Below are 46,731 nucleotides of genomic sequence, written 5' to 3' on the forward strand. Positions count from 1 at the left end.
TACGCGGCGGGCGTTTCGATCGGCTGCCGCCGACCGAGTCACTTTTCTTTTGCTGGCCCAAAAGATCCCACGGGACTAGCTTCGCGTCGAAAGTAACCCAAAGAAAATGGCCTGATAACGCCCGCAGCATCGTGTTGGGATAAGCCCGAGCGCTCGAGGCGCGTCTTGTGGGACAACCTCCGAGGGTACACAGCGGGTACTGCCAAGCGCTGCGCAACGCGCCCGAATCGGTGAGGACTTAAAGCCGGGCCTCGCTGCGCATTGGCTTTGGCCGCGCATCGTGCACTCGTGTCGCGCCGCGCGCTTGGCTTGTCTGTGGGAGCGCACCCTGTGCGCGACAGGCACGCTGGGGTGTACCGCTCCGTAGGTTTGTCGCGCACAGGGTGCGCTCCCACAGAGAGCCGATCGGCAACGTGCGCCTGCGTCACACCTTGTAGGAGCGCACTTGTGCGCGACCGCAGCGCCGGGGTGTACCGCTCCGTAGGCTTGTCGCGCACAGCGTGCGCTCCCACACGGTCTGCCCGCTTAGAGCAAGCTCTTCACGATATGAATGCCGGCGGTGTATTCGCCGATGATCGTGCCCAGGCACACCAGGAAGAAGTTGAGCAGGGTGCGGGCGACGCGGTTGCTCCACCAGCCGCGCCAGTGGCCGATGTCGTCGCGTAGTGTTTCGAAATCGGCCACGCGCGGGCGGCGCACCCAGGCTTCCACCATCGCGCTGATGCCGCCGGAGGGAATGCCGGGGCGGAAGGGTTTGATCGGGCCGGCAATGAATGCGGCGAGCACGCTCAGGGGATGGGCACCAGCAATGATGGCGCCGATGGCGGAGAAGCCACCGGTGTAGAGCACCCAGTCGCGCAAGGCGGCTGCACCCAGTGATGGGCTGCGGTAGAAGGCGAATCCAATGGCAATGAACACCGCCAACACCAGGCCAAGGGCCACCCACTTCGGCCACACCGACTTGGGCGGTGCTGCGGAGAGCGCGGCGGCTTCCGTCGCGGGATCGCTTTGCTGGGTGCGCAACTGTTCGCACAAACCCTTGAGGTGTCCGGCACCGATCACCACCAGCACACGACGGCCTTCGCCGTAACCCGACTGGGCGGCTTGTTCGCGCAAGCGCGCTGCCATGTACGCGTCGCGTTCGGCGATCAAGGCGCGATAGAGCGGCGCGGAGTTGGTGGCGAACTCACTGAAGGCGCTTTCCAGCATGTCGCCTTGCTTGAGTTTTTCGATTTCGGCTTCCTGGATATTCTCGCGTTCGAACACGCTGGCAATCAGGCCGCCCATCAGGCCGAAGCGCTGCCAGAAACCGACGCTATGCCAGGCACGACGCAGCGTGGTGCCGACTTCGCGATCCACCAGCCACACGGGCACGCCGCGTTGATCGGCGCCGTCCATGCCTGCTTTCATTTCTGCGCCGGGCTGGATGCCGTACTGCTCGGCAAGGCGCTTCTGGAACGAGGACAGCACCAGGCTGGCGGCGACCATGCCGGCCTTGCCCTGGCGGATCACCTGGAACAGATCCATCTGCTTGAACGCTTCGGGATCGCGCATGCCTTGCGCACGGCTCTCGCAAAGCTCAACGGCGACGGCGTCGAAGGTTTCATGCGCGAGCAGCGCTTCCACTGCATCGACGCTGGTGCGCGATACGTGAGCCGTGCCTAGCACCACGTATTCCACGCCGTCGCGCGTGACGCGCTCGATCGGTTGGTCGCGCAGCACGGGCGGCAGTGAATCGGTGATGTCGGTCTGGCTCATGCGTGGTGTCGGTAGGGCTCAGGCAAAGACTGCATGGAATGGGAGCGCGAGGCTGGTTGCGCCACCGTGGGTATTAGTCGCGAAAACGCTTGAGCAGATCGCCGTACGCATCGATGCGACGATCGCGCAGGAACGGCCAGATGCGGCGGACGTGTTCGCTGCGCGCCATATCGACGTCGGCGATCAACAGCTCGCGGCCATCCGTACCTGCCTGCGCCAGGAATTCACCCTGGGGACCGGCGACGAAACTGGTGCCCCAGAACTGGATGCCGTTGCCCACGCCCGCCTTGTCGGCTTCGAAGCCGGTGCGGTTGCACGACAACAGCGGCAGGCCGTTGGCAACAGCATGTCCTCGTTGCACGGTGACCCAGGCTTCGCGCTGGCGATCCTTCTCGGCCTGGTCGTCCTGCGGGTCCCAGCCGATGGCGGTGGGATAGAGCAGCAGGTCGGCGCCGGCCAGCGCCATCAGGCGGGCGGCTTCCGGATACCACTGGTCCCAGCACACCAGCACGCCCAGGCGGCCGACCGAGGTGTCGATCGGCTCGAAGCCGATGTCGCCTGGCGTGAAGTAGAACTTCTCGTAGAACGCCGGGTCGTCGGGGATATGCATCTTGCGGTATTTGCCCGCGATGGCTGCGGAGCGGTCAAACACCACGGCGGTGTTGTGGTACAGACCGGTGGCGCGCTTTTCGAACAGCGAGGCGACCACCACCAGTTTCAGCTCTTCGGCCAGTTTGCCGATGCGAGCGGTACTGGGACCCGGAATGGTCTCGGCCAGGTCGAATTCGTCCACCGACTCGCGCTGGCAGAAATACGGGCCGTTGTGCAGTTCCTGCAGCAGCACCAGTTCCACGCCCCTGGCCGCGGCATCGCGCAGGCCTGCCTCAATGGCGTCGAGATTGGCATCGCGGCTGCCGCGGTCGGTTTCCTGCAGCAGGGCGACTTTGAGGGTCTTGCGGGTCATCGGTGGGCTTCCAGAAAAGGCTGCTGGGGAGCAGATCGCAGAGTCTAGCGGATACAGCCGCCCGGCCCCGTTTCGAAGCGGACGTCAATTCATCTATATGGTGTGCTTCGAGCCGGTTTCCAGCAGCTCTCAGACGATGCCGGCCGGCAGCTGCATGGTGATGCAGTGCAGGCTGCCGTTCTGCCAGATCAGCGGGCGGCAAGGCACCTGCACGATCTCGCGGCCCGGATGGGCTTCACCGATGATGCGCGCGGCCCCGTCGTCGGCGGCGTCGCCATAGGCGGGCACCAGCACGGCATCGTTGACGATCAGGTAGTTCGCATAAGAGGCGGCCAGGCGACGGCCATCATCCACGATCGGCTTGGCCCAGGGCAGGGGATAGAGCGTGTACGGCTTGCCTGCGGGTGTGCGCAGCGCGGCGAGTTCTTCGCCCATGCGCTTGAGCTCGTCATAGTGCGGATCGCCGCTGTCGTCGCAGGCCTGGTACACGATGCGTTCGCCCGGCGCGAAGCGCGCCAGCGTATCGATATGCGCGTCGGTGTCGTCGCCTTCGAGGTAGCCGTAGTCCAGCCACAGGACGCGCCTGGCGTGCAGGCTGTCGCTGAGGATCTCGGTCATCTGCTCGCGCGACTGTTCCGGGTGGCGCTGGGTCAGGCAGCGCCAGGTGGTGAGCACGGTGCCTTCGCCATCGCTTTCGATGCCGCCGCCTTCCAGCGCCCAGTCGATGCGTTTGTGCATGGCCTTGCCAAACACGCCTTCCTGCACGAGGCCGGCAATCAGCGCGTCGTCCTGCTCGGCGCCGAACTTGCCGCCCCAGCCGGTGAAGCGGAAATCGGTGAGCTGGTATTGACCGCCGTCGGCCTTCAGGGTGATCGGGCCGGAGTCGCGCAACCAGGTGTCGTCGTAGGGCAGCTCGACGAAACGGATCTTGGAAAGATCGACGCCTTCACCGGTCAGCAAGGCCTGCACGCGCAGGCGCAGCGGGTTGTCGCCCACCACGATGATCAACGGCTGGAAACGCGTGACCGCAGCGGCCAGCGCGACATAGGTGGTTTCCACATCCGCGAGGCGGTCGGCCCAGTCGGTGCCGGCGTGCGGCCACGCGATCAACACGGCCGATTGCGGCTCCCATTCCGCCGGAAGGCGAAGGCTTTGGTCGGTCATCGTCAACAGTTCTCTTGCAGCGGGGACGGCAGCAGCTGCCCGGGGCAGACTACGAGGGCCGCAGAGTGTAAACGATGAGGTGTGACAGGGCAGAAAAGAGAACGCGGCCCGTGTTGCCACGGCCCGCGTCTAGCCCATGCCGGCGTCGATCAGTTGACCGAGGCAGGATTGGTGTTGTTGCCCGCCGGTGTGTTGAGCACGGCGTGGATCACGTGACTCTTCTCGAAATACACGATGAAATTCGCGTAATCCCAGCGGTTGATCACCGGATGCTTGTCGCTGTCGCCGCCACGGGGCGAGAGCTTGCGCTGCGGAGCACCGTACTTCTTCTCCACCTCGGCCATGCTCATGCCGCGGCCGGGCAAGTCCATGCCCTTTTCCTGCTGCACGCGGTTGACGAGCAGGCTGTCCGCTTTGGCGGCAACCGGGGCACTCATGCCGGCGGTGGCCAGCAGGGCGATGGACAGGCTGATGCTGAACTTGCTGATTCCGTACTTGTTCACGGTTCCCCTCTCCGCACAAGGCGTTGCCGCGTCGTTGTAGCAGAAGTATCGGGCCTTAGCCATGCGAATCTGCGGCGATTGCGACGGCGTGGGCATTCGTTGTGAGGAACCGGGCGCAGGGCCCGCTATCATGGGTGGCTACGGCCGGCACCCGGCCGGCTCCGGGGGGCCGCCTGTGCGGCCTCTACCACGGCATTGAACAGGCTCTAAGCTCTCCTCATGATTTCGTTCCGTCACTTCGCCCTCCGCCGTGGCAGCCGACTGCTGCTTTCCGATATCGACCTGGTCATCCAGACTGGCTGGCGGCTGGGCGTGGTCGGGCGCAACGGCTGCGGAAAATCCAGCCTGTTTGCCGCCTTGCAGGGCCAGATAGAAGCCGATGCCGGCGACCTGGACCTGCCTGCGAAGATCCGCATGGCCTCGGTGGCCCAGGAAACCCCGTCGCTGCCAGACCCCGCCATCGAGTACGTGATGGGCGGCGACGTGGAGCTGGCCAAGGCCTTGCGCGACGAGATCGACGCCGAAGCGCGCGGCGACACCGAAGCGATGGCGCTCGCTCATCACCGCATCGAAGAACTGAACGGCTACGACGCCCGGGCGCGTGCTGGCCGCCTGCTGCATGGCCTGGGCTTTGCCGCTGAAACCCACGAGACGCCGGTGAAGGAATTCTCCGGCGGTTGGCGCGTGCGCCTTAACCTTGCGCGTGCGCTGATGGCGCCGTCGGACCTGCTGCTGCTCGATGAGCCCACCAACCATCTCGATCTCGACGCGGTACTGTGGCTGGAAGAATGGCTGCGCCGCTACCAGGGCACCTTGCTGATCATTTCGCACGACCGCGAATTCCTCGACGGCGTGATCACCCACACGCTGCACCTCAACGATGGCAGCGGCAAGCTCTATACCGGCAACTACAGCGCGTTCGAACGCCTGCGTGCCGAGCAGCTGCGCCAGCAACAGATCGCACATGAGCGCGAGCAGGCCGAGCGTGCTCACCTGCAGTCGTTCGTGGATCGCTTCAAGGCCAAGGCGAGCAAGGCCAAGCAGGCGCAGTCGCGCGTGAAGCGACTGGAGAAACTGGCCGGCACCGAGGCCGTGCGCGCCGAGCGTCCGTTCCATTTCCAGTTTGCCGTGCCTGCGCGTCTGCCTGATTCGATGGTGCAGATCGAGGACGTCGATGCCGGCTATCCGGGTGAGAACGGCGCAGCCACCACCACGATTTTGCGCAACGTGCGTTTCCGCCTGGAAGCGGGCGAGCGCATCGGCCTGCTCGGCCCCAACGGCGCCGGCAAATCCACCCTGGTCAAGACCCTGGTCGGCGAACTCACGCCGCTAGCCGGCGAGCGCAAGGGGCACAAGGATCTGAAGATCGGCTACTTCGCCCAGCACACGGTGGAAAGCCTGCACGAGGGTTCTTCGCCGTTCGATCATCTGCAGGAGAAGGCGCCTGGCGTCGCCGCGCAGGTCTTGCGTGACTTCCTTGGCTCGTGGAATTTTGCCGGCGATCGTGCGTTTGAATCGGTCGACGGATTCTCCGGCGGCGAGCGCGCGCGTCTCGCGCTGGCCCTGATCGCCTGGGACAAGCCGAACCTGCTGCTGCTCGACGAACCGACCAACCATCTTGATCTGGACATGCGCGAAGCACTGGCCGACGCGCTGGCGGAATTCGACGGTGCGCTGGTGCTGGTCTCGCATGATCGCCATCTGCTTGGCATGGTCAGTGACAGTTTCTGGCGCGTGGCCGATGGCACGGTGGAACCGTTCGACGGCGACCTCGACGATTATGCGAAGTGGCTGCGCAGCCGTGGTTCGGCCGCCAAGAAGGCCAAGAACAAGGAAAACGCCAAGCCCGTCGAACGCGTGGAAACGCCGGACGAGCGCCGCGCCCGCACCGCCGCCGAGCGCGACAGCGACAAGGCCACGCGCCAGCGCGTGAAAAAGATCGAGACGCGCATCGCCACGCTGGAAGGCGAGCTGACGGCACTCGAAGCGAAGTTGGCCGATCCGCAAACCTATAACGGCCCCACCACCGAGATGATGCGGCTGGGGCAGCGACAGAGTGAACTTCGCAGCGAGAAGGAAACGCTCGAAGTCGAGTGGCTGGCACTCTACGAACAGTTGGAGGCATGAGCCTGGCCATGCGCGATTCGGCCCATCACGCGATCGATGTCTGGCTGCCGAATCTCGCGCGATTGGCGCCCGATCATCCGTTGCGCGGTCTCGTGCGCAAGGCCGATCGTCTGGCTGACGGCGCGCGCGGCTACATGGCTGGATTGAACGCGCGCTTCGAGCTGCCCGACCCGCTGCCGGCCGCGGCGCTCACGCGCCAGCTGATTGCCGGTGACGCCGGCAGCGATCGCTGGCTGTGTGCCGATCCTGCCTGGGTGCAACCTGATCTCAATGGTGCGCGACTGCTGGCCTGCGGGCAGATGCAGTTGTCGATGGACGAAGCGCTTGCTCTCGCCGAGCCGCTGATGCCCTTGTTCGACGAAGCCGACATGGCGCTCATTGTCTCGTCGCCCGATCGCTGGCATGTGCGCTTGTCCGCCGATACTGCGCTGCCGGACTTTGCAGCTCCCGAGCAGGCGTTGGGCGAGGACCTCTACTACCACCTGCCGCAAGGCGTGGAAGGGCGTCGCTGGCGCATCCTGCTCACCGAGGTGCAGGTGATCCTGCATCAGCATCCGCTCAACGCCGAGCGACGCCAGCGCGGCATGCCGCCGATCAATCATGTATGGCTATGGGGCGGCGGCGCGCTGCCGCAAGCCGTGCATACCTCGCTTGGCAACGTGATTGGCGATGATCTGCTGTTGCGCTCGCTGGCGACGCAAGCAGGCATTGCCGTGGCGGCACGCACGGAGGCATCGATAGCCGCGGCGTTGCCGGGCACCTTGATGGATCTGCAGGACCTGCCGGAAGACGAACTGGCTGCGCGTTGGACACCGGGACTGCTCGCCCTGGCCAAGCGCCAACCCCTGCAACTGAGTTTTGCCAGCGGCGAGTGCTGGCTGCATCGGCCCTGGCATCGTCTGCGCGTCTGGCGAAGGAGCAGCCGGTGAAGCGCAACAGCCTTCGTCGACGCGAGCCTCAAGGCAGCCCGGCGGGTTGGGGCGTGGGTGTCCATCCGGTCTTGCAGCAGGTGTTCGCCGCACGCGGCGTGCTCTCGCCGCTGGATGCCGAATATCGTCTTGCGCGTCTGCTTTCGCCACAGCAGCTCGGTGGCCTGGATCAGGCGGTGGCCTTGCTGTCGGAGGCGATACGCGACGATTGGACGATTCTGATCGCTGGCGACTATGACTGCGATGGCGCGACCGGCACGGCCGTCGCTGTGCGAGGCCTGCGCATGTTGGGGGCGCGCCGCGTGGACTATGCGGTGCCCAATCGCTTCGTGCATGGCTACGGCCTGAGTCCGGCGCTGGTCGAATCGCTTCAGCCCACGCCGCAACTCATCGTCACCGTCGACAACGGCGTGGCCAGCGTGGCGGGTGTAGCCGAGGCGCAGGCGCGCGGGATCCGCGTGATCGTCACCGATCATCACTTGCCGGGTGAACAGCTGCCCAGCGCCGATGCGATGGTCAATCCCAACCTCAATGGCGATGCGTTCCCGAGCAAGGCGCTGGCGGGCGTGGGCGTGATGTTCTATCTGCTGCTCGCGCTGCGCGCATCGCTGCGAGAGCACGGCGTGTTTCCTGCGGGCAGCGAGCCGGATCTGTCCGTGCTGCTCGATCTGGTGGCGGTGGGAACCGTGGCCGATCTGGTGCCATTGGATTTCAACAACCGCGTGCTGGTGGAGGCGGGTATGCGGCGTGTGCGCAGCGGCCGTGCCCATGCGGGCGTGGCGGCGCTGGTGGAGGCGAGCCAGCGCAGCGCGGCGACGCTTTGTGCCAGCGATCTGGGCTATGCGATCGGCCCGCGGCTCAACGCGGCGGGCCGGCTCGAGGATATGCGCATCGGCGTGGAGTGCCTGCTCACCGATGATCCGGTGCAGGCGCGCCGTTACGCCGAGCTGCTGAGTTCCATCAATCAGGAACGCCGCGAGTTGCAGGCCACCATGGTGGCCGAGGCCGAAGTGATGGTGTCGCGCACGGCAGACATCGACGCCGTAGGTGTGGCTTTGTTCGAACCGAGCTGGCACGCCGGGGTGGTAGGACTAGTGGCGTCCAAACTCAAGGAGCGGCTGCATCGTCCGGTGATTGCGTTTGCACCGGCCAGCGAAGAGATGCAGGACGAGTTGCGCGGTTCGGCGCGTTCCATCGCCGGTTTCCATATTCGCGATGCGCTGGCGATGATCGATGCGCGCCACCCAGGTCTCATCGCGCGCTTCGGCGGTCATGCGATGGCCGCCGGACTGAGCCTGCGCACCGAGGACTATCCACGCTTCGCCGAGGCTTTCGACACGATTGCACGTGAGTGGCTGGACGACGATCAGCTGCAGGCCGTGCAGCACACCGACGGCGAATTGCCCGTTGGCGCGGCGACCCTGGAACTGGCGCGTCAGCTGCGCGCTGCGGGCCCCTGGGGCCAGGCATTTCCCGAGCCGGTATTCGACAACGTATTCGAATGCGCGAGCTGGCGCGTGATGGGCGAGCGGCATTTGCGGCTGAGCCTGCGCGATCCACGCGATGGCTCGGTGCACGATGCGGTGATGTTCAATGCCTACGAGGGCACGCCACCGCCGGCGGTGTTGCGAGCTGCCTACGAGTTGGTCATCAATGACTGGCAGGGTCGCGAAAGCGCACGCTTGCTGTTGCGCTACCTCGAGCCCGTCTGAGCAAGCGTGCGATGCCTCAACGCGGATCGAGGTAACGCAAGAGTGCGTGGTTCGGCCTGGACGAAAGTGCATGGACCGGCGAGCTCGGTGCTGCCTTCCATGCATAGCGTATGCGTATCGCCAGCACGGCGGTGCGCATGGCCTTGATATTGCGGCCCAGAAACCGGCACCACGGGTGCTCGAGCGCGGCCAGGTTATCTGCGGTGGGGACGGCCGATACGTGCATGGTAGGCACGCAGGCCCGGCGGGCTTTTCGGCTGGGGCGCTGCTTTTTCCGATTCGCATGACCGTGGACGTCTATACGTGCTGTGCCCGCAGGGCGTCACCGCGCCACTGGCTGGGCGTCTTGCCGGTGAGGCGCTTGAACACGGTGGTGAAGTGCGCCTGCGTGTGGAAGCCCACCTCCAGCGCCACATCCAGCATCGAGCGCGGCATCTCGGCGATCAGCTGCTTGGCGTGCTCCATGCGGCACAACAACAGGTAGTGATGCGGACGGAAACCGGTGGCTGCGCGGAACTGAGCGGCGAAGTGCATCGGTGACAAGCCCGCCGCAGCGGCCATGTCGTTGAGCGTGATGGATTCGGACAGATGCGCCTTCACATAGTCGTCGACGCGCTGCAGGCGCCATTGCGGCAATACGGTTTTCTTCACGGCGCAGGCCAGCGGTGCAGCGGCCGCACGCAGATGGCACAGGCGATCGACGATGAGCTCCAGCACCTGCGTGGCCAGCGCGTGCTCGCGGCTTTCGCCGTGCATTTCCAGCAGGGTGCGGGCCAGCTGCAGTAGCAAGGCATCTTGCGCCGGCCCCATCGAAAAACAGGCGCGGCTGGCTTCATCGGCGGACCAGAACAGCTGCACGGGCAGTTCCACATACAGCGCACGGCAGTTGCCCGGGCATTGCATGCTGACCGATTCGCCGGGGCGGCTCACGTAGTAGGAGCCCGCATCGCAGGCGCGCTCCTGCAGGTCGTGGGCGTCGCTATGCAGTGACAGGTGGGCGTCGTCGAGTAACAGCAGCACCGCATAGGCGTCCTGTGGCGTCCTGGCCTCCCAATGGGTGGCGCCCGAACCCTGGTGGCTCCAGATGGAGGCCTTTGCCTGCGTCATGCGCGGGTCGGCCTGCAGGGACAGCTGCTGCCAATGGGTGTTCGCAGCGGCACAGCGATCGAGCAGGGCGCGGGTGGCAGAGTGCGCCTTGGCGGCGAATGCTTTATTCAAAGTGCGGGATTTGGCGACGGTAGACATGACTTCTCCGTTCCGGCGAATGACATGCCGGTTCGAATGAGGGGATCGAGGATGGGAAGGCGCCGGTGCGGCGGGTTCCGATAGAAGGGTGCGGGAGCGGTGCGGCGGAAAGCCTTGCTTGTGCGTTGCAGCAGAGTCTGTGCTTGTGCCGCCTCGAAAGAAAATACTGTTTCGCTATGCGGGCATAACGGCCGGTTATGGCTCGGCGTCCACCCATTGCGCGCCCTTGAAGGCGGACGCGCCGACCTGGCTGCGAATGAAGCCCAGCAGCTGCGCCTCGATCGCCGAGGCCGCGCGCGTCAGCGGCTTGTCCCGCGAGGTGATCAGGCAGGCCGTGAGATAGATCGGCGGCTCGATCGGCGTGGTGGCGATGTCCGGGTGCCCGGGCATATCGGTGAAGTCGCCCTTGGGCAGGATGGCGTGCCCCAGTCCCGTCTCCACGGCGGACAACACCACCTCGAACAGATCCGACTCGGCCACCGGTTCGGCGTGCAGCCCGGCGGCGGCCAGTTCGCGGTCGAGCGCCTTGCGCAGCACATTGGTCGGTGTGGGCAGCATCAGCGGCAGCTGCGCGATCTTCGCCAGCGTGGTGGACTTCTCAGCCTTGCCCTGCTGTTTTCGGCTGGCAAGGTAAAGCCGCTGGCGGAACAGCACCTCGCGCGTGAAGCCGGTCTCCGGCCCGTTCTCGAACACGATGGCCAGGTCGATGGTCTTGGCGGCTACTTTGTCGCGCAGCGTTTCGCTGTCGCCGGTGATGAAGCGCAGGGTGATCTTGGGCAAGGTGGCGCGGCAGATCTCCATCATCTTGCCGGTCAGCGCCGGCGCCATGGTCGAGGCCATGCCGAAACACACCACGCCCTGGATTTCGCCTTGCGCGGAGCGCACCACGGCGGGCAGGTCGTCCACCTGCCGGATCAGTTTCAGCGCTTCCTGGTAAAGCACTTCGCCGGCAGCCGTGGGCGTGACGCCGCGTGCGCTGCGGTGGAGCAGGGTGACGCCGAACTCGTCTTCCAGCTCGGCAATCTGTTTGCTCAGGGCCGGCTGGGCAATATGGATGAGCGCCGCCGCGCGGGAAAAACTGCCCGCTTCCACGATCTTGGCGAAATAGCGCAAATGGCGAAACTGCACGAGGGCGCTCCTGGGGACGGCCGCAATGGCTCTTGCTCAGAGGTCGGCGCAAACGCAAGAAGTATCGGGGCATGCGCGCATGCGCGCCACCATATGGACGCCCGCCATCGTGCTTTTGCGAAATGGGGCGCTTCAGCTGCAGGGAAACAGCTCGTCGAACGGCGGCTCCGAAATGCCGTAGACGGCTATCTCGATACCCTCGCCATAGTCGCTGCAATCGGCAATATGGACCGAAACGGCCTGCAGCACGCCGTCGCCGCCGACCACATACAGCCCCATCGGCACCTGATCGTCTTCGCGGCATCCATATCTTCACGTCGTCGCGCGGCCAGCGCCACCAGCGGGGTCGAGCCGACGGCGACATCGATCACCCGATCGAGCGCAAGCTGCGATAACGAAGAAACCTGGTCGGCTGCACTGAGCACCATCAACGCCGTCACCGTACCGAGGATCCAGCTATAGGCCCGTGGCGATCCGATCATGTTGTAGATGCCCACGCCTGCCACGATGGCCAGGGCAAGCACGGTCAGCGTTGCATGACCGGACAGCGGCGGTGCCAGTACAAAGGCAAGCCCTGCGTGCACGTTCCTTTTCAGAAGGCACGGCGGTCGCCGCGTGGGCGCTGCGGCGCGGCTCAGACGACGAGTTTCAACAACTGCGTGAGAATGACCTTGGCGGGAATCACCGTCAGAAAGATGGGAGCGAACGGGATGAGCGTGGCGAGGGCGAGCGCCAACGCCGCGCGCGCATCAAACAGCACGGGACGCATGGCGTAGACGTTGGCCGTCACGCTGTAGAGATCGGTGGCGGCGGAAAAATCCGGTTTCTCCAGCGATTCCGTATCGACCACGTTGCCCGACCTCAGCCATTTGTCTTCAAATTGCGTACCCAGGCGGCTGGCCAGTGCGCCGTACTCGAAGATGCCGCGTCGCCATGCCATCAGCAGCATGCGTCCGAAAACCAGCGGCGGCGTGAGAAAGATGACCACGACCACCGCCGCCGAGGCGAGCGGCGTTGCCGGGTGGTCCAGTGGATTGAGCCCCAGATGAAACACCTCATTGGCAAAGGTGCCCGCGATGATGATGCCGATGGCCAGCGCAAGCGGAGCGAACATGCGCGGCGAGAAGGCGACAAACAGCAGTCCGCCCGCCTTGTCGGGGTGGGAGGCCACCAGGTGCAGCCCCATGTGGGACACCTGACGAAGAAAGCGCATCCATACGAACACGCGCCATATCCAGCTCAGCAGCAAACCCAGCAGCAGCGGCAGGCTGATCAACATATGCCACCAGCCGGCGGGCGACAGATGCGGCGAATCGGGTGCGTAATGCCAGATCGGCAGCACGTTCTGGCGTACGGTGATCGCAATGGTGATGACAAACGTATAGACGATGATCGTCATGGCTGCCGAGGGCCACACGCCCAGACTCAGGCGCCGGGTCGAAGCAACGGCTTCATCGAAGCGCGTCTGATCGGAGGCGTCGATGATATGGGAGGTGACGAAGTGCTGTGCCGTCAGGTCCAGTCGCGGCAGGATGATGTATTCGCAAAGGATCAGGATCGGAACGGCCAAAACAAAGCGCGCATGCACGGCGATATCGGTAAAAAAGGCGTGCAGCAACTCGTCGTGACCCGTCACCAAGGCCTGTCCAGTGCAGAGCAGGGCCAGCGGAATCCATGCCAACCCCACCGCGATAAGCACGCGACGCAATGCCTGGGTGCGATGCGCCGGCTTGATCAGCCGCAGTCGCCGCAAGACGGCGACATGTTTGGGTTCTTCGAAAATGCTCGAACGGGGATCGCTCACGCCGGCAGCTCCCGCAACACGCTGATGCTAGAAGTGCCAGGCCACGCTTAGCGCAGGGCCGCTCAATTCCACTTGCTTGAGGAATTTGTCGCTGCTGCCTTGCTTGTATTCGACGTCGCGGTAATTGAGCGCGATATCGCCCCAGTGAAAAGCGTAGGCCACGCCGATCATCGCCTGATAGGTGTTGTCCGAACTGCCCGCGCCAACATCGACGTAATAGGGGAAGAACCAGTTGCTGCCGGCGAACGGCGACCAGAGGCCGCGAATGCCGATGATGCCGTCGGTGACGTGCGTCTGGTTGTTGAGATGACCGCTGTTCTGGATATCCGGCCGGCCACCGTTGCCGGTCAGGTTGAAGTTCCAGTCCAGATTGCCCTTGATCCACAAGTAGCGCATGCCGAACACCAGATCGATGTAGCCCTGCTGTCCATGGGCCATCGTATACAGGCCGGCCAGGGTCACCATGCCGCCCTTGATGCCCCAACGCGTATCGAGATTCGCGTCGGCGCCTATGCGATCGCCGCCGATGCGGGTGAAGCGTCCCTTTTCGTCGCTGAATTTCACCCAGTCGAAGTCGCCATAGAAGCCCCAATCCCCCTTGCGTACCGTGCCATCGACCATGAAGGCGCCGCTGAGGTAATCGAAGATGTTGTTGTTGGTTTTCTGCTCGACCGTGCCGCCATTGTTGGGCAACTGATAGCGCGTTTTGGCACTGATGCCGGGCAACCAGCCATAGGGCTGGATGCTGCCATGCCAGTCGCCATCCCAGTAATCGGGGGTGTCCGCCTTTGCCGATGTCACCGCAAAGCCCATGATGCAAGCCGACGCCAGCAGGGCGCGGGAACAGGTGAGGCGCGAATTGCGGGGGCGGCGCATGGTGGTCATCCTTAAGGTCGGCGATCGACGCTATGGTCGTGCTCTGTTTGGCAGACTCCCAGCGAACTACTACTTACCCGCAGGCGGTAAATCTACGGATACCGCGCCCCTTGAGCAGGGCCGGTGGTCCTTTTAAGTAGTTTTACTGGAGACGTTTGCGCATAAATGCAGTGGTCAATGCGTCGTGCGACGTATCAAGCTGGTGCAAGCGCGTGAGCGGCACCGGAGCGGCACCATGAACACGACTGGGAAGCACGGATTCTGGCGGATCTACTTGCTATGTCTCGTATGCCTGCCGCTGATGATTGCGGGTCCCGTGGCCGCACAAAGTACGCAAGGCGCGACTAGCGCCCAGGGCAGTACGCAGAAGAGTTTCTCCACTCAGCAACTCGATCAGATGCTCGCTCCGGTGGCCTTGTATCCGGATGCGTTGCTCTCGCAGATACTGATGGCCTGTACCTATCCCAGCAATGTGGCCGATGCCGCGGCATGGTCGGCGGCACATCCCAAGATCCAGGGCGACGACGCGGTGAAACAGGTAGCCAACACGCCCTGGGATCCCAGCGTGCAATCGTTGGTGGCATTCCCCCAGGTGCTGGCGCAAATGAAGCAGCAACCCGAATGGGTGCAGAACATGGGCGACGCCTTTCTTGCCCAGCCCGATGATGTCATGGCCTCCGTGCAGCGCCTGCGCGCGCAGGCGCAGAAGGCCGGCAATCTGAAGACGACCGAGCAGCAGAAGGTGGTGGTGCAGCAGGCGCCACCCACGGCCGCGGCGCCGAGCACCACGGTGATCCAGATCGAGCCGGCCAATCCGGAAGTGGTGTACGTACCGTCGTATAACCCGACCGTGGTCTACGGTACCTGGGCCTATCCCAGCTACCCGCCGCCGTATTGGCCGCCACCGCCGGGTTATTACTATCCGGTGGCCACCGGACTGGCGGCGGGCATTGCCTTTGGCGTGGGCGTTGCCGCCGTGAACTCGCTGTGGGGCGGTTTCAACTGGGGGCATGGCGACGTCGACATCAACGTCAACCGCTACAACAACGTCAATAACGTCAACAACCGCATCAGCGGCAACGGCAACAACAGGCAGACGTGGAACCACAACCCGTCCAATCGGCGCGGTACGCCTTATCGCGATCAGGGCAGCCGTGAGCGCTATGGGCAGGGCGTGGGTGGCGCCAATCAGCGCGAGGCTTTCCGCGGCAACGACGCGAATCGCCAGCGCGCACTGCAGAGCTTTGACCGCTCCACCGGCAACGGCTCTTCGATGGCCGCGCGGCGTGGTGCAGGTGAAACCGGCGCGGCACTCAATCGGCCGTCCACCGGCAACCGGCCTGGTGGTGGCCAGGGCGCAGCCGGCGGCGCGGATCGAGGCAACCTCGGCGGCGCGGATCGAGGCAACCCCGGCGGTCAGGGGCGCGGCGATCTGGGCGGACAGACGCGCGAGCGCGGCAATGCCGCTGGGCAGCAGGGCAACTCCGGTGGCGATCGTGCATCGCAGGGACCGCGCAACAACGCGTTCAGCGGCGGGCAATCGCCGGGTTCGGCGCATACGCAAATGAATCGCGGGCAATCCAGTCAGCGCTCGATGTCGCAGTCCCGTGGTGCCGGCGCTGGTGCTGGCAGGCAGATGTCCCGACCTGCGCCGGCCCGGGCGGGTGGCGGTGGCCGTCGTCGTTGAGGAGCATGACCATGAATCGCACTCCCATGATCCGTCGCCTGGCCTTGAGCACCATGTTCTGGGCTGGCTGTGTCCTTTGCGGCGCCGCGCTGGCACAACAGGCGAGTTACCCAACGGCGGATGACGCCGCCGGAGCCTTCGTGCTGGCCGTGCGCAATCACGACCAGGCGGCACTCGCCAAGGTGCTGGGCAATAACTGGAAGGATTACATCCCGACCGAAGGCATCGATCAGGATGATGTGGACCTGTTCCTCAAACGCTACGACGAAAGCCATCGCATCGAAACGGCCGACGGCAAGAGTCATCTGGACGTGGGCGCGGAGAAGTGGGTGCTGCCCATGCCGTTGGTCAAAGGGAAGGACGGTTGGCATTTTGACCTGGCCGCTGCGCAGCAAGAGATACGCACGCGCCACATCGGGCAGAACGAACTCGCCGTCGAGCAAGCCATGCTTGCCTACTACGACGCGCAGCGCGATTACGCGACCCAGGACAGGGACGGGGACAAAGTGCTGCAGTACGCGCAGCACCTGCTCAGCTCGCCGGGCAAGCACGACGGACTGTACTGGCCCGTCAACGACAACGAGCCGCCGAGTCCGTTGGGTCCGAAATTCGCCAACGTGGTGCCAGGGCAGGGCTATTACGGCTACCACTACCGGATACTGACGGCGCAGGGCGGTTCTGCCCCCGGAGGCGCCTATAACTATTTGGTCGGCGGTCGCATGACCAACGGTTTCGCGCTGGTTGCCTGGCCCGCGCAGTACGGCGAGACCGGCGTGATGAGTTTCATGGTGAGCCACGACGGCCAGGTATTCGAAAAGGATCTGGGCAAGAACGGCGGCACCATCGCGCAGTCCATGAAGAGTTTCGACCCTGACAGCAGCTGGAAGGAAGTCGACGTTCCCACTGCCAATTGACGCCGCCCGCACGGTGAGTGCTCGTCGGCGTGGATGGCCGGCGAGCTCATTACGTGCTTTTACCGGGCGCAATGCCGAGTATTTTCGCTGTCCGCAAAACGCCGGCTCCGGCAGAGTCCTTCCATCGCCCATGGCGGATGATGCACCGATGGAGAAGTCATGAGGCCGCGCCCTGCGCCAGTAGCTTGCCTGCTCGGCGCGTGCCTGCTGCTGGGCGCCGCGCTCCATGCGCAGGACGCACCCGCAGTTGCAGGGGCTGCCGATAAGAACCAACCGCTGTCGCCGACGGCTCCCGTGGCGCAGGCCAAGGACACCCAGGGTTCATGGTGGAGCCGTTTCCGCGACCCGCAGGACAGCTCCGTCGACATGTCGCGCTGGCTGTTGCAACACAAGGGCGCGCTGCTGGTTCCCATCATCATCACCGAGCCTGCGGTGGGTAACGGTGGCGGACTGGCCGCGGTGTTTTTCCACACGCCCAAACAATCGGAGGCGTCCAGGGAAAGCGGCTTGCGCATTCCGCCCGACATCTACGGTGCGGCCGCCTTCAAAACCGAAAACGGCACCTGGGGTTACGGCCTGGGCGGCACCTTTCATTTCAAAGACGACACCTGGCGTTACGCCGGCCTGGTGGCCAAGATCAATGTCAACCTGGACTACTACACGCAGGGCTTGCTGCTGGGTCCGCATAAGATCGGCTACAACCTCGACGGCATCTTTTCCTACCAGCAGGTCTCGCGCCGGCTCGGCACGAGCGATCTGTTTCTCTCGGCGCGCTGGCTCTACATCGACCTGGATAATCGGCTCAATATTCCCAGCGACGATCAGTACTTCAAGCCCAAAGAATTCGCCAGCAAGTCGTCGGGACTCGGGTTGGGCCTGGGTTACGACTCACGCGACAACACGCTGACACCCTCAAGCGGATGGTTCGCGCGACTGGAGGCCACCCAATACGCGCCCGCTTTTGGTAGCGACACCACCTTCCAAAGCTATCGCGGCCGCGCCTATGGGTATTTCAAACTGGGCGAGGATTGGGTGCTGGGCACGCGCGCGGACTTCCGCTCCGTGCGTGGCGATGTGCCGTTCTATCAACAGCCGTCGATCGATCTGCGCGGCATTGCCTATGGCCGCTATCAGGATCAGAACGTTGGCATGCTCGAGGCGGAGCTGCGCTGGAACCTCACGCCTCGATGGGCGTTGCTTGGGTTTGGCGGAGCGGGCAAGGCGTGGGGACGCACGCTGGACTTCGGTGATGCAAGCACGCACACCGCAGAAGGCGTTGGCTTGCGCTATCTGATCGCACGTGCCTTGGGGCTCTACGTCGGCCTGGACTGGGCGTGGAGCGAAGGCGACCACGCGTATTACATCCAGGTGGGAAGCGCCTGGCGATAACGTCGTCCGCCTGTGGCGAGCGGACGACGCGATGGTGCGAGCCCGTTCAACCGGTGGTGTAACCCTTGCCTTTCATGCATGCGCTGTACGCCTGGCCAAGGTTGGCGGAGTTCTGGTTCTGCGTGGCCGCCGAGGCTGCGTTTTGATCACGCCTCTGCTGGCGTGCGCGTACGCCGCCGGCCACGACACCGGCGGTGGCACCCACGCCGGCACCATGTCCGGCGTCGCCGTTGGCAACACCGCCAATCACTGCGCCGGCAGCGGCGCCACGCGCCGCGCCTTGAACACGCTGGCCACCGCCGACGGCCGGCCCGGTCTGCGGCGGGGGAACCGCCTGCTGGGGTGCGTTGGTCTGGGCCCAGGACATGCAGGCGCTCTTGTCCGCCTCCTGCTGGTTGGCGTTCTGTCCGTTGGCCGGGTAAGTCGGCGGCAGCTGCTGAGCGGATGCGACGCCGGCGACGAAGGTGAGCGAGAGGCCGATGATTCGAAGGCTGTGGTTTGTCATGGTCCTACTCCTTGCAGCGTCTTGAAGGGGCTGAGCGCCATCGGCTCGGCCTGAGCGTGGGAATGAAGGGTGTGCGCTAAAAAAAGGATTGGCCCGCGGCCATGTCCATATCCCCTGGCGCCACCGGAATGAGCCCGAGACGCTCCGCCTCACGGATGAGCGCCACGCCGCTGTGTACGCCCAGCAGATCGAGCAGCGACTGGCGGTGGCTCTCCACCGTGCGCACCGAAATGCCCAGGTCGGCGGCGATCTCGCTGGTTCGCTTGCCCTTGGCCATCGACTCGATGACTTCGCGCTGCCGACGGGTCAGCCGTCGCAGCGATTCGGGTGCTTCGAGCAGTGTTGCCATCAACTGCGGGCTGACGAACTGGTTGCCTGCGCAGACTTCGGCCATCGCATTGAACAGCTCGCTGCTTGGTGACTGCTTCAGCACATAGCCGTTCGCACCCGCCTGCATGGCTTCGCGCACGATCAGAGGCTCACTGTGCGTGGACAAAACCACCACCGGTATATCGCTGCCCATGCGCCGCAAGCGCTGCAATGCCTGCAGGGCGCTGAAGGGTGGCATGGCGATATCCGTGATGACCAGGTCGATCTGTCCGGTCAGTACCGCTTCCATCAGGGCTTCGCCGTCATGCACCAGCAGGACCGAACTGGTGCGCTTGGCGAGCAGGCCGGCCAGGCCCTCGGCGACGCAGCGATGTTCGTCGGCAAGCAGTACCCGCAGCTTGCGCGTGCTCCTGGCGGCGATTCGCACGGTCGCCTTCATGGCGTCGCCGGCCAGACGTCGCCAACCCGCCATGCGGGCGTCACGACGAGCCTGGCGACGCCCCAGGGCGCGGCAAGGGTGCCCGAACAAGGAGGAGGGCACGCTGATTTCATGATCGATCGGATCCCCGTTGGGCCTCAGCTCGCTCCAGCTCAGCTTGGCCCGTCGATGCCCGCTTGGTAAGCGAACTTTCACTCAAAGGGGGTCGGTAAATTTACTGAAAATCGCGTGAAATCGCCGATTTCTTGCGACGGGACGGACACGGGACACGCACATGGGTCCGTTGCGAGTTCGCTGATTTTATGGACCTAAGGCTATGCCCTGGAGGGATTTCACGGGAGAACATTCGTAGAACTACGCAAATCATCACGGGGCGACGACGGGCGTCGTGGGGAAATGCGGGAGGGATTTCGGTGGACCGGCGCTCAATACTCGCAGGGGCGAAAGCTGCCGCTGGCAGCAGGACGAAGGGATGCACGGGGCAGAGGGGATCATGACCGGGAAAGCACCGATCGGTGCATTGTCCCAGCAACTGCTACGTGGTCTGGGCGCAGGCCTGGCCGCGGTGCTGGCGCAATGGATGTCGCTGGTGCTGTGGGATCACACGCGCGATTTCCAGATCATCTGGCTGCCAGGGCCGTTGTTGCTTGCGCTGTTGCTGTGCGCGCCCTATCGCTACTGGCTCGCCAACAACGCAGGCTGGTTCGTCGGCATGACCTTGATGTCGTTGACGGCGAACCTGCCGCTGCAGGGCCTCGCGGTCGCCAACACGGGCGTGATCTTGCTGGTCACCATCGCCGCCTGGGGTCTTGGGCAACTGCGTGAAGAGCAACCCATCGGCAATTTCCAGCAGCTGCTGGTGTTTGTTCTGGTGGCCGTCATGGTGCTGCCCGCTGCCACCGGTGCGGCAGTGTCGTGGTTATCCACGCAGGTGGACTTGCCGTTCTGGCTGTCTAGGCAGTGGTGGCATGTGGCGCTGGCCAATGCGCTGGGCTATGTGTTGCTGACGCCGGCCATCCTCAGCCTGGTCAACCCGGGCTCGTCGTTGCGACGCGACAGGCTGCCGGGATGGAATATGCCGCTGATCACCGCCGCAGCGCTGGTCGTGCTCTGGCTGGCCTGGCGCGAACTTGGCGATTACCCCACAACGAGACCGCTGCTGCTGCTCGCGCCCGTGCCGTTGGCCATTTTCGTGGCCTTGCGGGCGCAGGTGGTGGGCACCTGCGTGGTCAATCTCCTGGTGGGACTGCTCGCCATCCAGTTGAGTCTGGAACATGAAGGGCCGTTCGTGCAGCCGCAAGCGGAGCTCACCACCATCAGCGTGCAGTTGTGGATGCTTGGCGTATCGGTGGCATCGCTCTATCTCGCGGCCCTGGTCGAGCAGCGACGGGCGACCCAGCGCGACCTGAGCGTCACCAACACCGAAGTGCGCGAACTGGCAGGTCGCTTGATCGTTGCGCAGGAGCAGGAACGTGCGCGCATTGCGCGCGATCTGCATGACGACATCAACCAGCGTCTGGCGGTGGCATCGATCCGGCTGAGCGCGCTGCGCCGCAAGGTGGACGAGAGCAACAAGCAGGACGTGAGCCGACTGCAGAGCGACCTTATTGCACTATCCGAGGACGTGCGCCATCTGTCCCACGACCTGCATCCAAGCATGCTCTCGCAGACCGGGCTCACTGCCGCGCTGGCGGGCTTATGCCAGAACGTGCGTCACCGCAACGGGCCGGCGATCGAGTTGCGGGTATCGCCGTATGCAAAAGATCTTCCTGAAGATGTCGCGCTCTGTCTTTATCGCGTCACCCAGGAAGGACTCGGCAACGCATTGCGATACGCAGACGCGCAGCGAGTTGAAGTGGCGCTGCAGATCGAGCATGACCAGGTAGATCTCACCATCATCGACAACGGCAAGGGATTTGTCACCGAAGGGGAGGGGCGTCGAGGGCTTGGACTGCTGAGCATCGACGAACGCACGAAGCTGCTGGGCGGCAGCTGCCGACTGCAATCAACTCTGGGCAAAGGGACTGAGTTATGCATACGAATTCCGCTAGGAACCCAAGGGCCGGCGTGAGGCCAACCCTGATCATTGCCGACGACCACCGCATGGTGGCCGAGGGCGTGCAGCACATCCTCGACGAGGATTTCGATCTGCAGGACATCGTGGCTGATGGCGAGGCACTGATCGACGCCGTGCAGCGCATAAAGCCGGATCTGGTGGTGGCCGATATCAACATGCCTCGCTGCAACGGCATGGACGCGCTGAAGCGTCTCCGGCAGGCCGGCTTCGACACGCGCTTCGTCTTCCTCACCATGCACATGGAGCCGGCGCTGGCGGTCGCCGCGTTGCGCGCAGGTGCGCGGGGCTACATCCTGAAGAACTCGGCGGGCGAAGATCTGCGCAATGCGGCCCAGCAGGTGATGGCCGGAGGCACCTATGTGACCCCGGCGTTGGGCGCGCGCTACATCAGCGGCCAGATGACCGATATGCGCAATCTCACCTCCAAGCAGTTGCAGGTGCTTCGACTGGTTGGCGAAGGCTTGCGTTCCAAGCAGATCGCGCTGCAGCTGGGACTGTCGGTGCGCACCGTGGAAGCGCATAAATACACCATGATGCAGGTGCTCGGCGTGCATTCCACGCTGGAGCTGGTACGTCGCGCACAGGATCTGGGGCTGTTGTTCTGAGCGGGCCGTACGTTACGGCGTTTGCTTCGGTAGATTTACTTAGCATTGCTTCGGTTCGATTTCGGTGGCGCAGGGTGGTGCATTGGAAGATGCTCACGACGAGATGCGCGCCTCGACTGAAAGCAGCGACAAAAGGCGATCCAGCCTGGTGCTGGCCGAGGACCACTTGCCCATCGCCGAGCAGCTGCGCGAACTGTTGAGCGAGGAGTTCGACGTGCTTGCCGTGGTTGCGCATGGCGAGGCGCTGGTGAAAGCCGTGAGGCGCCTGCAGCCCGACGTCGTGGTGACCGACATCAGCATGCCTGGCATGGACGGCATGCAGGCGGCCCGCCAATTGCTCGTCGATCGCCCCGACCTGCCGATCATTTTCATCACCGTGCACGACGACGCCACGCTGGCGCGCGCCGCATTGTCACTGGGCAAGGGCTATGTGCTGAAGGCTTCGGCGGGAGAGGAGCTGATCGAGGCGCTCAATCAAGTGCTCAAGGGTGGCCATTTCCTGTCACCGGCATTGGGTCGCTTTGAGGCGTTGATGGAGCTGCCCGCGACGTTTGGAAAAAACCACTAGCTTTCCGCGCCGGCATAGACGCGCATCGCCTCGCCCAGATCCTGCCGCAGCGTGGAAACCCCCTCCCAGGGATCGCCGCGCAAGCGCACCAGTCGCTGCCTGGCGGAGCGGATGTCGAACGCGCTGCCGCTGCTGCAGCGACCAAGGTCTTGCCAGCGTAACGGCATGGCAACCGGCGCACCGGGACGCGCACGCAACGACAACGATGCCACGCTGGTGGCGCCGCGCGTATTGCGCAGATAGTCGATGAAGATGCGCCCCTTGCGTTCGCTCTTGGCGGATGTCGCCGTGAACGCGTCAGGGCGCTCGTCGGCAAGTTGACGGGCAAAGGCACTGCTGAACCGGCTGGCGTCTTCCCAGCGACACGATGCGTGCAATGGCACGAGCACGTGCAAGCCTTTGCCTCCGGTGGTTCGTACGAAGCTCTTCAGCGACACTTTGGCCAGTCGATCCCTGAGCCATCGCGCGGCTTCGATCACATCACGCCAGCTCACGCCGCTCCCGGGATCGAGGTCAAACACAAGATAATCGGGTTCTTCCAGCGCATCGGCCCGTGCCGCCCAAGGATGGAATTCGATGGCGCCGTATTGCACCAATTCGATCACGGAGCTGGCGTCGCTGGGGCAGAGATAGTCATCAAGCGCGCCGCTTTCCTCACGCAGCCGCACGCTTTCGACCCGACGAAGTCCCCGCATCGGGTGTTTCTGGAAAAAGCCCGGCTCGGCAAGGCCTTCGGGAAAGCGGAACACCGAAGTCGGTCGACCGGTCACGCCCGGTAGAAACCAGGGCATGATCGCGTCGTAATAATCGGCGATGTCCTGCTTGGTGATGCCGTCGTCGGGAAACACCACGCGCTTGGGATGGGTGACTACCACACCATTCAATTCGTTCGTCGTCATGGGCGACCTTCGCGCGCCGCGCTTCATTCCGGCCGAACGGCCATCATGGCCGTCAGCTGGTCGGGAGTGACAGGCGGCACACCGCCGCGCAATTCCATCATCTTGCGTTCGGTCTCGCGGATCTGCAGCTCGCCCACCGGATGTCTCCGCAGCTGCCCGCGCAAAAGTTCGTTTTCCAGCTCGAGCATGCGGTAGAGCTGCAGCAGTTCGTTAAAAGCCTGATGCAGGGGCAGTTGGATCATGGGTGTGCCATCCGTCATCAGCAAGACTCCGTGATCGGGGCTTTAGAAACTGACGATCAGGCAGTTAACGATGGGTGATAGATCGATGTGATTTCCGCCATCGGCAGCGTTGTGCAGGGCGTGGCGTTCACAGATGGCAAGCGCATGTGTATCCGTGGTGAAACAGTCCATGCCTGTGTCCCTATCCCAATCGTCGTAGTCGCATTCCTACGAAACATCAGGTGTCGTGCTGATAGGACGACCGGTGTAACAAAGGCATGCTCTTTTAGTCCGGAACGGACAAATCGTCGCGCCTAATGCGTACACGATTAGTTGTGGCAGGCATCTCCTTTCCCCCACAGGGTTGCATCATGGTCACCTATTCGCTCAAGCAGTCCCCGGACGGTATGTGGTGTGTGTGCCGTCTTGGTTTTTCGCTGTTCAGTGATCTGCGGCTTGGCAGTGCCATCAAACTCGCCCGGGAAGTCGCCCGCGATGAACATCTGCGTTCGGGTCGTTCGGTCTGCGTGGAAATGCCAGGCACCGAAGCCTCGATCCGCCTGGCGCAGTACGCCAGCGTGGCGGCGGTGCTGGAACAGGCCGCGTAAGTCCTTCGTATCCGGGGCGTAGGGGGCGCCCTGGGTGCACACATGTTGCATGGCCGCTTGTGTGTCGGGGCCGGGCTGGGCAAAGTCTCGGCATTCTTCCACCCGGGACGACTCCATGTGCTTGTCGCTTCGTTATGGCTCGATCGCTGTTCTGGCGCTCGCCGCGCTGCCGCTGCAGGCGACCACCTTGCTGGTCAATGCCCACATCCATACGATGGATCCCTCACGTCCGGAGGCTACGGCGCTGGCCTGGAGCGACGATGGCCGCCTACTTGCGGTGGGTGATACAGCTGACCTCAAGAAGCAGTACCCCGACGGCAAGATCGAGGACGCCAAAGGCGCCACCGTCATTCCCGGTTTGATCGACGCTCATGGCCACATGCTGGGCCTGGGCATGACCCATATCGAAGTGGACCTTGTCGGCAGCACCTCGCGCGCGGAGGTGGTGTCGCGGCTCAAGGCGGCCGCCGCCAAATTGCCGCCGGGCACATGGCTGATCGGCCGCGGCTGGGATCAGAACCGCTGGGCCGACAAACATTTCCCCAACGCCGCTGATCTCGATGCAGCGTTTCCCGATCGCCCCGTGTACCTCGAGCGCGTGGATGGTCATGCGTCGTGGGCAAACACGGCGGCGATGAAGCACGCGACCAAGTCGCTGGATGGCGACTGGCAACCCGACGGCGGACGCATCGAACGCGTCGGCAAGAAGGCGACGGGCGTGCTGGTGGACGGCGCCCAGGCCTTGGTCGGCCAGGCCGTCCCGCCGCTGACGCACGAGCAGACGCGCGATGCCTATAAGGCCGCTTTCGCCGATGCAGTCGCGGCCGGCTTGACCGGCGTACACGATCCGGGCGTGAGCCTGGAGGATTTCAAAGTCCTGCAGGAAATGGCGGCAGCCGGTGAGATACCGCTGCGTCTCTATGAGATGGCCGACGGCAACCACCAGGCGCTCGACTGGCTGTGCAGCCAGGGCGGGCGTTGGGCGGATGCCAACGGTCGCCTGCAGATGCGTACCGTCAAGCTCTACATGGATGGCGCGCTGGGCAGTCGCGGCGCGGCATTGCTGGCCGACTACAACGACGACCATGGCAACAAGGGCATCTTCGTCACCTCGCCCGAGGCCTATCGCACTGCGGTGGAAAAGGCGTATCGCTGCCATGTACAGGTCGCCACACATGCCATCGGCGATCGCGGCAACCGCAACGTGCTCGATACCTATCAGGCCGTGCTGGGCGAGCACGCCGACAGCGATCATCGCTGGCGCGTGGAGCATGCGCAGATCGTCGCGCTCGACGACATTCCGCGCTTCGCCACCTTGCATCTGATCGCTTCGATGCAGCCCACCCACGCCACCTCCGACATGCCATGGGCCGAACAGCGTCTCGGTGCGGAGCGACTGAAGGGCGCCTATGCCTGGCAGCGTTTCATCCAGGAAAAAGTGCCGCTGGCGTTCGGTTCGGATTTCCCGGTGGAGCAGGTCAATCCGATGCTTGGCCTGTATGCCGCCGTGACGCGGCAGGATCTCAATGGACAGCCGCCGGGTGGCTGGTTGCCGGATCAGCGGGTGAGCCGCATCCAGGCGCTGGCGGGTTTCACGCGCGGCGCGGCCTATGCGTCCTTCATGGAGGATCAGGTCGGCGCCTTGAAGCCGGGCATGCGTGCCGACTTCGTCGTGCTCAGCGGCGACCTGCTCACCGTGTCGCCGCGTCAGATCGCCGACTTGAAGCCCCTCAGCACGTGGGTGGACGGCAAGGCGGTTTACCGCGCTGAAAAGACAAACGCCGCACCCTGAGGGCGCGGCGTCTGCTGGGGACGGTGGTGCCGGTGAAGCTTTAAGCGGCCTTGCGGGTCGCCACGCTGATCGAAGCGTGCGCGGTCTTCAGGGCCTCGACCTTGTGGTCTTCGCTGAAGTTGACGCCTTCAGCGCGGACAAACTCCAGGTCAGTGACGCCGAGGAAGCCGAAGAGGGCGCGCAGGTAGGTTTCCTGGAAGTCCATCGGCTGGGCGGCGCTGCCTTCGCTGTAGATGCCGCCACGCGAGGAGGCGATGATCACGCGCTTGCCGCCAGCCAGGCCTTCCGGACCATTGGCGGTGTAGCGGAACGACTTGCCGGCCACCGCGATGCGGTCAATCCAGGCCTTGAGCTGGCTGGGGATCGAGAAGTTGTACATCGGGGCACCGATGACCACCACGTCGGCCGCCAGAAACTCTTCGATCATCTGGCTGCCCTGGACCGCCACCGAATCGCTGGCGTCGGCCACGGCAGTCCAGTGGGCGAGCGGGTTGGCGACCAGATCGTGGTAGATAACTTCGGTTTGGGGGTTGTTAGCGGTCAGTTCGGCCACGATGGCGGCGGTCAGACCGCGCGAAACGGAGTGGCTACCCAGGGCACTTGCGTCGAGATGCAGCAGTTTCATGGTATTTCCTCAGTTGACGGGCCGGGTCCGCCGGCGACAGAACTAAGGTAGTCTTCGGACAATCAAGTGATAAGCCGGCTAAACTCGAACGTATTGTTCTAATAAGGAAACAGCGATGACGGTCCTGGATGGCGCCCTTCAAGATCTCAACGATCTGTATTTCTTCGCTGCCGTGGTTGAACACGGCGGCTTTTCCTCGGCCGGACGCGCCCTGGGCATCCCCAAGTCCCGCCTGAGCAAACGCATCGCGCAGCTGGAAGAGCGCCTGGGCGTGCGCCTGCTGCAGCGAACCACCCGTCGCTTCGTGGTGACGGAAGTCGGCGAGCGCTTCTACGGCCACTGTCGTGCCGTCCTGGAAGAGGCAAGGGCGGCGCAGGAGGCCGTGGAAGAAGTGCGCTCCGAGCCGCGTGGCGTGGTGCGCGTCAGTTGCCCGGTCTCGCTGGTGCAGACCGTGGTGGGCCATATGCTGCCGGAGTTCCTCGCCCAGCACCCCAAGATGCAGGTGCGCCTGCACGCCACCGACCGGCGCGTCGACGTGATCGGCGAGGGCTTTGATATCGCCATACGTGTGCGCAGCAAGCTCGATACCGACGCGACCCTGGTGGTGCGCACGTTTGGCCAGTCCAAGGTCTTGCTGGTAGCCAGTCCGGACCTGCTCAACCGTTACGGCCGTCCCAAGGAACCCACCGATATTTCGCAGCTGCCGGCGCTCAGCAACCAGGAGCACGAGGGAGCGCAGGGCTGGGAGCTGCTCGATGCACAAGGCGAGAAGATCGTGGTCGACATCCAGCCCCGCCTGATCTGCGGCGACTTCAACGCCCTGCTGCAAAGCTGCAAGACCGGCGTCGGCGTGACGCTGCTGCCCGAGTTCGTGTGCGGTCCGGCCATCGAGCGCGGCGAGCTGGAAGTGGTGCTGCCCGAATGGAGCGTGCCACAAGGCACCATGCACTTCGTCTACCCGAGCCGGCGCGGCCTGTTGCCCGGCGTACGCGCGTTCGTGGATTTTCTTGCGGAACGGCTGCCCGATTCGGTGCGCGAAAATCACGCGAAGTGCCACAAATACCTGTGACGCAGGTGCGCAACGACACCCGTGTTACGATCATCATTTAGCCTTCCAGACATCCAGGTCATGCAGATCGAAACCAAGCTTCCCAAAGTTGGAACCACCATCTTCACCGTCATGAGCCAGCTGGCTGTCGAACACAAGGCGGTCAACCTGGGGCAGGGCTTTCCGGACTTCGAACCACCGCAGCCGTTGCGCGACGCCATCACGCGCGCCATGGCCGAAGGCCGCAACCAATATGCGCCGGGCATCGGCCTGCAGCCGCTGCGCGAGCAGATCGCGCTGAAGACCGAGCGCCTGTACGGTCACAAGCTCGATCCCAACACCGAGATCACGGTGACTTCGGGTGCCACCGAAGCGCTGTTTGCCGCCATCGCTGCCGTGGTGCGCGCGGGCGACGAAGTGATCGTGTTCGATCCGGCGTACGACAGTTACGAACCGGCCATCGAGCTGCAGGGCGCTCGCGCGGTGCATATTCCGCTGCAGGCGCCCAGCTTCAGCATCGACTGGCAGCGCGTGCGTGATGCGATCACGCCCAAGACGCGCATGATCCTGATCAACAGCCCGCACAACCCGACCGGTGCGGTGTTGTCCTCGGCCGATCTGGACGAGCTGGCCGCCATCGTGCGCGACACCGAGATCGTGGTGTTGTCCGACGAGGTCTACGAGCACATCGTCTATGACGGCGCCCAGCACGAGAGCGTGCTGCGCCATCCCGAGCTGGCCGCGCGCAGCTTCGTGGTGTCCTCGTTTGGCAAGACCTATCACTGCACCGGCTGGAAGCTCGGTTACGCGGTGGCGCCCAAGGCGCTCTCCGCGGAATCTCGCAAGGTGCATCAGTACCTCACGTTCTGCACGTTTCATCCGGCGCAGGTTGCGTTTGCCGAGTTCATGGCGAGCACGCCCGAGCACTATCTGGAGCTGCCCGCCTTCTATCAGGTCAAGCGCGATCGCTTCCGCGAACTGATCAAGCCCTCGCGCTTCAAGTTGCTCGACGTGCCGGGCGGCTATTTCCAGCTGGTCGACTATTCCGCCATCAGCAACAAGGACGATGTGTCGTTCTGCGAGTGGATGGTGAAGGAAGGCGGCGTCGCCGCGATTCCGCTCACGCCGTTCTATGACAAGGCGCCGGGCACGCATTACCTGCGCCTGTGCTTTGCCAAGAGCGATGCCACCATGGAAGCCGCCGCGGAGCGTCTATGCAAGCTCTGAAGGTCAGCCTGATCCAGGGCGCCACGCGCTGGCATGACGCGCCGGCCAATCGCGAGTACTACGGCGAGCTGGTGCGACGCGTCGCCGGGCAGACCGATCTGGTGGTGTTGCCGGAGACATTTCTTTCCGGCTTCAGTAATGACACGCGTGCCAGTGCCGATACGATGGAAGGCGAAGGCGTTGCGTGGATGCGCGCGCTCGCCCAGGAAGTGGGTGCGGTGTTGTGCGGCAGCCTGGCTATTCGCGAAAACGACACCGTTTACAACCGGCTGATCTGGGCACGCCCGGACGGCAGCTTCGAGCAATACGACAAGCGCCATCTGTTCCGCATGGCGGGTGAACACACGCGCTATGGCGGCGGCACCGAGCGGCTTATCGTCGAACTCAAGGGCTGGCGCATTCTTCCGCAGGTCTGCTACGACCTGCGCTTCCCGGTATGGCTGCGCAACGGCCGCCGCGAGGAAGCCACCGGCGGCATGGATTACGACCTGGCGATCTTCGTGGCCAACTGGCCGGCACCGCGCCGCCAGCCCTGGCGCACGCTGCTGCGTGCGCGCGCCATCGAAAACCTGAGCTATGTGATCGGCCTCAACCGCGTCGGCGTCGACGGCAACGATCTGCCGTATGCAGGCGACAGCGCGGTGCTCGACCCGATCGGTGAGCCGCTGGTCGAGCTGGGTCCGCAGGAGCAGGTGGTGACGGTGACCATCGATCCCGCGCCGCTGCTCGCGCATCGCGAGCGTTTTCCGGCGTGGATGGATGCGGACAGCTTTACGCTCAATCCGGGTTGATCGGACTGCGCGCGATTATTTCGCGCGCACCTTGGCGGAGGCCTGAGGCAACGGCTTGCCCACCTCGAACTGCATGCGTGGAAAGTCGATCGTCCAGTGATCGAACGACTGCAGGATGTCGCCGCCCAGCACATTCGGCTCCTTGACGTTGCCGGCATCACTGAGCGAGATCGTCATCGCCGCAAGCACGCTCTGCTGATCGCCGATGCGCACTCGCACGTTCGGCCACGTCGCCGACTGGCGAACGCGTGCCCCGCCTGCACCCGCGACGTGCTCCTGTTTCGATTTCAATCCCTTGACCACGCCGGGATGCTCTGCCGCAAAGCGCGACGAGAGCGAAGAGAACGCGCCGCCGCTATCCAGATGCATCGCCACGTGCAGATCATCGAGCATCACCTCGACATAAAGATCGCTGCCGGCCATGCGCAGGTTGCCTTCGCCAGGTTTGGCAGCGTCGCTGCGCGAGGGCAGCAGCTTGCCATCAGCGCTGAACTCCAGCCGCTGCAACTGGCGCAGCACCGGGAAGCCGAGGATCGCGTCGATCTGATAACCGCCGGGCACGGGCATCTTCAGCTGATCGTCGTCCAGCACCAGAAACGCTACATGGCTCAAGGAGAGCCCGGCAAACTGCAGGTGATCGGCGATGCCCACGCGGGTAGCCACCGCCTGGCGACTGGCGCTGCCCACGCTGGCGGCGCCATCGAGCAGACGCAAGCCCAGCTTGTGGGCGGTGGAGAGCGATACGACGGAGAGATTGGCGCCTGTGTCGAGCACGACCTCTTGAAGCTTGCCGTTGATGGAAGCGTGAGAGCGGGGCAGGCCGACTTTATCGCGCTTCACTAACTCTGGTTTGGGCGCATAAACGTCTACATGCTGCGCCTTGGCCTGGGCGAGTTGGCCGGCGAGTTCCGCCATTTGCAGCGCGGCGGCACGGTCCTCGGTACTGGCGCCTTGCGCGGCCAGCGCCTGTTCCCATGCGTGCGCCGCCTCGGCGGCCTTGCGGTAGTCGCCATCGGCAAAGCTGACATCGGCGGCGATGGGCCAGGCCAGCGCGCGTTGCGCTGGCGTGCGGCGGCCGTCGGCGAGATAGCGCTCGACCAGTTGGTCCGCCTCGGCGGCATCCAGTCGTGCCGCGGCCAGTCGCGCCCTGGCGAGGGTGGCCAATCCCAGGTCCTCGATTTGGGGAAGCACGCTGGCCAGATGGAAGACCTCGCCATCGGCGGCATCCACCAGGGCGCTTTCGGCCTGCTGACTGGACAGGGGCGCCGGCGCCACGCCTCCGGCCATGGCCGGAAGGGCGAGCGCTGCGAACAGTACATAGGGATGAAGCCAGACCAGCGGCGCAGCTTTCATGATATGGTGCCCGTATGACGAAGAAAAATTATCGTAATACAGAAAGAAATGATTATCCAACAGTACATCGCATCGTGCGCGTCGCCCGTGCGCTGGCGATCGTCGCCTGGCTGAGTGCGCTGGCCTGCCTGGTGGTCACGGGGCTGGGTATTTGGGCCGACGGCAGCACCCAGGGTGCGACCGTGGTCGCCAGCCTGTCGACCGATGAACTTCCGCGCGCATGGGCGGCGAGCATTGCAGCCGTGCTGGCGCTGGTCAGCTGCGCCGCGCTGGCGGAGCTGGCCCTGATGCTCGGTCGCGTGGCGCCGGATGCACTGTTTTCCAGCGCCGCCACGAAACACTTCCGCCGCTTCGCCTGCCTGCTGATGGTCGCTGCAGCACTACGCGTGATGTTGCCGGCGGCAGCCTCGCTCTGGCTGGCGTGGCACTCAGGCGCAGGGTCGGCCCGCTTGACCTTCAGCGGCGACGATCTGCTGTCGTTGTTGCCGGTGGCCGTGTTCTTCTTCGTGGCCCGCCTGTTCGACGAGGCGGCGCGACTCGAAGACGACCAGCGCTCGATCGTGTGAGGTCCTGATGGCGATCGTAGTCCGACTCGATGTCATGCTGGCGATGCGCAAAGTGCGCTCGCGCGAACTCGCCGAGTTCGTCGGTATTACCGAATCCAATCTGTCTTTGCTCAAGTCCGGCCATGTGCGCGGCGTGCGTTTCGAAACGCTGAGCAAGATCTGCGAATTCCTCGAGTGTCAGCCGGGCGATCTGCTGGCCTACGTGCCTGACGAGGAAGAGTAGGGCGACGCATCCCGCGCAAGGCGAGGATGCGTGCACTCAAAGAATGGACAGCACCGATTCCGGTGGACGTCCAATCGCGGCCTTGCCGTTGGACACCACGATGGGGCGTTCAATCAGCCGCGGATGACTCACCATCGCCGCGATCAGCGCGGTGTCATCCAGTGACGGATCGTCGAGGCCGAGTTCGCTGTACTCGGCCTCGTTGGTGCGCATCAGTTCGCGCGGCGTCATGCCGAGCATGTCGAGCAATTGCATCAGCTCGGTGCTGCTCGGCGGCGTGTCCAGGTAGTTCACGACATCGCACACCACGCCCCGCTGCTCAAGCAAGGCCAGTGTGGCGCGCGACTTGGAGCAGCGGTTGTTGTGATAGATGCGGGCGTGCATGGCGGAAGCCGTGCTCAGCGATTGCCGTGACGGTTGCCGCCGCGACCACCGCCGCCACCGCCACCGCCGCCGTGCGGACGATTACCGCCGCCCTGGGGACGACCGCCGCCTTGCGGACGACCGGCGCCGCCTTGCGGACGATTACCGCCGCGACCCTGCGGACGACCGCCCTGGCCACCCTGGCCAGCCGCGCCGCCCTGACCGCCCTGGCCACCGTGACCGCCGGGACGACCACCCGGGCGACCACTCGGCTTGCCGCCGCGGTTGCCACCAGCACCGGCACCGCCGCCGAAGCCGCTGTACGGGCTGCCGCTACGGCCTTCCGCGCCACCGGCGCGATTGCCGAACGACGGCTTGCCGCCACCCGGACGACGATTGCCCGCTGCGCCGCCACGAGCGCCGCCCGCAGCACCACCTTCACGCGATTCGCCGGCAAACCAGGTGCGCACCGACGGCAGCTCCTGGCCCGGGGCGACGCCGCGCTTGCCCTTGCGCATGCCGCCGCCACCACCGCCCGAGCGTTCCGGACGGGCGACATTGCCGTTCACTTCCCGGCCCGGACGGCCGCGCGGCTTGCCGCGGGTGGGTTCTTCGCGGATGCGGTCATAGGCGCGCAGCTCGCGCGCTTCGTCCTGGTAGCCCGCGCTGTACGAGCCGCTGGCGCCCTTGGGAACGTACTCGGTGACGTTGCGCGGCGCGCGGCGCTGGTGCAGCACCGGGCTCAGCGTGAGCACCGGCTGCGGCGAACCCAGACCCGTGGTCTTGCGCAGATCCTTGACGGCTTCTTCGCCCAGCGATTCGCAGTCACCGCGGCGCAGGGTGCGCGGCAATTCCACGCTGCCGTAGCGGATGCGCTTGAGGCGGCTCACCAGGAAACCCTGAGAGTCCCAAAGGCGGCGCACTTCGCGATTGCGGCCCTCGCGGATCACCACGCGGAACCAGCTGTGGCTGCCGCCCTGGCTGATCACGGCGATTTCGTCGAAGCGGGCCGGGCCGTCTTCCAGCTCCACGCCGGCCTTGAGCTTTTCGATCATCTCGTCGGGCACTTCACCGTGCACGCGGCACAGGTATTCGCGCTCGAGACCGCTCTTGGGATGCATCAGCGCGTTGGCGAGTTCGCCATCGGTGGTGAGCAGCAGCAGGCCGGTGGTGTTGATGTCCAGGCGACCCACGGCGACCCAGCGCGCACCCTTCAGGCGCGGCAGCTGTTCGAACACGGTGGGACGGCCTTCGGGATCTTCGCGGGTGGTCACCACGCCTTCGGGCTTGTGATAGACCAGCACTTCGGTTTCGTCGCGGTTGTCGGTGGCGACGACGAACTGCTTGCCGTCGAGCACGACGCGGTCGCCGGCGTGGACGCTGGCACCGATGGTGGCGGGGGTGCCGTTGAGTTCAACCTCACCGGCCTGGATACGTTGCTCAAGCATGCGGCGCGAGCCGAGGCCGGCGTTGGCGAGCACCTTGTGCAGGCGCTCCTCGATGGCGGGCGCGGTTTCGTCGCGCGGGGTGCGCTTAAGGGTCAAAACGGATTTCTGTGGCGCAGTCATGCGCGGTACTCCTCGGTATCTTGCGTGGCGTCGCCTTGCTCGGCGTCCGCGTGGGTCGCTGCCTCGTCGGCAGTGTCAACATGAGTCTCGGCGTGCGGTGCAGCGCCGGGTTCGGAGGAGGCGACATGCATCGCCTCGGGCGTTTCGTGGCCGGGTTCGTCGACAGCGTCGGCGGCCTGGCTTTCTTCGTGTTCGGTGGCCGGTACATCGTGCCCGGCAGGTTCGGTGATGGAAACGTCGAGATCTTCTTCGCCGGCCACCACCAGGGTTTCGTTTTCTTCGTCCGGATCGATCGGCAGGTCGCGCATCACACGCACCGGCAGCGGCTCCGGCGCGATGCTCATCTGCGGGTCTTCCATGTCGCGGATTTCCGACAGCGGCGGCAGCTCGTCGAGCGACTTCAAGTTGAAGTAGTCGAGGAAGGCGCGCGTGGTGCCGAACAGTGCGGGCTTGCCCGGCACGTCGCGGTAGCCCACCACGCGGATCCATTCGCGCTCTTCCATCGTCTTGATGATGTTGGACGACACCACCACGCCGCGGATCTGTTCGATCTCCGGGCGGGTGATCGGCTGGCGGTAGGCGATCAGCGCCAGGGTTTCCAGCAGGGCGCGGGAGTAGCGGCTGGGGCGCTCGGTCCATAGTCGCGAGATCCACGGATGCACCGACTGCTTCACCTGGTAGCGGAAGCCCGAGGCGACCTCTTGCAGCTCCACGCCGCGGTTGGCGCAATCGTCCGCCAGCGCCTCGAGGGTCTTGGCGACCTCTTCGCGGCCGACTTCGTCCTCTTCGCCGAACAGTTCCAGCAGTTGAGGCACGGTCATCGGCTGGGTGGATGCCAGCAGGGCCGCCTCGATGATGGGTTTGAGTTGCTCGATCTGCATGGCCTCGGATCGGATGCGGATGCTGCGGTGAATGGGGCGGGCTGCGCGGCTTATTCGGCCGCGGTGGCCGGCTCGTCATCGGCATAGCGTTCGGCGGCGGTTTCTTCCGCGCTTCCTGCCCTTGCCCTTACGTAAATCGGTGCCAGCGGTTCTTCCTGCACGATCTCCACCAGCATCTCCTTGGCCAGTTCAAGCATGGCCAGGAAAGTGACCACCACGCCCAGGCGGCCCTCGGTGACATCGAACAGCGTTTCGAAGCGCTGGAAGGTCTGGTCGGTCAAGCGGCCGAGCAGTTCACCCATGCGCTGTCGCACGCTGAGTGCTTCGCGCCGGATGGCGTGGTGGCCGAACAATTCGGCACGACGCATCACGTCCTTCAGCGCCAGCAGCATCTCCTTGAGGTCGAGCGGCGGAGGCAGCTTGACCACATTGCGTTCGCCCACGTCCGCGTGGGCCGGCGCCATGTCTCGCTCCATGCGGGGCAGGGCGTCGATATCCGCCGCGGCCCTCTTGAAGCGTTCGTACTCCTGCAGGCGACGGATCAGCTCGGCGCGGGGATCTTCTTCCACGCCTTCCTCGGCAGGCGGCCGGGGCAACAGCAGGCGCGATTTGATCTCGCCCAGGATGGCTGCCATCAGCAGGTATTCGGCAGCCAGCTCCAGGCGCATCACGTCGCGCATCATCTCGATGTAATCCATGTACTGCCGGGTGATCTCGGCGACCGGGATGTCGAGAATGTCCAGATTCTGGCGACGAATCAGGTACAGCAAAAGGTCGAGCGGCCCTTCGAACGATTCGAGGATCACCTCGAGCGCATCCGGCGGGATGTACAGGTCCTGCGGCATCTGCAACAGCGGTTCGCCGCGCACGATGGCCAGCGGCATTTCCTGCTGTTGAGGTACCGACGCAAACGCGTCCTGCGGTGCGGCGACCGCCTGAGGCTCGACTGGCTCAGTGCTCATCAATGCATGTCGTTGGGCCGTTCAAGACGGCTTGCTCTGCGTTCAATACGTGAGGAAACGTTGATCCCACCGGCATTCGCCTGACGAATGTCCCGCCCGGACGTTGGCCCGCAGGCGCGATCCGTTGAAGCTAACTTGCGCGATGCCTAGCCGGTGCGCATGGCGTCACCGTCGCGGTCATGCATGACGAAAGCGCGCGTCTGGCGTTTCGATCAGGCTGGCCGTGAGCGACCCTTGAGCGTTTTTAGCGTGTTTGGGTCACGACAAAAAACGCGAGCCACAACGTGACGAAACCTGCGTCACTGGCTTCTCAATCGGTCGGCTGAGTGCATCGGGACGGGTGCCGTAGCGGTCGATCTCACCGATCGTGCGCGCACCCACTGACCCAAGCGAGACCAAGATTAGCCGCTGGCGACGGGCAAGTCCAGTACACGCGATGCTGCCGTATCGGCAGAATACAGGGACATGCTGCCCGATGAATGCTCCATCATCCACGTCGACATGGACGCCTTCTATGCGTCCGTGGAGCAGCGCGACCGCCCGCAGCTGCGTGGGCACCCGGTGATCGTCGGTGGCCTGGGGCCTCGCGGGGTGGTCTCCACCTGCAGTTATGAAGCGCGCCCGTTCGGCGTGCGTTCGGCCATGCCGATGGCGCAGGCGCGACGGCTTTGCCCCGATGGCGTCTACCTGCCGCCTGATTTCGCTCGCTATGAAGAAGCCTCGGAGCAGGTTTTCAAGGTTTTCCACGAAGCCACGCCGCTGGTGGAGGGTCTGTCGCTGGATGAGGCGTTCCTGGACGTCACTGCCAGCCTGCGCCTGCTCGGCTCGGTCGAGACCATCGCTGGTCGCATCAAGCTCGCCATCCACGAGCGGACCCGGCTGAATGCTTCGGTGGGCATGGGGCCCAACAAGCTGCTGGCCAAGCTGGCCAGCGAAATGTCCAAGCCCGATGGTCTGCGTCGCATCACCGCTGAGCACGCCGCCCGGGATCTGGCGCCGCTGCCGGTGGGCCGCTTGTGGACCGTGGGCAAGGTGACCGAGCAGGCGTTGCACCGCCTGGGTATCCGGACCATAGGCGAATTGGCAGCAAGTGACACGGCGCGTCTGGCGAGTGCGCTAGGGCGTCAGGTGGAGGCGCTGCAGGCGCTGGCCCGCGGCGAAGACGACCGCGACGTGGAACCGGCGCAGGCCGAACAGTCGATCGGCTCGGAACACACCTTTGATGTCGATCTGGCCGAGCTGGCGATGGCCGAGGCCTGGCTGCTGCGCCATTGCGAGCGCATCGCGGCCCGAGCGCGCCAGCGTGGGCTGGAAGGGCGTACCGTCACGGTGAAATTGCGCGAGCCGCCCTTTGTCACCCACAGCCGCCAGGGCCAACTGCGCGTGCCCAGCGCCTCCGCCAGCGAACTCTATGAGCTGGCACGAGGCTTGCTTAACGCATGGTGGAAGGCGCAATCAAGGCCGCGCCTTCGCCTGCTGGGCGTCAGCCTGTCGGGTTTTGCGGCACAACGACAGCAAGACCTGTTCGACAGCGCGCCCGAACGGCGCGTCACCGACCAGGTGCAGGACAGGATCAATGCGCGGTTTGGCTCAGGAAGCCTGGTCCGCGCAGGCGTGTTGAGAACGCACGAGCAGGATTGAAGTTGAACGGAGACGCTCCACATCGACCGATGAGGGAGTGTTTCTTCAGGATGAAGCAGTCGGCGCTGGCGCGTTTGACGTGGGGAGCAAGAGCAAGATGAGCAAAGCGGAAGACAATGTCAGGAACAGCTCCGATCCGGAGCAGCTGCGTCCGGCGCGCATGCGGATCGAGACCACGGTGCTGATGAGCCGTGCCGACGAATCGCATTCGACCGAACTGGTGGACATTTCCGCGACCGGCGTGCTGCTGCGCCGCCCCCTGGGCTGGCAGGGCGAGCATGGCCAGAGCTGGATCCTCGACATGATCTTTGGTCACGACCTGCACATCCATCTGGAGGCGCAGGTGGCCCGTATTTCCGATCGCCACCTGGGCTTTGCCTATACCCGCATCCCGGAAGACAAGCAGGTGCCGCTGTGGAACCTGCTGGGTGGGTATGCGGATATTCTGGAGTTGTGGAAGGACTAGGGGCGAGGAGTGAGGGAAATCACTCGGCACTTATCGCCGCGAGGGAATCCATAAAAAAAGCCCGGCAGTTCGCCGGGCTTTTTGTTGAGCGCAGTGAGCTCTACTCCCACGCCTCTTCCCTCACTTCTGCTTGTTCTCATCCCGCAACTCGCGCCTCAGGATCTTGCCCACATTGCTCTTGGGCAACGAGTCGCGGAACTCGATCAGCTTGGGACGTTTATAGCCGGTGAGGTTGTCGTGGCAGAACTTCTTCAGTTCTTCCACGGTGAGGTTCGGGTCCTTGCGCACCACGAACAGCTTCACCACTTCACCCGAGTGTTCGTCCGGCACGCCCACGGCAGCCACTTCGGCCACGCCAGGATGCTGCATCACCACGTCTTCGACTTCGTTCGGATACACGTTGAAGCCGGACACCAGGATCATGTCCTTCTTGCGGTCCACGATGTAGACATAACCGGTGGCATCCATGCGCGCGATGTCGCCGGTGTGCAGCCAGCCGTCTGAGCCCAGCACCTTGGCCGTTTCGTCCGGACGCTGCCAGTAGCCCTTCATCACCTGCGGGCCGCGCACCATCAGTTCGCCCACTTCGCCGATCGCCAGCGGCTGGTTTTCTTCCGACCAGATCGCCACGTCGGTGGAGGGAATCGGCAGGCCGATCGAGCCGTTGTAATCCTTGAGGTCCAGCGGATTGATGCAGGCCGCAGGCGAGGTTTCGGTCAGCCCGTAAGCCTCGGCCAGCGTGCAGCCGGTGACTTTTTTCCAGCGCTCGGCCACCGCGCGCTGCACGGCCATGCCGCCGCCCAGCGACAGGTGCAGGCGCGAGAAATCCAGGTCGGCAAAGCCCGGCGTGTTGAGCAAGCCGTTGAACAAGGTGTTGACGCCGGTGAGCGCGGTGAACTTGGACTTCTTCAATTCCTTGACGAAGCCAGGCATGTCGCGCGGATTGGTGATCAGCCAGTTCAAACCGCCCAGGCGCATGAACACCAGGCCGTTCGCCGTCAGCGAGAAGATGTGATACAGCGGCAGCGCCGTGATGATTACTTCTTCGCCCTGCTTGGCGTTGTTGCCGATCCACGCACCGGCCTGCAGCATGTTGGCGACCATGTTGCCGTGGGTGAGCATGGCGCCCTTGGCCACGCCGGTGGTACCGCCGGTGTATTGCAGGAAGGCGATGTCTTCGTGATCGAGCTGCACCTTGGGCATCGGATGCGGCGCGCCCTTGGACAGGGCGTCTGTAAAGCGCACGGCATGCGGCAGCTCGTACGGCGGCACCATCTTCTTGACGTGCTTGAGCACGAAATTGATCAGCGCGCCCTTGGCGCCGAGCAGGTCGCCGATGCCGGTGGTGACGATGTGCTCGACGTGAGTCTCGGCCACCACCTGCTGCAGCGTCGCGGCGAAATTGTCGAGCACCACGATGGCCTTGGCGCCGGCGTCTTCCAGCTGATGCTTGAGCTCGCGCGCGGTGTACATCGGATTGGTGTTGACCACCACCAGGCCTGCGCGCAACGCGCCGAACAGGGCGATGGGGTACTGCAAGACGTTGGGCATCATGATCGCGATGCGATCGCCCTTGCCGAGCTTGAGCTCGCCGGTGAGGTAGCCGGCGAACTGGCGGCTCATCTCATCGATCTGACCGTAGGTGAGCACCTTGCCGAAGCTGGAGAAAGCCGGGCGATGACGGAAGCGTTCAAAGGCTTCTTCCACCACGGCGGCGAGCGACGCGTACTGGTTGATGTCGATCTGCGCGGGAACGCCTTCCGGGTAATGGGCCAGCCACGGACGCTCAATGCTCATGTTGGATCCAACGCTCCTGTATGTATCAGCCCGGCAGTGACGTAGGGCAAGATGATGACGCGGCATTGGAGCATACGCTTGCGTATAGCGGCAAGCCGCGCCGCAGCGAGAATAAGGCATGCCTTCGATACAAAAACTACTTGTAAATCCAGTGTTTTGCGTGTTCCTCGCAATCGGCCTGACGGCCTGCCATCGCACGCCCGACGAAAGTCGGGTGCGGCAGGGCATCGAAACCGCCGAACGAGCGGCCGAACAGGCCGATGCCTCGTCGCTGGACGCGTTGTTGAGCGACGATTTCAGCGGCAACAACGGTGAGATGGAGAGGCGGCAAATCCTGGGGCTGCTGCGTGCCGCCAGGTTTCGCGGCGAGACGATTCATGCCTTGAGCGGGCCGATCGAGGTGGAGCAGCGCGGCGATCGCTATGTCGCGCGCTTCACCGTGACCCTGACCAGCGGCGGGAAGTTGTTGCCGGCGCAGATGGGTGTGTATCGGGTGGAGACGGCGTGGCGGAAGGATGGGCGCGAGTGGCGCTGTTATGCCGCCACGTGGACCTCGGGCAGCTGATCGCCTCCTTCCCCTTGTAGGAGCGCACCCTGTGCGCGACCGCAACGCTGATCGTCGCCGCGCCACGGGGATCTTGTGTAGGAGCCCACTTGTGGGCGACCGCAGCGTTGACTGTTACTGCGCCGTGGGGTTGTCGCGCACAAGTGCGCTCCTACAAAGGTAGGGTGCCCCACACATAGCGTCCAGGCCGCTCAAAGAAAACGCCGCCCAACGGCGGCGTTTTCTCCTTGCCAAAAGCAGCCTGCAACGAGGATCAGGCCGCTTTCTTTCCAGCCAGCTGGCGCAGCACATACTGCAGGATGCCGCCGTGACGGAAGAACTCGCGTTCCTTCGGCGTGAGCAGCAACACCCTCACGGTGAACTCCTTCTTCTTGCCATCCTGCCCCGTGGCAGTGACCTTGGCAGTCTTCGATTCGCCGCCGTTGAGGCCGGTGATGTCGAAGGTCTCCTTGCCGGTCAGGTCCAGCGACTGCGCGTTCTGGCCGTCTTCGAACTGCAGCGGCAGCACGCCCATGCCCACCAGGTTGGAGCGGTGGATGCGCTCGAAGCTCTCGGCGATCACGGCTTTCACGCCCAGCAGCAGGGTGCCCTTGGCAGCCCAGTCGCGCGACGAACCCGTGCCGTATTCCTTGCCGGCCAGCACCACCAGCGGCGTCTTGTCCGCCTTGTACTTCATCGCCGCATCGTAGATCGCCAACTGCTCGCCGCTTGGCACGTACAGCGTGTAGCCGCCTTCCACGCCGTCCAGCATCAGGTTCTTGATGCGGATATTGGCGAAGGTGCCGCGCACCATCACATCGTCATTGCCGCGACGCGAACCATAGGAGTTGAAGTCCTTCGGCTCCACGCCCTTGGAGATCAGGAAACGGCCCGCCGGGCTGTCCTTCTTGATCGAGCCGGCCGGGGAGATGTGGTCGGTAGTGATGGAGTCGCCGAACAGGCCGAGCACGCGGGCGCCGTGCACATCTTCGATGCTGCCCGGCTCCTTGCTCATGCCGTCGAAGTACGGCGGGTTCTTGATGTAGGTCGAGTCGTCCCACTTGTACACATCGCCATCGGGCGAGGCGATGTGGTTCCAGCGCGTGTCGCCCTTGAACACGTCGGCGTAGCTCTTCTCGAACATCTCCGGATTGAGCGCGCTGCCGACGATGTCGGAGATCTCCTGGTTGGTCGGCCAGATGTCCTTGAGATACACCGGCTTGCCGTCGCTGCCCGTGCCCAGCGGTTCCTTGGTGAGGTCGATGTTGAGCGTGCCGGCCAAAGCGTAGGCGACCACCAGCGGCGGCGAGGCCAGGTAGTTCATCTTCACTTCCGGATGCACGCGGCCTTCGAAGTTGCGGTTGCCCGACAACACCGACGCCACCGCGAGATCGCCTTCGGCAATGCCCTTGCTGATTTCCGCCGGCAGCGGACCGGAGTTGCCGATGCAGGTGGTGCAGCCGTAACCGACGATATAGAAGCCGACTTTTTCCAGCTCCTTCAACAGGCCGGTCTTTTCCAGGTAATCGGTGACCACCTTGGAACCCGGGCCGATCGAGGTCTTCACCCAGGGCTGCGCCGTGAGGCCCTTGGCCGCGGCCTTTTTCGCCACCAGGCCCGCACCGATCATCACGCTCGGGTTGGAGGTGTTCGTGCACGAAGTGATCGCGGCGATCACTACCGCGCCATCGCCCAGCTTGAACGACTCGCCGTCCTTGTCCACGCGCACGCCGCTGTCGGTGATGTCGTTGGCCGGGTTGCCGATCGCCGCCGAGCCGCCTTCGGCAATAAACGCCGAGGTGGCTTCGTTGCGCGGCTTGCGGGTGGCGGTGAGCGGACCCACGGCGTCCTGGAAGCTCTTCTGCACGCCTTCCAGCAGCACGCGATCCTGCGGGCGCTTGGGGCCAGCGAGCGAGGGCTTCACATCGGCCAGGTTGAGTTCCAGCGTGGTAGTGAAGCGCGGCTCGATGGCGTTCTCGTCATGCCACATGCCCTGCGCCTTGGCGTAGGCCTCCACCAGGCGGATCTGATCGTCGCTGCGACCGGACAGGTGCAGGTAATTGAGCGCTTCCTGGTCGATCGGGAAGATGCCGCAGGTGGCGCCGTATTCCGGCGCCATATTGCCGATGGTGGCGCGGTCGGCCAGCGCCAGGTGCTTGAGGCCGCTGCCGAAGAACTCCACGAACTTGCCCACCACGCCGAGCTTGCGCAGCATCTGCGTGACGGTGAGCACGAGGTCGGTCGCGGTCACGCCCTCCGAGAGCTTGCCGGTCAGCTTGAAGCCGACCACCTGCGGAATCAGCATGGACGAAGGCTGGCCCAGCATCGCCGCCTCAGCCTCGATACCGCCCACGCCCCAGCCCAGCACACCGATGCCGTTGATCATGGTGGTATGCGAGTCGGTGCCGAACACGGTGTCCGGATAGGCCCAGGGCGCGCCGTCCTTCTCGGCCGTGAACACCACGCGGGCCAAGTGCTCCAGGTTCACCTGGTGCACGATGCCGGTGCGCGGCGGCACCACCTTGAAGTTGTCGAACGCCTTCTGGCCCCAGCGCAGGAAGGCATAGCGTTCCTGGTTGCGCTGGAATTCGATCTCGACGTTTTTCTCCAGCGCGGACTCGGAGCCGTACACATCGACCTGCACGGAGTGGTCGATCACCAGCTCAGCCGGCGCCAGCGGATTGATCTGCTTGGCGTCGCCGCCGAGCTTCACCACCGCATCGCGCATCGCAGCCAGGTCGACCACGCAGGGCACGCCGGTAAAGTCCTGCAGCACCACGCGGGCGGGCATGAAAGCGATTTCAGTATCGGGTTCGGCCTTGGCATCCCAGTTGGCGATGGCCTCGATTTCCTTCGAGGTCACATTGACGCCGTCCTCGTGGCGCAACAGATTTTCCAGGAGGATCTTGAGCGAATAGGGCAGGGTCTTGAGGTCAAAGCGCTGGCCGAGCTTGGCCAGGCTGGCAAAGTTGTACTGGCTGCCGTTGACAGTGAGGGTGTCGCGGGTGGCGAATGAATCCAGCATGGGCTAACTCCTGTTGCGTGAGTCTGGCGAACGCGCGAACGCGTAGCTTGGGGATCCTAGGGCACGGGACGTGAGGGGAATTGCAAAGCCTTTGTAGCTCGTCATCCCGGCGCAGGCCGGGATCCAGTGACCCTGTGTTGGGTTTTCGCGACCACCAGAAGTCGACGCTACTGGATCCCGGCCTACGCCGGGATGACGGCGAAGAAGGCCTGGCAATCCGGGGAATCCATCCTCTCCGTTCAGCACTCCCATTCAGTTTGGGACAAAAGCCCAAACGCGCAAGAGACCCGATTGGGGATTGCCGCACATTCGCCTTGCAAGATTTCGAACGCAGGCGGAAGCGTTGTCTTGCGTTGCGGCGCTTGGGGCCGGACTGGCAAAATAGCGGGCTGTGATGCCGCCAAGAACGGCATGGCGACAAGACCTTGCGCCTTGTCGAACGCCGGCAGCGGCCACGCGGAACCTCTCCCGCCGGGTGAACCTCCGCCGCGATGGCGCAAACCATCGCCCGCTGCCCCTTTGATCCACGTTCACCGGACGAGACCACATGCTTAACGCCTACCGCCAACATGTTGCCGAGCGCGCCGCGCTGGGAATCCCCGCACTGCCGCTGTCGGCCCAGCAGACCGCCGAGCTGATCGAGCTGCTGAAGAATCCGCCCACCGGTGAAGAGACGTTCCTCGTCGACCTGATCACCAACCGCGTGCCGGCTGGCGTGGACGATGCGGCCAAGGTCAAGGCCTCGTACCTGGCAGCCGTGGCGTTCGGCACCGAAAAGTGCGCGCTGATCTCGCGCGAGAAGGCCACCGAACTGCTCGGCACCATGCTGGGCGGCTACAACATCCATCCGCTGATCGAGCTGCTCGACGACGCGCAGGTCGGCACCGTCGCCGCCAACGCGCTCAAGCACACCCTGCTGATGTTCGACGCCTTCCACGACGTCAAGGACAAGGCCGACAAGGGCAACGCCAACGCCAAGGCCGTGCTGCAGAGCTGGGCCGACGCCGAATGGTTCACCAGCAAGCCGGAAGTGCCCGAAAGCCTGACCGTCACCGTGTTCAAGGTGCCGGGCGAAACCAATACCGATGACCTGTCGCCGGCACCCGATGCCACCACGCGTCCGGACATCCCGCTGCACGCCCTCGCCATGCTGAAGAATCAGCGCGACGGTGCGCCGTTCCAGCCGGAAGAAGACGGCAAGCGCGGCCCGATCGCCTTCATCGAATCGCTGAAGGAAAAAGGCCACCTGGTGGCCTACGTCGGTGACGTGGTCGGCACCGGTTCCAGCCGCAAGTCCGCCACCAACTCGGTGCTGTGGTTCACCGGCGAAGACATCCCCTTCATCCCGAACAAGCGCTTCGGCGGCGTGTGCCTGGGCAGCAAGATCGCCCCGATCTTCTACAACACGATGGAAGACGCCGGCGCGCTGCCGATCGAGCTCGACGTCTCCAGCATGAACATGGGCGACGTGGTTGAGCTCCGTCCGTACGAAGGCAAGGCGCTGAAGAACGGCGAAGTGATCGCCGAATTCCAGGTCAAGTCCGACGTGCTGTTCGACGAAGTGCGCGCCGGTGGCCGCATCCCGCTGATCGTGGGCCGTGGCCTTACCGCCAAGGCGCGCGAAGCGCTGGGCCTGCCGGTGTCCACCCTGTTCCGCCTGCCGCAGCAGCCGGCCGATACCGGCAAGGGCTACACGCTGGCGCAGAAGATGGTCGGCCGTGCCATCGGCCTGCCGGAAGGCCAGGGCGTGCGCCCGGGCACCTATTGCGAGCCGAAGATGACCTCGGTCGGTTCGCAGGACACCACCGGTCCGATGACCCGCGACGAGCTGAAGGACCTGGCTTGCCTGGGCTTCTCCGCCGACCTCGTCATGCAGTCGTTCTGCCACACCGCCGCTTATCCCAAGCCGGTGGACGTGAAGACCCACCACACGCTGCCGGAATTCATCAGCACGCGTGGCGGCATCTCGCTGCGTCCGGGCGATGGCGTGATCCACTCCTGGCTCAACCGCATGCTGCTGCCCGATACGGTCGGCACCGGCGGCGACAGCCACACGCGTTTCCCGATCGGCATATCCTTCCCGGCCGGTTCGGGTCTGGTGGCCTTCGCCGCCGCCACCGGCGTGATGCCGCTGGATATGCCCGAGTCGGTGCTGGTGCGCTTCAAGGGCGAACTGCAGCCGGGCGTGACCCTGCGTGACCTGGTCAATGCGATCCCGCTCTACGCGATCAAGAGCGGTCTGCTCACGGTGGCCAAGCAGGGCAAGAAGAACATCTTCTCCGGTCGCATCCTGGAGATCGAAGGTCTGCCGAACCTCAAGGTGGAGCAGGCGTTCGAGCTGTCCGATGCCTCGGCCGAGCGTTCCGCCGCCGGTTGCACGGTGCACTTGGACAAGGCGCCGATCATCGAATACATCAACAGCAACATCACGCTGCTGAAGTACATGATCGCGCAGGGTTACAAGGATCCGCGCAGCCTGCAGCGCCGCATCAAGGCGATGGAAGCCTGGCTCGCCAACCCGCAGCTGCTGGAGCGCGATGCCGACGCCGAATACGCCGCCGTCATCGAAATCGACCTGGCCGACGTGCACGAGCCCATCGTGGCCTGCCCGAACGACCCGGACGACGTGAAGACGCTCAGCGACGTGGCCGGTGCCACCATCGACGAAGTGTTCATCGGTTCGTGCATGACCAATATCGGTCACTTCCGCGCGGCGTCGAAGCTGCTGGAAGGCAAGCGCGACATCCCGACCAAGCTGTGGGTCGCTCCGCCGACCAAGATGGACCAGCAGCAGCTGACCGAGGAAGGCCACTACGGCGTGCTCGGCACCGCCGGCGCCCGCATGGAAATGCCGGGCTGCTCGCTGTGCATGGGCAACCAGGCGCAGGTGCGCGAGGGCGCCACGGTGTTCTCCACCTCCACCCGCAACTTCCCCAACCGCCTGGGCAAGAACTCCAACGTGTACCTGGGCTCGGCCGAACTCGCCGCGATCTGCTCGCGTCTGGGCCGCATCCCGACCAAGGCCGAGTACATGACGGACGTGGGCGTGCTCGATGCCAACGGCGAGAAGATCTACAAGTACATGAACTTCAATCAGATCGCCGATTACCAGGACGTGGCCGACACGGTTACTGCCTGAGCGCGGTGAGTCACGTCACAGTGACTGGAGAAGGGCGGCGCAAGCCGCCCTTTCTTTTTGCGCGATGCACGGGGCGCTCCTCGCGTCATTGTGGGAGGCCACCCTGTGGCCGACAGGCCGACAGGGGCACATCGGGATTGCCGCTCCGTTGGTTTGTCGCGCACAGGGTGCGCTCCCACAAAAGGCCGGTGACACGGTCCCCTTGTAGGAGCCCACTTGTGGGCGACCGATACCTCCGGAATCACCGCACCGGTGGGTCGCGCACAAG

Annotated in this window: 42 protein-coding genes; 20 read left to right on the plus strand and 22 right to left on the minus strand. The window is 64.3% G+C overall.

The window, feature by feature from the left end; translation table 11 throughout:
* Positions 1 to 525: 525 nt before the first annotated feature.
* The 4 genes from AB4Y82_RS19800 to AB4Y82_RS19815 form a co-directional block, all read right to left on the minus strand.
* Positions 526 to 1,758, minus strand: a complete 1,233-nt coding sequence (locus AB4Y82_RS19800; protein WP_441602442.1) for a TraB/GumN family protein — start codon at positions 1,756 to 1,758, stop codon at positions 526 to 528.
* A gap of 73 nt (positions 1,759 to 1,831) precedes the next feature.
* A complete protein-coding gene (locus tag AB4Y82_RS19805; protein WP_441602441.1) occupies positions 1,832 to 2,722 on the minus strand; it encodes a carbon-nitrogen hydrolase in 891 nt (296 codons plus the stop codon).
* A gap of 129 nt (positions 2,723 to 2,851) precedes the next feature.
* A complete protein-coding gene (locus AB4Y82_RS19810; protein ID WP_441602440.1) occupies positions 2,852 to 3,886 on the minus strand; it encodes an agmatine deiminase family protein in 1,035 nt (344 codons plus the stop codon).
* Positions 3,887 to 4,035: 149 nt separating this feature from the next.
* Positions 4,036 to 4,374 (minus strand): hypothetical protein, encoded by a 339-nt coding sequence (locus AB4Y82_RS19815; protein WP_441602451.1) that lies wholly within the window; start codon positions 4,372 to 4,374, stop codon positions 4,036 to 4,038.
* A gap of 234 nt (positions 4,375 to 4,608) precedes the next feature.
* Between AB4Y82_RS19815 and AB4Y82_RS19820 the strand changes: the two genes are divergently transcribed.
* The 3 genes from AB4Y82_RS19820 to recJ are packed head-to-tail and all read left to right on the plus strand — an operon-like array spanning position 4,609 to position 9,157.
* Positions 4,609 to 6,516 carry an ABC-F family ATP-binding cassette domain-containing protein gene (locus AB4Y82_RS19820; RefSeq protein WP_441602439.1) on the plus strand — a complete coding sequence of 636 codons (1,908 nt, stop codon included), beginning with the start codon at positions 4,609 to 4,611 and terminating at the stop codon, positions 6,514 to 6,516.
* Positions 6,517 to 6,524: 8 nt separating this feature from the next.
* Positions 6,525 to 7,445, plus strand: a complete 921-nt coding sequence (locus AB4Y82_RS19825) for a phosphoglycerate mutase (protein ID WP_441602438.1) — start codon at positions 6,525 to 6,527, stop codon at positions 7,443 to 7,445.
* On the plus strand, positions 7,442 to 9,157 hold the full coding sequence (gene recJ / locus AB4Y82_RS19830) for a single-stranded-DNA-specific exonuclease RecJ (protein WP_441602437.1): 1,716 nt from the start codon (positions 7,442 to 7,444) through the stop codon (positions 9,155 to 9,157). The genes AB4Y82_RS19825 and recJ overlap by 4 nt, the downstream gene beginning before the upstream one ends.
* A gap of 16 nt (positions 9,158 to 9,173) precedes the next feature.
* Here the strand turns inward: recJ and AB4Y82_RS19835 are convergent, their stop codons facing one another.
* From AB4Y82_RS19835 to AB4Y82_RS19860, 6 genes are all read right to left on the minus strand, one after another.
* The gene (locus tag AB4Y82_RS19835) at positions 9,174 to 9,383 is read right to left on the minus strand and encodes a hypothetical protein (protein WP_441602436.1); all 210 of its coding nucleotides are present in this window, start codon (positions 9,381 to 9,383) and stop codon (positions 9,174 to 9,176) included.
* Positions 9,384 to 9,454: 71 nt separating this feature from the next.
* Positions 9,455 to 10,402, minus strand: a complete 948-nt coding sequence (locus AB4Y82_RS19840; RefSeq protein WP_441602435.1) for a helix-turn-helix transcriptional regulator — start codon at positions 10,400 to 10,402, stop codon at positions 9,455 to 9,457.
* Between the two features lie 195 nt (positions 10,403 to 10,597).
* A complete protein-coding gene (locus tag AB4Y82_RS19845; RefSeq protein WP_441602434.1) occupies positions 10,598 to 11,530 on the minus strand; it encodes a LysR family transcriptional regulator in 933 nt (310 codons plus the stop codon).
* Between the two features lie 132 nt (positions 11,531 to 11,662).
* On the minus strand, positions 11,663 to 11,815 hold the full coding sequence (locus tag AB4Y82_RS19850; protein ID WP_441602433.1) for a hypothetical protein: 153 nt from the start codon (positions 11,813 to 11,815) through the stop codon (positions 11,663 to 11,665).
* Between the two features lie 349 nt (positions 11,816 to 12,164).
* On the minus strand, positions 12,165 to 13,334 hold the full coding sequence (locus AB4Y82_RS19855) for a hypothetical protein (protein ID WP_441602432.1): 1,170 nt from the start codon (positions 13,332 to 13,334) through the stop codon (positions 12,165 to 12,167).
* A gap of 27 nt (positions 13,335 to 13,361) precedes the next feature.
* Positions 13,362 to 14,210: a hypothetical protein gene (locus tag AB4Y82_RS19860; RefSeq protein WP_441611591.1), complete on the minus strand. Its 849-nt coding sequence runs from the start codon at positions 14,208 to 14,210 to the stop codon at positions 13,362 to 13,364.
* 235 nt (positions 14,211 to 14,445) lie between these two features.
* Between AB4Y82_RS19860 and AB4Y82_RS19865 the strand changes: the two genes are divergently transcribed.
* The 3 genes from AB4Y82_RS19865 (at position 14,446) to AB4Y82_RS19875 (ending at position 18,200) form a co-directional block, all read left to right on the plus strand.
* Positions 14,446 to 15,897, plus strand: a complete 1,452-nt coding sequence (locus tag AB4Y82_RS19865; protein WP_441602430.1) for a DUF3300 domain-containing protein — start codon at positions 14,446 to 14,448, stop codon at positions 15,895 to 15,897.
* Positions 15,898 to 15,908: 11 nt separating this feature from the next.
* Complete coding sequence (locus AB4Y82_RS19870) at positions 15,909 to 16,811, plus strand: DUF2950 domain-containing protein (RefSeq protein WP_441602429.1); 903 nt, start codon at positions 15,909 to 15,911, stop codon at positions 16,809 to 16,811.
* 159 nt (positions 16,812 to 16,970) lie between these two features.
* The gene (locus AB4Y82_RS19875) at positions 16,971 to 18,200 is read left to right on the plus strand and encodes a BamA/TamA family outer membrane protein (protein ID WP_441611593.1); all 1,230 of its coding nucleotides are present in this window, start codon (positions 16,971 to 16,973) and stop codon (positions 18,198 to 18,200) included.
* 46 nt (positions 18,201 to 18,246) lie between these two features.
* On the opposite strand, the gene AB4Y82_RS19880 is transcribed toward AB4Y82_RS19875, so the two are convergent.
* Positions 18,247 to 18,705, minus strand: a complete 459-nt coding sequence (locus tag AB4Y82_RS19880) for a hypothetical protein (protein ID WP_441602427.1) — start codon at positions 18,703 to 18,705, stop codon at positions 18,247 to 18,249.
* Positions 18,706 to 18,781: 76 nt separating this feature from the next.
* A complete protein-coding gene (locus AB4Y82_RS19885) occupies positions 18,782 to 19,507 on the minus strand; it encodes a response regulator (protein WP_441611595.1) in 726 nt (241 codons plus the stop codon).
* Between the two features lie 460 nt (positions 19,508 to 19,967).
* Here AB4Y82_RS19885 and AB4Y82_RS19890 point away from each other — a divergent pair, with 460 nt between their 5' ends.
* The 3 genes from AB4Y82_RS19890 to AB4Y82_RS19900 all read left to right on the plus strand — a co-directional run bounded on the left by AB4Y82_RS19890 (position 19,968) and on the right by AB4Y82_RS19900 (position 22,724).
* Positions 19,968 to 21,545, plus strand: coding sequence for an ATP-binding protein (locus tag AB4Y82_RS19890; protein WP_441602425.1), 1,578 nt, complete (start codon positions 19,968 to 19,970; stop codon positions 21,543 to 21,545).
* Positions 21,542 to 22,156 (plus strand): response regulator, encoded by a 615-nt coding sequence (locus AB4Y82_RS19895; protein ID WP_441602424.1) that lies wholly within the window; start codon positions 21,542 to 21,544, stop codon positions 22,154 to 22,156. The genes AB4Y82_RS19890 and AB4Y82_RS19895 overlap by 4 nt, the downstream gene beginning before the upstream one ends.
* An 82-nt stretch (positions 22,157 to 22,238) precedes the next feature.
* Entirely contained in the window at positions 22,239 to 22,724 is a 486-nt protein-coding gene (locus AB4Y82_RS19900) for a response regulator (RefSeq protein WP_441602423.1), read from the plus strand.
* Here the strand turns inward: AB4Y82_RS19900 and ligD are convergent.
* Together ligD and AB4Y82_RS19910 are read right to left on the minus strand one after the other, a co-directional pair.
* Positions 22,721 to 23,623: a non-homologous end-joining DNA ligase gene (ligD, locus tag AB4Y82_RS19905; protein ID WP_441602422.1), complete on the minus strand. Its 903-nt coding sequence runs from the start codon at positions 23,621 to 23,623 to the stop codon at positions 22,721 to 22,723. The genes AB4Y82_RS19900 and ligD overlap by 4 nt on opposite strands.
* A 23-nt stretch (positions 23,624 to 23,646) precedes the next feature.
* Positions 23,647 to 23,865, minus strand: coding sequence for a hypothetical protein (locus AB4Y82_RS19910; protein ID WP_441602421.1), 219 nt, complete (start codon positions 23,863 to 23,865; stop codon positions 23,647 to 23,649).
* A gap of 350 nt (positions 23,866 to 24,215) precedes the next feature.
* Here AB4Y82_RS19910 and AB4Y82_RS19915 point away from each other — a divergent pair, with 350 nt between their 5' ends.
* Entirely contained in the window at positions 24,216 to 24,452 is a 237-nt protein-coding gene (locus tag AB4Y82_RS19915) for a hypothetical protein (RefSeq protein ID WP_441602420.1), read from the plus strand.
* A 115-nt stretch (positions 24,453 to 24,567) separates the two neighbouring features.
* Positions 24,568 to 26,244, plus strand: coding sequence for an amidohydrolase (locus AB4Y82_RS19920; RefSeq protein ID WP_441602419.1), 1,677 nt, complete (start codon positions 24,568 to 24,570; stop codon positions 26,242 to 26,244).
* A 40-nt stretch (positions 26,245 to 26,284) separates the two neighbouring features.
* Here the strand turns inward: AB4Y82_RS19920 and AB4Y82_RS19925 are convergent, their stop codons facing one another.
* Positions 26,285 to 26,869, minus strand: a complete 585-nt coding sequence (locus AB4Y82_RS19925) for an FMN-dependent NADH-azoreductase (protein ID WP_441611597.1) — start codon at positions 26,867 to 26,869, stop codon at positions 26,285 to 26,287.
* Positions 26,870 to 26,984: 115 nt separating this feature from the next.
* On the opposite strand from AB4Y82_RS19925, the gene AB4Y82_RS19930 reads away from it, so the two are divergent.
* From AB4Y82_RS19930 to AB4Y82_RS19940, 3 genes are read left to right on the plus strand one after another with little or no spacing between them, the layout of a single operon-like run.
* Positions 26,985 to 27,938 carry a LysR substrate-binding domain-containing protein gene (locus AB4Y82_RS19930; protein ID WP_441602417.1) on the plus strand — a complete coding sequence of 318 codons (954 nt, stop codon included), beginning with the start codon at positions 26,985 to 26,987 and terminating at the stop codon, positions 27,936 to 27,938.
* A 60-nt stretch (positions 27,939 to 27,998) separates the two neighbouring features.
* A complete protein-coding gene (locus AB4Y82_RS19935; RefSeq protein WP_441611599.1) occupies positions 27,999 to 29,144 on the plus strand; it encodes a pyridoxal phosphate-dependent aminotransferase in 1,146 nt (381 codons plus the stop codon).
* Positions 29,132 to 29,935: an amidohydrolase gene (locus AB4Y82_RS19940; protein ID WP_441602415.1), complete on the plus strand. Its 804-nt coding sequence runs from the start codon at positions 29,132 to 29,134 to the stop codon at positions 29,933 to 29,935. The genes AB4Y82_RS19935 and AB4Y82_RS19940 overlap by 13 nt, the downstream gene beginning before the upstream one ends.
* Before the next feature lie 15 nt (positions 29,936 to 29,950).
* Here AB4Y82_RS19940 and AB4Y82_RS19945 read toward each other — a convergent pair whose 3' ends face one another.
* Positions 29,951 to 31,288: an aspartyl protease family protein gene (locus AB4Y82_RS19945; RefSeq protein ID WP_441602414.1), complete on the minus strand. Its 1,338-nt coding sequence runs from the start codon at positions 31,286 to 31,288 to the stop codon at positions 29,951 to 29,953.
* A 74-nt stretch (positions 31,289 to 31,362) separates the two neighbouring features.
* Between AB4Y82_RS19945 and AB4Y82_RS19950 the strand changes: the two genes are divergently transcribed.
* Entirely contained in the window at positions 31,363 to 31,854 is a 492-nt protein-coding gene (locus tag AB4Y82_RS19950) for a hypothetical protein (RefSeq protein WP_441602413.1), read from the plus strand.
* 7 nt (positions 31,855 to 31,861) lie between these two features.
* A complete protein-coding gene (locus tag AB4Y82_RS19955; RefSeq protein ID WP_121880725.1) occupies positions 31,862 to 32,077 on the plus strand; it encodes a helix-turn-helix domain-containing protein in 216 nt (71 codons plus the stop codon).
* 36 nt (positions 32,078 to 32,113) lie between these two features.
* On the opposite strand, the gene arsC is transcribed toward AB4Y82_RS19955, so the two are convergent.
* The 4 genes from arsC to AB4Y82_RS19975 are packed head-to-tail and all read right to left on the minus strand — an operon-like array spanning position 32,114 to position 35,851.
* On the minus strand, positions 32,114 to 32,461 hold the full coding sequence (gene arsC, locus AB4Y82_RS19960; RefSeq protein WP_441602412.1) for an arsenate reductase (glutaredoxin): 348 nt from the start codon (positions 32,459 to 32,461) through the stop codon (positions 32,114 to 32,116).
* A gap of 14 nt (positions 32,462 to 32,475) precedes the next feature.
* On the minus strand, positions 32,476 to 34,008 hold the full coding sequence (locus AB4Y82_RS19965) for a pseudouridine synthase (RefSeq protein ID WP_441602411.1): 1,533 nt from the start codon (positions 34,006 to 34,008) through the stop codon (positions 32,476 to 32,478).
* Positions 34,005 to 34,889, minus strand: a complete 885-nt coding sequence (gene scpB / locus AB4Y82_RS19970) for an SMC-Scp complex subunit ScpB (RefSeq protein WP_441602410.1) — start codon at positions 34,887 to 34,889, stop codon at positions 34,005 to 34,007. Before scpB ends, AB4Y82_RS19965 begins: the two co-directional genes overlap by 4 nt.
* A gap of 50 nt (positions 34,890 to 34,939) precedes the next feature.
* Positions 34,940 to 35,851: a segregation and condensation protein A gene (locus tag AB4Y82_RS19975; protein ID WP_441602409.1), complete on the minus strand. Its 912-nt coding sequence runs from the start codon at positions 35,849 to 35,851 to the stop codon at positions 34,940 to 34,942.
* A gap of 465 nt (positions 35,852 to 36,316) precedes the next feature.
* On the opposite strand from AB4Y82_RS19975, the gene AB4Y82_RS19980 reads away from it, so the two are divergent.
* Entirely contained in the window at positions 36,317 to 37,492 is a 1,176-nt protein-coding gene (locus tag AB4Y82_RS19980) for a DNA polymerase IV (protein ID WP_441611601.1), read from the plus strand.
* A gap of 97 nt (positions 37,493 to 37,589) precedes the next feature.
* Entirely contained in the window at positions 37,590 to 37,958 is a 369-nt protein-coding gene (locus tag AB4Y82_RS19985; RefSeq protein WP_441602407.1) for a PilZ domain-containing protein, read from the plus strand.
* 120 nt (positions 37,959 to 38,078) lie between these two features.
* Here AB4Y82_RS19985 and AB4Y82_RS19990 read toward each other — a convergent pair whose 3' ends face one another.
* Positions 38,079 to 39,755 (minus strand): long-chain-fatty-acid--CoA ligase, encoded by a 1,677-nt coding sequence (locus tag AB4Y82_RS19990; RefSeq protein ID WP_441602406.1) that lies wholly within the window; start codon positions 39,753 to 39,755, stop codon positions 38,079 to 38,081.
* Positions 39,756 to 39,915: 160 nt separating this feature from the next.
* Here AB4Y82_RS19990 and AB4Y82_RS19995 point away from each other — a divergent pair, with 160 nt between their 5' ends.
* Positions 39,916 to 40,320: a hypothetical protein gene (locus tag AB4Y82_RS19995; RefSeq protein ID WP_441602405.1), complete on the plus strand. Its 405-nt coding sequence runs from the start codon at positions 39,916 to 39,918 to the stop codon at positions 40,318 to 40,320.
* Positions 40,321 to 40,573: 253 nt separating this feature from the next.
* Here AB4Y82_RS19995 and acnA read toward each other — a convergent pair whose 3' ends face one another.
* Positions 40,574 to 43,324, minus strand: coding sequence for an aconitate hydratase AcnA (gene acnA, locus AB4Y82_RS20000; RefSeq protein ID WP_441602404.1), 2,751 nt, complete (start codon positions 43,322 to 43,324; stop codon positions 40,574 to 40,576).
* Positions 43,325 to 43,871: 547 nt separating this feature from the next.
* Between acnA and acnB the strand changes: the two genes are divergently transcribed.
* Positions 43,872 to 46,463, plus strand: a complete 2,592-nt coding sequence (gene acnB / locus AB4Y82_RS20005) for a bifunctional aconitate hydratase 2/2-methylisocitrate dehydratase (RefSeq protein WP_441602403.1) — start codon at positions 43,872 to 43,874, stop codon at positions 46,461 to 46,463.
* Positions 46,464 to 46,731 lie beyond the last annotated feature (268 nt).

Source organism: Dyella sp. 2YAF14, from assembly GCF_052114725.1.
In the GTDB taxonomy this organism is placed as follows: Bacteria; Pseudomonadota; Gammaproteobacteria; order Xanthomonadales; family Rhodanobacteraceae; genus Dyella.

Excerpts from the sequence above, each read along its gene's own strand:
- AB4Y82_RS19800 (WP_441602442.1), bottom strand. The coding sequence starts at position 1,758 with ATGAGCCAGACCGACATCACCGATTCACTGCCGCCCGTGCTGCGCGAC.
- AB4Y82_RS19805 (WP_441602441.1), bottom strand. The coding sequence starts at position 2,722 with ATGACCCGCAAGACCCTCAAAGTCGCCCTGCTGCAGGAAACCGACCGC.
- AB4Y82_RS19810 (WP_441602440.1), bottom strand. The coding sequence starts at position 3,886 with ATGACCGACCAAAGCCTTCGCCTTCCGGCGGAATGGGAGCCGCAATCG.
- AB4Y82_RS19820 (WP_441602439.1), top strand. The coding sequence starts at position 4,609 with ATGATTTCGTTCCGTCACTTCGCCCTCCGCCGTGGCAGCCGACTGCTG.
- AB4Y82_RS19825 (WP_441602438.1), top strand. The coding sequence starts at position 6,525 with ATGCGCGATTCGGCCCATCACGCGATCGATGTCTGGCTGCCGAATCTC.
- AB4Y82_RS19835 (WP_441602436.1), bottom strand. The coding sequence starts at position 9,383 with ATGCACGTATCGGCCGTCCCCACCGCAGATAACCTGGCCGCGCTCGAG.
- AB4Y82_RS19840 (WP_441602435.1), bottom strand. The coding sequence starts at position 10,402 with ATGTCTACCGTCGCCAAATCCCGCACTTTGAATAAAGCATTCGCCGCC.
- AB4Y82_RS19860 (WP_441611591.1), bottom strand. The coding sequence starts at position 14,210 with ATGCGCCGCCCCCGCAATTCGCGCCTCACCTGTTCCCGCGCCCTGCTG.
- AB4Y82_RS19865 (WP_441602430.1), top strand. The coding sequence starts at position 14,446 with ATGAACACGACTGGGAAGCACGGATTCTGGCGGATCTACTTGCTATGT.
- AB4Y82_RS19870 (WP_441602429.1), top strand. The coding sequence starts at position 15,909 with ATGAATCGCACTCCCATGATCCGTCGCCTGGCCTTGAGCACCATGTTC.
- AB4Y82_RS19875 (WP_441611593.1), top strand. The coding sequence starts at position 16,971 with ATGAGGCCGCGCCCTGCGCCAGTAGCTTGCCTGCTCGGCGCGTGCCTG.
- AB4Y82_RS19880 (WP_441602427.1), bottom strand. The coding sequence starts at position 18,705 with ATGACAAACCACAGCCTTCGAATCATCGGCCTCTCGCTCACCTTCGTC.
- AB4Y82_RS19885 (WP_441611595.1), bottom strand. The coding sequence starts at position 19,507 with ATGGCGGGTTGGCGACGTCTGGCCGGCGACGCCATGAAGGCGACCGTG.
- AB4Y82_RS19890 (WP_441602425.1), top strand. The coding sequence starts at position 19,968 with ATGACCGGGAAAGCACCGATCGGTGCATTGTCCCAGCAACTGCTACGT.
- ligD (WP_441602422.1), bottom strand. The coding sequence starts at position 23,623 with ATGACGACGAACGAATTGAATGGTGTGGTAGTCACCCATCCCAAGCGC.
- AB4Y82_RS19910 (WP_441602421.1), bottom strand. The coding sequence starts at position 23,865 with ATGATCCAACTGCCCCTGCATCAGGCTTTTAACGAACTGCTGCAGCTC.
- AB4Y82_RS19915 (WP_441602420.1), top strand. The coding sequence starts at position 24,216 with ATGGTCACCTATTCGCTCAAGCAGTCCCCGGACGGTATGTGGTGTGTG.
- AB4Y82_RS19920 (WP_441602419.1), top strand. The coding sequence starts at position 24,568 with ATGTGCTTGTCGCTTCGTTATGGCTCGATCGCTGTTCTGGCGCTCGCC.
- AB4Y82_RS19925 (WP_441611597.1), bottom strand. The coding sequence starts at position 26,869 with ATGAAACTGCTGCATCTCGACGCAAGTGCCCTGGGTAGCCACTCCGTT.
- AB4Y82_RS19930 (WP_441602417.1), top strand. The coding sequence starts at position 26,985 with ATGACGGTCCTGGATGGCGCCCTTCAAGATCTCAACGATCTGTATTTC.
- AB4Y82_RS19935 (WP_441611599.1), top strand. The coding sequence starts at position 27,999 with ATGCAGATCGAAACCAAGCTTCCCAAAGTTGGAACCACCATCTTCACC.
- AB4Y82_RS19940 (WP_441602415.1), top strand. The coding sequence starts at position 29,132 with ATGCAAGCTCTGAAGGTCAGCCTGATCCAGGGCGCCACGCGCTGGCAT.
- AB4Y82_RS19945 (WP_441602414.1), bottom strand. The coding sequence starts at position 31,288 with ATGAAAGCTGCGCCGCTGGTCTGGCTTCATCCCTATGTACTGTTCGCA.
- AB4Y82_RS19955 (WP_121880725.1), top strand. The coding sequence starts at position 31,862 with ATGGCGATCGTAGTCCGACTCGATGTCATGCTGGCGATGCGCAAAGTG.
- arsC (WP_441602412.1), bottom strand. The coding sequence starts at position 32,461 with ATGCACGCCCGCATCTATCACAACAACCGCTGCTCCAAGTCGCGCGCC.
- AB4Y82_RS19965 (WP_441602411.1), bottom strand. The coding sequence starts at position 34,008 with ATGACTGCGCCACAGAAATCCGTTTTGACCCTTAAGCGCACCCCGCGC.
- scpB (WP_441602410.1), bottom strand. The coding sequence starts at position 34,889 with ATGCAGATCGAGCAACTCAAACCCATCATCGAGGCGGCCCTGCTGGCA.
- AB4Y82_RS19975 (WP_441602409.1), bottom strand. The coding sequence starts at position 35,851 with ATGAGCACTGAGCCAGTCGAGCCTCAGGCGGTCGCCGCACCGCAGGAC.
- AB4Y82_RS19980 (WP_441611601.1), top strand. The coding sequence starts at position 36,317 with ATGCTGCCCGATGAATGCTCCATCATCCACGTCGACATGGACGCCTTC.
- AB4Y82_RS19985 (WP_441602407.1), top strand. The coding sequence starts at position 37,590 with ATGAGCAAAGCGGAAGACAATGTCAGGAACAGCTCCGATCCGGAGCAG.
- AB4Y82_RS19990 (WP_441602406.1), bottom strand. The coding sequence starts at position 39,755 with ATGAGCATTGAGCGTCCGTGGCTGGCCCATTACCCGGAAGGCGTTCCC.
- acnA (WP_441602404.1), bottom strand. The coding sequence starts at position 43,324 with ATGCTGGATTCATTCGCCACCCGCGACACCCTCACTGTCAACGGCAGC.
- acnB (WP_441602403.1), top strand. The coding sequence starts at position 43,872 with ATGCTTAACGCCTACCGCCAACATGTTGCCGAGCGCGCCGCGCTGGGA.